General features: G+C 63.2%; 53 protein-coding genes, 1 tRNA gene and 1 pseudogene (1 of these 55 cut by a window edge). 17 read left to right on the top strand and 38 right to left on the bottom strand.

The features are described from left to right. The 5 genes in view from pnuC to BMX92_RS04875 are tightly spaced (at most 48 nt apart) and all read right to left on the bottom strand, a layout consistent with a single transcriptional unit that may run on beyond the window. Positions 1–30: the 5' portion of a nicotinamide riboside transporter PnuC gene (gene pnuC, locus BMX92_RS04895; protein ID WP_093012828.1), read on the bottom strand. 540 nt of this gene lie to the left of the window's left edge; 30 of the gene's 570 nt are visible here — the first part of the coding sequence; its start codon is at positions 28–30; the stop codon falls past the left edge of the window. Between the two features lie 19 nt (positions 31–49). Further along, positions 50–514, bottom strand: a complete 465-nt coding sequence (locus BMX92_RS04890; RefSeq protein ID WP_093012825.1) for a Fur family transcriptional regulator — start codon at positions 512–514, stop codon at positions 50–52. 48 nt (positions 515–562) lie between these two features. Then, a complete protein-coding gene (locus BMX92_RS04885) occupies positions 563–889 on the bottom strand; it encodes a DUF423 domain-containing protein (RefSeq protein ID WP_093012822.1) in 327 nt (108 codons plus the stop codon). Further along, the gene (locus BMX92_RS04880) at positions 886–2,685 is read right to left on the bottom strand and encodes a cation:proton antiporter domain-containing protein (RefSeq protein WP_093012819.1); all 1,800 of its coding nucleotides are present in this window, start codon (positions 2,683–2,685) and stop codon (positions 886–888) included. The genes BMX92_RS04885 and BMX92_RS04880 overlap by 4 nt, the downstream gene beginning before the upstream one ends. After that, positions 2,685–3,119 carry an iron-sulfur cluster assembly scaffold protein gene (locus tag BMX92_RS04875; RefSeq protein ID WP_093012816.1) on the bottom strand — a complete coding sequence of 145 codons (435 nt, stop codon included), beginning with the start codon at positions 3,117–3,119 and terminating at the stop codon, positions 2,685–2,687. The genes BMX92_RS04880 and BMX92_RS04875 overlap by 1 nt, the downstream gene beginning before the upstream one ends. A 371-nt stretch (positions 3,120–3,490) precedes the next feature. On the opposite strand from BMX92_RS04875, the gene BMX92_RS04870 reads away from it, so the two are divergent. Together BMX92_RS04870 and BMX92_RS04865 are read left to right on the top strand one after the other, a co-directional pair. Next, positions 3,491–3,946, top strand: a complete 456-nt coding sequence (locus BMX92_RS04870; RefSeq protein ID WP_093012813.1) for a YaiI/YqxD family protein — start codon at positions 3,491–3,493, stop codon at positions 3,944–3,946. After that, a complete protein-coding gene (locus tag BMX92_RS04865; protein ID WP_093012810.1) occupies positions 3,946–5,118 on the top strand; it encodes a BaiN/RdsA family NAD(P)/FAD-dependent oxidoreductase in 1,173 nt (390 codons plus the stop codon). The genes BMX92_RS04870 and BMX92_RS04865 overlap by 1 nt, the downstream gene beginning before the upstream one ends. Positions 5,119–5,199: 81 nt before the next feature. Here BMX92_RS04865 and BMX92_RS04860 read toward each other — a convergent pair whose 3' ends face one another. Both BMX92_RS04860 and BMX92_RS04855 read right to left on the bottom strand, forming a co-directional pair. Next, a complete protein-coding gene (locus tag BMX92_RS04860) occupies positions 5,200–6,909 on the bottom strand; it encodes an ATP-binding protein (protein WP_093012807.1) in 1,710 nt (569 codons plus the stop codon). Between the two features lie 154 nt (positions 6,910–7,063). Beyond that, complete coding sequence (locus tag BMX92_RS04855; protein WP_093012804.1) at positions 7,064–9,118, bottom strand: transglycosylase domain-containing protein; 2,055 nt, start codon at positions 9,116–9,118, stop codon at positions 7,064–7,066. 110 nt (positions 9,119–9,228) lie between these two features. Between BMX92_RS04855 and BMX92_RS04850 the strand changes: the two genes are divergently transcribed. Next, entirely contained in the window at positions 9,229–9,426 is a 198-nt protein-coding gene (locus BMX92_RS04850) for a hypothetical protein (protein WP_093012801.1), read from the top strand. 22 nt (positions 9,427–9,448) lie between these two features. Here the strand turns inward: BMX92_RS04850 and BMX92_RS04845 are convergent, their stop codons facing one another. Beyond that, the gene (locus BMX92_RS04845) at positions 9,449–10,759 is read right to left on the bottom strand and encodes an MFS transporter (protein ID WP_093012798.1); all 1,311 of its coding nucleotides are present in this window, start codon (positions 10,757–10,759) and stop codon (positions 9,449–9,451) included. A gap of 143 nt (positions 10,760–10,902) precedes the next feature. On the opposite strand from BMX92_RS04845, the gene pgsA reads away from it, so the two are divergent. The 4 genes from pgsA (at position 10,903) to BMX92_RS04825 (ending at position 13,137) form a co-directional block, all read left to right on the top strand. After that, the gene (gene pgsA, locus BMX92_RS04840) at positions 10,903–11,466 is read left to right on the top strand and encodes a CDP-diacylglycerol--glycerol-3-phosphate 3-phosphatidyltransferase (protein ID WP_093013894.1); all 564 of its coding nucleotides are present in this window, start codon (positions 10,903–10,905) and stop codon (positions 11,464–11,466) included. Positions 11,467–11,469: 3 nt separating this feature from the next. After that, positions 11,470–11,736: a MoaD/ThiS family protein gene (locus BMX92_RS04835; protein ID WP_093012795.1), complete on the top strand. Its 267-nt coding sequence runs from the start codon at positions 11,470–11,472 to the stop codon at positions 11,734–11,736. Further along, positions 11,733–12,176 carry a molybdenum cofactor biosynthesis protein MoaE gene (locus tag BMX92_RS04830; protein WP_093012792.1) on the top strand — a complete coding sequence of 148 codons (444 nt, stop codon included), beginning with the start codon at positions 11,733–11,735 and terminating at the stop codon, positions 12,174–12,176. Before BMX92_RS04835 ends, BMX92_RS04830 begins: the two co-directional genes overlap by 4 nt. 559 nt (positions 12,177–12,735) lie before the next feature. Continuing rightward, positions 12,736–13,137, top strand: coding sequence for a 1-deoxy-D-xylulose-5-phosphate synthase (locus tag BMX92_RS04825; protein WP_256213281.1), 402 nt, complete (start codon positions 12,736–12,738; stop codon positions 13,135–13,137). 296 nt (positions 13,138–13,433) lie between these two features. Here the strand turns inward: BMX92_RS04825 and BMX92_RS04820 are convergent, their stop codons facing one another. Both BMX92_RS04820 and BMX92_RS04815 read right to left on the bottom strand, forming a co-directional pair. Then, complete coding sequence (locus BMX92_RS04820; protein ID WP_093012788.1) at positions 13,434–14,366, bottom strand: hydrogen peroxide-inducible genes activator; 933 nt, start codon at positions 14,364–14,366, stop codon at positions 13,434–13,436. Positions 14,367–14,405: 39 nt separating this feature from the next. Then, a complete protein-coding gene (locus BMX92_RS04815; RefSeq protein WP_093012785.1) occupies positions 14,406–15,179 on the bottom strand; it encodes a sulfite exporter TauE/SafE family protein in 774 nt (257 codons plus the stop codon). 171 nt (positions 15,180–15,350) lie between these two features. Here BMX92_RS04815 and epsC point away from each other — a divergent pair, with 171 nt between their 5' ends. Both epsC and BMX92_RS04805 read left to right on the top strand, forming a co-directional pair. Further along, a complete protein-coding gene (epsC, locus tag BMX92_RS04810; RefSeq protein ID WP_093012782.1) occupies positions 15,351–16,067 on the top strand; it encodes a serine O-acetyltransferase EpsC in 717 nt (238 codons plus the stop codon). Next, a complete protein-coding gene (locus BMX92_RS04805) occupies positions 16,067–16,405 on the top strand; it encodes a DUF2794 domain-containing protein (RefSeq protein ID WP_093012779.1) in 339 nt (112 codons plus the stop codon). Before epsC ends, BMX92_RS04805 begins: the two co-directional genes overlap by 1 nt. 14 nt (positions 16,406–16,419) lie before the next feature. Here the strand turns inward: BMX92_RS04805 and BMX92_RS04800 are convergent, their stop codons facing one another. From BMX92_RS04800 to BMX92_RS04790, 3 genes are all read right to left on the bottom strand, one after another. Then, positions 16,420–17,478 carry a hypothetical protein gene (locus BMX92_RS04800; RefSeq protein ID WP_093012776.1) on the bottom strand — a complete coding sequence of 353 codons (1,059 nt, stop codon included), beginning with the start codon at positions 17,476–17,478 and terminating at the stop codon, positions 16,420–16,422. Positions 17,479–17,562: 84 nt separating this feature from the next. Continuing rightward, a complete protein-coding gene (locus BMX92_RS04795) occupies positions 17,563–18,477 on the bottom strand; it encodes an alpha/beta fold hydrolase (protein WP_093012772.1) in 915 nt (304 codons plus the stop codon). 127 nt (positions 18,478–18,604) lie between these two features. Next, positions 18,605–20,572, bottom strand: coding sequence for a hybrid sensor histidine kinase/response regulator (locus tag BMX92_RS04790; RefSeq protein WP_093013888.1), 1,968 nt, complete (start codon positions 20,570–20,572; stop codon positions 18,605–18,607). Between the two features lie 178 nt (positions 20,573–20,750). Between BMX92_RS04790 and BMX92_RS04785 the strand changes: the two genes are divergently transcribed. Beyond that, the gene (locus BMX92_RS04785) at positions 20,751–21,659 is read left to right on the top strand and encodes a sugar kinase (protein ID WP_093012769.1); all 909 of its coding nucleotides are present in this window, start codon (positions 20,751–20,753) and stop codon (positions 21,657–21,659) included. On the opposite strand, the gene BMX92_RS04780 is transcribed toward BMX92_RS04785, so the two are convergent. Then, a complete protein-coding gene (locus BMX92_RS04780; RefSeq protein WP_093013885.1) occupies positions 21,660–22,802 on the bottom strand; it encodes a hypothetical protein in 1,143 nt (380 codons plus the stop codon). Between the two features lie 123 nt (positions 22,803–22,925). On the opposite strand from BMX92_RS04780, the gene BMX92_RS04775 reads away from it, so the two are divergent. From BMX92_RS04775 to BMX92_RS04765, 3 genes are all read left to right on the top strand, one after another. Next, positions 22,926–22,999: transfer RNA gene (locus BMX92_RS04775), tRNA-Gly, on the top strand. Positions 23,000–23,110: 111 nt separating this feature from the next. Next, positions 23,111–23,983 (top strand): toxic anion resistance protein, encoded by an 873-nt coding sequence (locus BMX92_RS04770; RefSeq protein WP_218145736.1) that lies wholly within the window; start codon positions 23,111–23,113, stop codon positions 23,981–23,983. Positions 23,984–24,132: 149 nt separating this feature from the next. Next, entirely contained in the window at positions 24,133–24,489 is a 357-nt protein-coding gene (locus BMX92_RS04765; protein WP_256213280.1) for a hypothetical protein, read from the top strand. Positions 24,490–24,535: 46 nt separating this feature from the next. Here BMX92_RS04765 and BMX92_RS04760 read toward each other — a convergent pair whose 3' ends face one another. Genes BMX92_RS04760 through BMX92_RS04710 form a run of 11 tightly spaced genes read right to left on the bottom strand, consistent with a single transcriptional unit; the run spans position 24,536 to position 34,463 of the window. Then, a complete protein-coding gene (locus BMX92_RS04760; RefSeq protein ID WP_093012763.1) occupies positions 24,536–25,327 on the bottom strand; it encodes an AIM24 family protein in 792 nt (263 codons plus the stop codon). A gap of 20 nt (positions 25,328–25,347) precedes the next feature. Beyond that, positions 25,348–26,271 (bottom strand): HpcH/HpaI aldolase/citrate lyase family protein, encoded by a 924-nt coding sequence (locus BMX92_RS04755; protein WP_093012760.1) that lies wholly within the window; start codon positions 26,269–26,271, stop codon positions 25,348–25,350. Continuing rightward, positions 26,268–27,368 carry a cysteine protease StiP domain-containing protein gene (locus BMX92_RS04750; RefSeq protein ID WP_093012757.1) on the bottom strand — a complete coding sequence of 367 codons (1,101 nt, stop codon included), beginning with the start codon at positions 27,366–27,368 and terminating at the stop codon, positions 26,268–26,270. The genes BMX92_RS04755 and BMX92_RS04750 overlap by 4 nt, the downstream gene beginning before the upstream one ends. Continuing rightward, positions 27,358–28,104, bottom strand: a complete 747-nt coding sequence (locus tag BMX92_RS04745; protein ID WP_256213279.1) for a hypothetical protein — start codon at positions 28,102–28,104, stop codon at positions 27,358–27,360. Before BMX92_RS04745 ends, BMX92_RS04750 begins: the two co-directional genes overlap by 11 nt. After that, positions 28,104–29,222, bottom strand: coding sequence for a phosphoribosyltransferase domain-containing protein (locus BMX92_RS04740; protein ID WP_093012754.1), 1,119 nt, complete (start codon positions 29,220–29,222; stop codon positions 28,104–28,106). The genes BMX92_RS04745 and BMX92_RS04740 overlap by 1 nt, the downstream gene beginning before the upstream one ends. Further along, positions 29,216–30,382 carry a trypsin-like peptidase domain-containing protein gene (locus tag BMX92_RS04735; RefSeq protein WP_093012751.1) on the bottom strand — a complete coding sequence of 389 codons (1,167 nt, stop codon included), beginning with the start codon at positions 30,380–30,382 and terminating at the stop codon, positions 29,216–29,218. Before BMX92_RS04735 ends, BMX92_RS04740 begins: the two co-directional genes overlap by 7 nt. A gap of 18 nt (positions 30,383–30,400) precedes the next feature. After that, positions 30,401–30,976 carry a TerD family protein gene (locus tag BMX92_RS04730; protein ID WP_093012748.1) on the bottom strand — a complete coding sequence of 192 codons (576 nt, stop codon included), beginning with the start codon at positions 30,974–30,976 and terminating at the stop codon, positions 30,401–30,403. 23 nt (positions 30,977–30,999) lie between these two features. Next, positions 31,000–31,578, bottom strand: coding sequence for a TerD family protein (locus BMX92_RS04725; protein WP_093012745.1), 579 nt, complete (start codon positions 31,576–31,578; stop codon positions 31,000–31,002). A 15-nt stretch (positions 31,579–31,593) separates the two neighbouring features. Beyond that, positions 31,594–32,667 carry a DUF475 domain-containing protein gene (locus tag BMX92_RS04720; protein ID WP_093012742.1) on the bottom strand — a complete coding sequence of 358 codons (1,074 nt, stop codon included), beginning with the start codon at positions 32,665–32,667 and terminating at the stop codon, positions 31,594–31,596. Positions 32,668–32,694: 27 nt separating this feature from the next. Then, complete coding sequence (locus BMX92_RS04715) at positions 32,695–33,870, bottom strand: TerD family protein (RefSeq protein ID WP_093012739.1); 1,176 nt, start codon at positions 33,868–33,870, stop codon at positions 32,695–32,697. An 11-nt stretch (positions 33,871–33,881) separates the two neighbouring features. Beyond that, a complete protein-coding gene (locus BMX92_RS04710) occupies positions 33,882–34,463 on the bottom strand; it encodes a TerD family protein (protein WP_093012736.1) in 582 nt (193 codons plus the stop codon). A 204-nt stretch (positions 34,464–34,667) separates the two neighbouring features. On the opposite strand from BMX92_RS04710, the pseudogene BMX92_RS28355 reads away from it, so the two are divergent. Further along, a pseudogene (locus tag BMX92_RS28355) lies at positions 34,668–35,960 on the top strand (AAA domain-containing protein); the annotation flags it as partial. 1,221 nt (positions 35,961–37,181) lie between these two features. Continuing rightward, positions 37,182–39,185 carry an AAA domain-containing protein gene (locus tag BMX92_RS28350; protein ID WP_371262287.1) on the top strand — a complete coding sequence of 668 codons (2,004 nt, stop codon included), beginning with the start codon at positions 37,182–37,184 and terminating at the stop codon, positions 39,183–39,185. Here the strand turns inward: BMX92_RS28350 and BMX92_RS04700 are convergent. The 9 genes from BMX92_RS04700 to cyoA all read right to left on the bottom strand — a co-directional run bounded on the left by BMX92_RS04700 (position 39,152) and on the right by cyoA (position 49,645). Next, positions 39,152–40,147, bottom strand: a complete 996-nt coding sequence (locus BMX92_RS04700; protein WP_177184934.1) for an ATP-grasp domain-containing protein — start codon at positions 40,145–40,147, stop codon at positions 39,152–39,154. The two genes, BMX92_RS28350 and BMX92_RS04700, sit on opposite strands and share 34 nt — an antisense overlap. 126 nt (positions 40,148–40,273) lie before the next feature. After that, the gene (locus BMX92_RS26850) at positions 40,274–42,700 is read right to left on the bottom strand and encodes a calcium-binding protein (protein ID WP_143066724.1); all 2,427 of its coding nucleotides are present in this window, start codon (positions 42,698–42,700) and stop codon (positions 40,274–40,276) included. 163 nt (positions 42,701–42,863) lie between these two features. Continuing rightward, complete coding sequence (locus tag BMX92_RS04690; RefSeq protein ID WP_093012726.1) at positions 42,864–43,397, bottom strand: response regulator transcription factor; 534 nt, start codon at positions 43,395–43,397, stop codon at positions 42,864–42,866. Next, positions 43,387–44,712, bottom strand: a complete 1,326-nt coding sequence (locus tag BMX92_RS04685) for an ATP-binding protein (RefSeq protein WP_093012723.1) — start codon at positions 44,710–44,712, stop codon at positions 43,387–43,389. The genes BMX92_RS04690 and BMX92_RS04685 overlap by 11 nt, the downstream gene beginning before the upstream one ends. Next, entirely contained in the window at positions 44,709–45,431 is a 723-nt protein-coding gene (locus tag BMX92_RS04680) for an SURF1 family protein (protein WP_093012720.1), read from the bottom strand. The genes BMX92_RS04685 and BMX92_RS04680 overlap by 4 nt, the downstream gene beginning before the upstream one ends. After that, positions 45,428–45,904, bottom strand: coding sequence for a cytochrome o ubiquinol oxidase subunit IV (gene cyoD / locus BMX92_RS04675; protein ID WP_093012717.1), 477 nt, complete (start codon positions 45,902–45,904; stop codon positions 45,428–45,430). Before cyoD ends, BMX92_RS04680 begins: the two co-directional genes overlap by 4 nt. Next, positions 45,901–46,524, bottom strand: coding sequence for a cytochrome o ubiquinol oxidase subunit III (gene cyoC, locus BMX92_RS04670; RefSeq protein WP_093012714.1), 624 nt, complete (start codon positions 46,522–46,524; stop codon positions 45,901–45,903). The genes cyoD and cyoC overlap by 4 nt, the downstream gene beginning before the upstream one ends. A 5-nt stretch (positions 46,525–46,529) precedes the next feature. Further along, the gene (gene cyoB / locus BMX92_RS04665) at positions 46,530–48,530 is read right to left on the bottom strand and encodes a cytochrome o ubiquinol oxidase subunit I (RefSeq protein ID WP_093012711.1); all 2,001 of its coding nucleotides are present in this window, start codon (positions 48,528–48,530) and stop codon (positions 46,530–46,532) included. A gap of 5 nt (positions 48,531–48,535) precedes the next feature. Further along, positions 48,536–49,645, bottom strand: a complete 1,110-nt coding sequence (cyoA, locus tag BMX92_RS04660) for a ubiquinol oxidase subunit II (protein ID WP_093012708.1) — start codon at positions 49,643–49,645, stop codon at positions 48,536–48,538. A 190-nt stretch (positions 49,646–49,835) separates the two neighbouring features. Between cyoA and BMX92_RS04655 the strand changes: the two genes are divergently transcribed. Then, complete coding sequence (locus BMX92_RS04655) at positions 49,836–51,167, top strand: MFS transporter (RefSeq protein ID WP_093012705.1); 1,332 nt, start codon at positions 49,836–49,838, stop codon at positions 51,165–51,167. Here BMX92_RS04655 and BMX92_RS04650 read toward each other — a convergent pair. After that, on the bottom strand, positions 51,164–52,033 hold the full coding sequence (locus BMX92_RS04650; protein ID WP_093012701.1) for a glycosyltransferase family 2 protein: 870 nt from the start codon (positions 52,031–52,033) through the stop codon (positions 51,164–51,166). The genes BMX92_RS04655 and BMX92_RS04650 overlap by 4 nt on opposite strands. Before the next feature lie 4 nt (positions 52,034–52,037). Further along, positions 52,038–53,309, bottom strand: coding sequence for an ammonium transporter (locus BMX92_RS04645; RefSeq protein ID WP_093012699.1), 1,272 nt, complete (start codon positions 53,307–53,309; stop codon positions 52,038–52,040). Positions 53,310–54,014: 705 nt separating this feature from the next. Here BMX92_RS04645 and BMX92_RS04640 point away from each other — a divergent pair. Continuing rightward, positions 54,015–54,425: a hypothetical protein gene (locus BMX92_RS04640; protein ID WP_093012696.1), complete on the top strand. Its 411-nt coding sequence runs from the start codon at positions 54,015–54,017 to the stop codon at positions 54,423–54,425. Here the strand turns inward: BMX92_RS04640 and BMX92_RS04635 are convergent. Both BMX92_RS04635 and BMX92_RS04630 read right to left on the bottom strand, forming a co-directional pair. Next, positions 54,409–55,155, bottom strand: coding sequence for a hypothetical protein (locus tag BMX92_RS04635; protein WP_093012693.1), 747 nt, complete (start codon positions 55,153–55,155; stop codon positions 54,409–54,411). The genes BMX92_RS04640 and BMX92_RS04635 overlap by 17 nt on opposite strands. Before the next feature lie 305 nt (positions 55,156–55,460). Continuing rightward, positions 55,461–56,465: a fatty acid desaturase family protein gene (locus BMX92_RS04630; protein ID WP_093012690.1), complete on the bottom strand. Its 1,005-nt coding sequence runs from the start codon at positions 56,463–56,465 to the stop codon at positions 55,461–55,463. Positions 56,466–56,671: the final 206 nt, after the last annotated feature.

Below are 56,671 nucleotides of genomic sequence, written 5' to 3'. Positions count from 1 at the left end.
CGCGGCCGCGATCCATTCGATCATGGTCATGGCAGGCGGCGAAGCCCCGTCAATGGGCGTTGCAGGTGCCGCGCATCTCGATCACCGCGCGCTTCGGCGTGAAGCCGGCCTTGTCGGCGGCGGCGCGCAGCGAGGAGGTGATCGGATCATTGTCGATATGCGTCACCTGTCCGCATTCGTCGCAGACCAGAAAGATGCAGTCATGATGACAGCCCGGATGGGCATTGGCGATATAGGCGTTGGCGCTTTCCACCCGCATGGCGATGTTGTTCGCCACGAACAGGTCGAGGATGCGATAGACGCTGTTGGGCGCGACCCGCTTGCCGCGCGCCTTGGAAACATTGTCGGCAATGTCATAGGCGGATGCGGGCTTTTCCTCCGCCGCCAGCGCATCGAAAATGGCGGCGCGCATCGGCGTCCATTGCTCGTTCTGCGCCTCCAGCGTGGCGCGCGCGGCATTGGCCAGCTTCGCGCCGGTCGGTTCCTGATGATGATGGTGATCGTGGTCGGCCATGGTCTCTAATCTATGCGCAGCCGGGGGGTCCGGCAAGGGGAGGGCTTTTTAGGGACGGCTGAAGTTCCATGCCGCCCACAGCCAGCCCGCTATCATCAGCGTGCCGCCGATCGGCGTGATCGCGCCCAGCCATTTGGGACCGCCCAGCGCCATGACATAGAGGCTGATCGCGAAGATCGCTGCGCCGACCAGCATCACCGCCGCTGCGCCGCGCGCTACGCCCATGATCGCCAGCGCGCCCACGGCATGGATCAACTGATATATCCCGCCGGTGCGCAGCCATTCTGCCGCTTTCGGATCAGCCACGCCATGGGCGCCGAAGGCCCCGGCGCCGATCGCCAGTGCCGCCGACAGACAGGCCAGTATTGCGATCATGCCTCTTCCCCATCCCCTCGGCTCAGCAGCCGCATGCCGCGGCCGGGCCGATACATCAAGTCCTTCGCCGCCAGCAAATTGCCATGTTCGATCTGGAGCGCCATGCGCTGTTCATCATTCTCGCGATACTGGCGCTCGACCTCTTCCACTTCCCCGGCCGGCACGCCCAGCGCTTCCATCGCCTGCACGCCCATGCAGATGGCGGATTCATAGACTTCGCGGACCACCCCGGCCAGATCCATGTCCTGAAGCGCCAGCACCTGCCGCCGGTCGAAGGCGCGAACCATCAGGGCGGCCTGTGGGAAGGCTACGGCGATCGGCTGGAGCGCGCGGCTGTCCAGCGAGGGATCGTCGATGCAGAAGGCGATCAGCCGCGCTTCGCCCGCACCGGCGCGGTGGAGCAGGTCCATACGGGTGCCGTCGCCATAATAGACCTTCATGTCGAAACGGCTCGACACCTCGATCTGCGCCGGCTTCTTGTCGATCAGGGTGACGCCAAAGCCATGGCCCATCAGCATCTGCGCCACCGTCTGGCCGAAGCGGCCATAGCCCACGATGATCGCGGAGCCGCGCGGCGCATCCTCCGGACCGGGCAGGCTGCCGTCATCCTTGGGCTTGGCGAATTCGAACCGGCGGGCAAACAGCATCAGGAAGGGGGTCGTCGCCATGGAGAAGGTGACGATCGCGCTGAACAGGCTGGCCGCCTGTGGCGCGATCAGCAGCGCGCTTTGCGCCTGCGCGAACAGGACGAAGCCGAATTCACCGCCCTGGCTGAGCAGCAGCCCCGCGCCCAGCGCCTGCTTGCCCGGCATCCCGAACAGGCGGGCGAGGCCGGTGATGATCGCGGCCTTCGTCACGACCAGCATCGCCGCCATGGACAGGACGAAGAGCGGGTTGGCCGCCACCGCGCGCAGATCCAGCACCATGCCGACCGCCAGGAAGAAGAGGCCGAGCAGGATCGACCGGAACGGCTCGACGTCCGATTCGATTTCGTGGCGATAGGGCGAATCGGCCAGCATCACGCCCGCGACGAAGGCGCCCAGCGCGGTCGACAGATGCAGCGCGTGCATCAGCGAGGCGGCGGCCAGCACGGTGAACAGGCCGACGACGACGAACAGTTCGCGCTCGCCCATCCGCCCGACCAGCCCCAGCAGCGGGCGCAGGATGAAGCGACCCGCCAGCACGAGGCCGGCGATCGCCGCGACGGTATAGCCCGCCATCATCCATCCCGGCGGGCCACCGGCATCGGCCGGGTTGCGCGACAGGGCGGCGACGATGGTGATCAACGGAACGATCGAGAGATCCTGGAACAGCAGGATCGAAAAGACCTTCTCGCCGAAGGGGGAGTTGATGCGGCCACTGGATTTGAGGCCCGGCAGCACCTGCGCCGTGGAGGACAAGGCGAGCGGCAGGCCAAGCGCGATCGCCGCGCCCCAGCTGAAGCCGGTCGAGTAAAAGATGATCGCGGTCAGCGCGCAGCCGCACAGCACCACCTGCGCCAGACCGAGCGCGAAAATGTCGCGCTTCAGCCGCCACAGCCGGGCGGGATGCAGTTCAAGCCCGACGAGGAAAAGCAGCAGGACGATGCCGATTTCCGCGATGGCGAGCTTCGATTCGGCGCGGCCGACAAGGCCCAGCCCCTGCGGCCCTACCAGCGCGCCCGCGACCAGATAGCCCAGTACAGCGCCGAGGCCGAAGCGGCGGAACAGCATGACGAAGGCGACGGCCGCGCCCAGCAGGATCACGCCTTCGGACAGCAGTACGTCGGTCGCGCTCACGGCAGCATGGGCCTCCATCAGGCGTCTGCCATGCGGGCGGCTTCGGCGATCGCCTCGAAACCCAGCCGGATCGATGCATGCCGGGCGGGATAGCCGCGCGCCGGGGCCAGCACCGCCAGGCCCGGCCAGAAATCCAGATCGTCGCTGTCGCCGGACAGATAGGCGGTCAGGCGGTCGCGCGCATCGGCCAGTTCCTGCGCCGTCAGGCCGATCGCCTGCGCCGCCATCAGCGCCGCCGATGCCTGCCCCAGCGCGCAGGCCTTCACGTCCAGCCCCATGTCGGTCAGCCTGCCATCAGCCATCTTCACGTCCGCCGTGACCCGCGATCCGCAGGTGGGCGACCGCTTCTCGACCGTGGCTTGCGGATCGGGCAGGCGCTGGTGATGCGGGATGCTGGCGGCGAGCCGCAATATGTCCTTGTTATACAGGGGCGCTTTGAGGGGGGCGTTCATGCCGACCCATGTAGGGCAGGAGCGGCGCGGGGTGAAGGCGGCGATTGGTCTTAGGGGAAAATAGACTAGAAATCCGTCTGTAGCGGAAAATGGGGCATAATTTAGCGGCCACATCCCCATCGCCGTCATGCTGAACTTGTTTCAGCATCCATCGGGCCGAACGCGTTGATTTCTAGAGGGCGTTGGAAGGTGTCGAATTTCTCTGCTGCGGCGGACGACGCCTTCACATGGTTCGGCGCGAGTGGCGAAATGGATGCTGAAACAAGTTCAGCATGACGTATAGGTGAAGGTGCATTCTTGGCGCCCTTCGTAGATGAGGATTTATCGCAGGCCCATTGTCTCGACTGGCCCGGCGGCCTATCGCGCAAGCCATGAAGATCCTCGTCGATGCCGATGCCTGCCCCGTGAAGGAAGAGGTGTATAAGGTCGCCTGGCGGCATGAAGTGCCTGTCACCATCGTCAGCAACAGCCCCATCCGCATTCCTGTCCATCCGCTGCTCGACCGGGTGGTGGTGAGCGATGGGTTCGATGCGGCCGACGACTGGATCGCCGAACGGGCTGACGCCCGGTCGATCTGCATCACCGCCGATATCCTGCTCGCGGACCGCTGCCTGAAGGCGGGCGCGGTGGTGATCGCGCCCAATGGCAAGCCTTTTACGCTGAGTTCCATCGGCGCGGCCATCGCGACGCGCGCGATCATGGCGGACCTGCGCGCGGGCGCGGTGGGTGATCCGATCGGTGGGCCGCCGCCTTTCTCCAAGGCGGATCGTTCGCGTTTCCTGTCTTCGTTGGACGAGGCGCTGATGCGTCTGAAGCGGGGCCGCTGATGGCCGACCATGACGCGATCATCCTGGGCGCTGGCGCGGCGGGCATGATGTGCGCCAGCGTCGCCGGGCAGCGGGGGCGGCGTGTGCTGCTCGTCGACCATGCCGATGCGCCGGGCAAGAAGATCCTGATTTCCGGTGGCGGCCGTTGTAACTTCACCAATATCCATACCGCTGCCGACCGTTATCTGTCCTCCAATCCGCATTTCGCCAAGTCGGCGCTGGGACGCTATACGGCGCAGGATTTCCTCGCGATGGTCGAGCGCTACGGTATCGCCTGGCATGAAAAGACGCTGGGGCAGCTTTTTTGCGATGGTTCGGCGAAGCAGATCGTCGCCATGCTGGCGGAGGAATGCGCCAGGGGCGGCGTGACCATGGCGCTGGGGCAGGGCATAAGCGCGATCGATCATATGGACGGCCTCTATCGGGTGACGATCGGCGGGGTCGAGCATTGCGCCCGCGCGCTGGTGCTGGCGACCGGCGGGCCATCGATCCCCAAGATGGGCGCGACCGGCTTTGCCTATGATGTCGCCCGGCAATTCGGGCTGACGATCGTCCAGCCGCGCCCCGCGCTGGTGCCGTTTACGCTGGGGCTGGAAGAGGCGCTGTTCCAGTCGCTCTCCGGCGTGTCGGCGGATGTCGAGGTGCTCTGGAACAAGACCCGCTTTCGCGAAGCGGCGCTGTTCACCCATCGTGGGCTCTCCGGCCCGGCGATGCTGCAAATCAGCAGCTACTGGCAGCATCGCACGCCGATTCAGGTGAATTTCCTGCCGGACAGGACGGTGGACTGGCTGCTGGAGGAAAAGCGCGATCGGCCGCGCACCCATCTGCGCCGCGTGCTGGGGCAGGCATTGACCGAGCGGCTGGCCGATACATTGCTGGAACGGATCGGGGTGCAGGGCGAACTGGCCAATCTGTCCGACAAGGCGCTGCGGCAAGTGGCGGCGAAGCTGGCGGACTGGCCGTTCGTCCCGTCGGGTACGGAAGGCTATGCCAAGGCGGAAGTCACCGTCGGCGGCATCGCCACGGCTGGCCTGTCATCCCGTACCATGGAAGCGACGAAGGTGCCGGGTCTTTATGCCATTGGCGAGGCGGTGGACGTCACCGGCTGGCTGGGCGGCTATAATTTCCAATGGGCCTGGGCCAGTGGGTGGGCCGCCGGGCAAGCGCTTTAGGTTGTCACGACTTCACAATGATCCACGACGTCATTGCTTCGCTGCGCTCGCAATGACGATTTAGGCTGATATTTTGTCGCCCTAGGCGACCTGTGCCCGTGCCGCGCTGATGCTGGCTTGCAGGTGGGTGCGGCGGAACGGTTTGGACAGGCGGACGATGTCGGGCGCGATCAGGTCGATGCCCTGATAGCCCGAAATGATCATTACCGCGACGGCCGGATGGTCGACGCGCAGCCGGAGCGCCAGTTCCGCGCCCGTCATCCCCGGCATGACATGATCAGTGATGACGATATCGGGCTGATAGCCTGCCTCGATCATGCTGATCGCCAGTTCGGCATGGTCGATATCGACCACGTCATAGCCCATGTCGGCCAGCATCTCGCGCGTGCTGTTGCGCACCAGTCCATTATCGTCGACCAGCAACACCTTGCCCTGAAAACCGCCCTGCGCCGTTGCGGACGGCTCGTCATGGGACGGGACAGGCGCGGTTTTCTCTACCGGTAGCCAGAACTGGACCTGCGTACCCTTGCCGAACTCGCTGTCGATCTCCAGCGCACCGCCAAGTTGGCCGGCGAGCCCATGCGCCATCGACAGGCCAAGCCCCGTGCCATGGCCGGTCGGCTTGGTGGTGAAGAAGGGCTCCATCGCCGACGCCTTGACCGCAGGCGTCATGCCCATGCCACTGTCTGCGATGGTCAGGCAGACATAGGGGCGGGCGACCAGCGGGCTAGGCAGGCCATGTTCGCGGATATCGGCGCTGATGGACAGCATACCGCCTTCGGGCATGGCGTCGCGGCTGTTGACGACCAGGTTCAGGATCGCCAGTTCCAGTTGATGCCCGTCGGCGCGAACGGGTGGCAGGGAATGGGGCACGTCGATCGACAGGGTGATGCGCGGCCCCAATGTGCTGGCCAGCAACGCCTGCATCCCATCGAGCAGATCAGTCAGGTCCACCGCCGTCGGCAACAGGGGCTGGCGGCGAGAAAAGGCCAGCAGCCGCTGGACCAGCGTTTGCGCCGTTTCGGCCGCCTGCATGGCGATCGATCCCGTCCTGGCAATGGCTTCGGGCGTGATGCTGCCGGAGAGGATGCGATCCAGCCCGCCGATGATGGGCGTCAGCAGATTGTTGAAGTCATGGGCGACATGGCCGGTAAGCTGGCCCAATATCTCCATCTTCTGTATCTGGCGCAGCGTGTCCTGGGATTTTTCCAGATCCTTGGTCCGTTCCCGCACCCGCTCGTTCAGTTGCAGGTTGAGCGCTTCGAGCGAGGCGAAGAGGCGGCCATTTTCCAGTGCCGTCGATGCGGCGCGTGCCAGCGCTTCCAGCAGCGCGATCTGGTTATCGGTCGGCGCGCCCGCTTCGGACCAGTAGGCGCCGACCGCCGCGATCGATTCCACCCGGCCGATCGGCACCATGATCATCGAACGGACGAAGGTGCTGCGATAGGCGTCCACCGGCACGCGGGGGTCCATGAACACGTCGGGGATCACGGCGGTCTGATGGTTCAGCATCGCCCAGCCGGAGACGCAGCGCTGCATCGGGAAGCGCTGGCCCGCCCAGAGCGGCTCCATCGAATCTTCCGCGACATAATGGCATTTATCCTCGTCGCGCAGCACCACGGCGATGCCGTCGGCACCGACCGCGCGGCGGGCAAAGGCACGCAGGACGGAGATGATCGCATCGATCGATCGGGCACCGGCCAGCGCTTCCATCGCTTCGGCTGCCAGGGTCCAGCGCGCCGCCAGCGCCTTATGTTCGGCGCGAACCTCGCTGTCTGATGCTTCCCTCATCGCGCGACCTCTGCATTGGAACTGGCGCCATATGACATGCAGGCAGTTTCGTTGCGAAATAGGCCTTCGTCAACGGCTTACGCGATGAAGTGAGGAATGCGTATCCGATTATGTAATTTACGATGCGGCATTAACCAAGCTGGAGAGGCCAGGATCATGGCCCATTATCCTCGCCCTCCGGCTGCGTCGGCGCGACGCGGGGCGGCGGCGTGCCTTGCGGCGGAACCGGGACGGGCTGGTCGGTCGGGATGCGGATCTGGTTCGGGCCGATATTGACCGTCATGCCGCCTTCGTCGACGCCCAGGCCGACATTGCCGATGCCGGTTTCTACGGCGATATTGGCGATGGCGTTGACCAGATCGGGGTCCTGCTCAGCGTCGGACGTATCCTCGACCGGTTCGTTGATCGCCCCGCTCATGAAATTGCGCCAGATGCGCGCGGGCACGCCGCCGCCGGCCGCGCCGCCGGGCAAGGGCGTATTATCGTCATTGCCGATCCACACCGCCGTCACCAGACCGCCGGCATAGCCCACGAAGATGGCGTCCCGGCTATCCTGCGTCGTGCCGGTCTTGCCGAAAGTGCTGGTGCGCAGGGCAGCGGCGCTGCCGGTGCCGCGATTGGCGGCGGAGGAGAGCAGATCGCGGATCATCTCCAGCTGATCGTCGCTAAAATGGCGCTGACGCTGCATCAGCTTTTCGAACCAGCCCTGCTCCTCCGGCGGCAGGCCATGGGCGACGACCGGATAGGCCCCGGCTGCGACGGCGGCATAGGCCTCGACCAGTTCGACCAGCGGGATTTCCGACGTGCCGAGCGCCAGACTGAGATCTTCGGTCAATGGTGCGGTGACGCCCAGGTCGCGCGCCACCTTGATGACATTGTCGACGCCGACCTTCTGGGTCAGGCGCACGGCCGCCACATTGCTGGACGCGGCAAAGGCCTGACGCAGGGTGATGCGACCGCGATATTTGCCGCTATGATTGGCCGGGCGATAGGTGCCGGTGGTGATCGGCGTATCCTCGATCATGTCGTCCGGCGTCATGCCCGCGCGGAAGGCCGCGAGATAGACGAACAGCTTGAAGGTCGATCCCGGCTGGCGCTTGGCCTGCACCGCGCGGTTGAAGCTGCTCTTGTCGTAATTCTTGCCGCCGACCATGGCGACGACGCTGCCGTCGGGCTTCATCGCTACCAATGCGGCCTGCGCCCCGCCCAGCGGGGCGCGGCGGATCGCGGCTTCGGCCAGGCGCTGGATGCGCCAGTCGAGCGTGGTCTTGATCTCCTGCTCGCCATAGACGGCACCGGCCCGGTCGCGCGCCTGTGGCAGCACCCAGTCGGCGAAATAGGTGCCGCTGGTCGGGTCTGGCTCCTCATGCACGTCCAGCCGCGCAGGGGGCAGGGCGTTGCGTTCCGCCTGGCTGATATAGCCGGCATCTACCATCGCCTGCGTCACCAGCGCGGCGCGGGTGCGGGCGCCCTTCAGATTGGACGTGGGGGCGAGGCGGGAGGGGGCCTTGAGCAATCCGGCCAGCATCGCCGCCTGCGGGATGCTGAGGCGATCGGGCGAGCGGTTGAAATAATGGCGTGCGGCGGCGCGCAGGCCGTAGACATTATCGCCGAAATAGACGTTGGAGAGATATCTCTCCATAATCTGGTCCTTGGTCAGCCAGGCTTCCAGCCAGACCGCGATCAGCGCCTCGCGCGCCTTGCGGCCGAAGGTGCGGTCGCTGGAGAGAAACACGCCCTTGGCCAATTGCTGGGTGATGGTGCTGCCGCCCTGCGACGATCCGTCCGACCACAGATTATGCCACATCGCGCGCGCGATGCCGCGCGGGTCTACGCCCCAATGGCTCTGGAAGCGGCGATCCTCGATCGCCATGAAGGCCTGTGGCACATGGGCCGGTAGTTCGGCGACGGTAACGGGCTTGTCGATCACCGCGCCGCGTCGCGCGATCAGATGGCCGTCGGCCGACATCAGGCTGATCGCGGGCGGGGCGATGGGCTTCAAGGATCGGGACAGCGGCGCCGTCACCGCCAGCCAGGCGATCAGGATCATCAGCACGGCGAGGCCAGCGGCCGCCGCCCATCCGAAAATCTGGAGCCGCCGCCGCCATGGAGTGGGCGGCGCAAAAGCACTGGGCGGACCGGCGCCAAATTCGCGCGGCGGCGCAGCAGCGGGATCGGCGTGGGCAGAGTCGGTCATCGGTTCGTTCATACTGTATTGTTCGCATCATACAGTCAAGCCTGTCCCGCAGCGGGACACGGGCCGGAGTTAACCACAATAAGCGCTGGCAGATATGGTAAATTTTGCGTTAACCAATTTCCATGCGTAACCGACCTCTCGTCCTCACCACCGAATCGGCCCGCCATCCCTTCCGGCAAAGGCTGCCCGCCCATGTGTTGCGGGTGCGAGATGATGGGCCGTCGGGCAAGAAGCGTCCGGTCGATGACGACAGCGACTGGAAATTATTCGCGCTCAGTTTTTGCGCCTTTTTCACGGCTTTCTACAGCTTCATCTTCTGAAGCGTCGGGCGGCACGCGCGGCTTAATGACATAGCGGACCGTCGCAGGCCTTGTGCAGTTTCCAGGCCATGCCCGCGCAGGGGATGGTCAGGATCGCGACCAGCAGCAGTTGCATCACGACCGATACGCCCGCGATGCTGAGGCCTATGGCACAGAGCGATCCCACCACCATCGCCCCGGAATTGACGATATTATTGGCGGCCACCGTCCGCGCTGCCTCGCACTTTTCGACCGTCGTGGTCAGGAATGCGTAGAGCGGCACGACGAACATGCCGCCGAAGGTCGCAACGCCCAGCAGACAGAAGGACAGCGGAATCGCCAGCGGATGCGCCAGGAAGCCTGCCAGCGACAGCATCTGTCCGTCGGGCGCGGGCGTCCACAGATCACACACGATGTGGAAGGCGACGATGCAGACGCCCATGCCGATCACCGATGCGGGCGCATATTTGGCCGACACATGCCCCTGAAGCAGGCGGTTGATGGCGATCGATCCGATCGCGATGCCGATCGAGAAGATCGCCAGGAACAGGCTGGCGACCGGCTTGTCGGCGGTCAGCACATTCTTCACCAGCGGCGGGAACTGGATGAACAGGATGGAGCCCACCGCCCAGAACAGACTGATCGCCATGATCGCCAGAAACAGCCGGCGAATGTGCATCGTACCCTTCACCAGCGCGATGGAGGATCGGATGACATGAAAATCGATCGGCTGCTTTTCCAGCAGGGACGGCGCCGACGGCACCTTGCGCCCGGCGACATAGCCGACCAGCGCGGTGATGATGATGCCGACGGCCGCCGCCTCGATCGGGATCAGGCCGGCCAGGATCGTGCCCGCCAGAATCGCGATATAGGTGCCGGCTTCCACCAGTCCGGTGCCGCCCAGAACCTCGTCATCTTCCAGATGCTGGGGCAGAATCGCATATTTGATCGGGCCGAAGAAGGTCGAATGGATGCCCATGGCGAACAGGGCCGCCAGCAGCAGCGGGATCGCCAGCGTGTGGATCGCAATGCCGCTCCAGATCAGCGCAAGGCCCGCCGCACCGATGCCCATGATGCCGATTTCCGCAGCTTTCACCCAGCGGATGATCATCGCCTTGTCGCGCTGGTCCGCCAATTGGCCCGACAGCGCCGACAGCAGGAAGAAGGGCAGGATGAAGATGCCCGTCGCCAGCGCGCTGAACCAGGTTTCCGACCGTTCGTCATTGTAAACCTGATACACGACGAACAGCACCATGGCGTTCTTGAACAGGTTATCGTTGAAAGCACCCAGCAGTTGGGTGATGAAAAGCGGCAGAAAACGGCGCTTGTTCAGGAGCCTGAGTGAGGCTTGCATATTATTGGGCGTCTTCTTTCCCGTTAGCGACCGGGGCGGGGTCTAGCGGGTGGCGGCGTCCCTGTCCAATGCCAAGCGCCTGCACAGTGCCAACCTGCATGGCCTCGCTTGTGCCGCGTCCCAGTCTGTGGCAGGTCGCCCGAATGCTGACGCTGCCCAATTTGCTGACGCTTTCGCGCATCCTGACAGTACCCTTGCTGGTCGCTTTGCTGTGGCCGGCGGAGGTCGGTGCGCGCTGGACGACCGGCTATGCTTTTGCCTTCGGCCTTTATTGCCTAATGGGCATCACCGATTATTTCGACGGCTATCTGGCCCGCGCGCAGGGCGCGGTGTCGAAACTGGGCATCTTCCTTGATCCCATCGCCGACAAGATCATGGTCGGGGCAGTGATCCTGATGCTGGCGGCGACCCGCGACATTGCCGGCATGCATATCATCGCCGCGATGATCATCCTGCTGCGGGAAATCGCGGTGTCGGGCCTGCGCGAATTCCTAGCCGGATTGCAGGTGTCGGTGCCGGTGTCACGCCTCGCCAAGTGGAAGACGACCTTCCAGATCATCGCGCTGGGCGCGCTGATCCTGGCCGGTGCGGTGCCGCATTTCCCCTTCGTCCAGACGGTGGGCATCCTCACGCTCTGGGCGGCCGCCATTCTGACGCTGATCACCGGATGGGATTATCTGCGTGTCGGCATCAAGCATATGGACTGAGCCATGGCGGAGCCGACGCTGACCATCGTCTATTTCGCCTGGGTGCGCGAAGACGTGGGCCGGGATGAGGAGCGGATCGATCGTCCATCGTCTGACATTACGGTCGCCGATCTGGTCGCGGCACTGGCGGCGCGGGGCGGCGGCTATGCGCAGGCGCTGGGCGATGCCACCAAATTGCGCGCCGCGCTCGACCAGCGCTTCGTGCCGCTGGAGACCGTGATCGGCGAGGCGCGCGAACTGGCCCTTTTCCCGCCGGTAACGGGCGGATGAAGCGCGTTTCGATCCAGCCGCAGGACTTCGACATTGCCGCCGAACTGGCGGCGCTGGAGGCGCTGGGCGGTGGCGGCGTGGCGAGCTTTACCGGCGTGGTGCGTGGGGAGGGCGGCCTCATCGCGCTGGAGCTGGAACATTATCCGGCGATGACGCAGGCGCAGGTCGACCGGATCGTGGAGGATGCGCTGGGCCGCTGGCCGCTGCTGGGCGTCAGCGTCATCCATCGCTTCGGGCGGCTGGAACCGGGCGCGCGCATCGTCTTCGTTGGCACGGCATCCCGCCATCGCACTGCGGCGCTGGAAAGTTGCGCCTTCCTGATCGACTGGCTGAAATCGCACGCGCCCTTCTGGAAGAAGGAACATTTCGGCGACGGCGCAACCGCATGGGTCGAGGCGCGCGCGGAGGATGACGCGAAGGCGAAAGGCTGGGGCGGTTGATCGCCTGATTTCCACCATAAAGTGACAAAAGAACCGCAAAACGCGCGTGTTTTTGTCGCCTTATGTCGTTTTTGACGAGCGCAGGGCGGCGACAGGCATCGACAATGGAAAGAGAGCAGGTAATGCTGTAGCTGACTTGGGGTCTGTAGGACAGGAGCCAGTCGGGCGGGTTTTGACCAGAAATGGACGCAGGAAGCATGCTGTGATGATGCCCGAAATCATCCCCCTTTTCCGCGAAAGCTGGGGCCTGAGGCGATCGTTGTATCGGCTTGAACAGACAGGTCGCTGGAGTGGCGTCGCAGGCTATATATGTTGTTCGCGCGAAGACGCGGAGAGAATGCGCAAACTCTCCGCGTCTTCGCGCCTCCGCGTGAACCAAATTAAAGAAAGATTTCGCGCAGAGGCGCAGAGAGCGCAGAGGAAATTGCCATGCTTGCCCTGCGTTCTCCGCGCCTCTGCGCGCATATAATATGCACCGTCGGTGCAAAGCGACCAAAGGTGGTCACTCGATCAGATCATTTGCATTTCCTGAAACCGGCCGCACATCCAATCGGCTGGTATGACCAAATCTGGTGGAAAGCAGCCGTTCCGGTTGGCCATCGACTTTGCTATCGCTGGCTGCGGAGGCCTTGCAATGAACGCTAGACGAACTCGGATCATGTATATTGAGGATAAGTCGGGCGGCCTCAACGGTCCAGCTCGGATTGGCCGCGTCACGATCTCGCAGTCGGGTCAGTCTGTTCACTACCAAGAGCGCACGTTTCAACGGCTTGGCGGCGGTGGTGGTGGATTGAAGTCCAACTACTTCGACGTGGCGACGGGTGAGGAGTACTGGATTTCGGGGCCGCGAAAAGATGGTGCTGATCGGCTCTACCCGAGCAGCACGATGCCAATCGAAGTGGATACCGATGTGCGTGACGAATACTGGCGAGAGATACGCGGCCTACCTGTGCCGCAGTGACCGTAATTGGACGATTAATGCCGAATGATTTTTCTTCGCGCAGCGTCCTGTATGGTCGATTATCTCCTCCAAATCGGACCGTCCCCAATCCACCCTTGTCCGTCATTCTCGCGATCCGAAGGGCGGCCGCAGCCCAACGCGGCAACCCATCTCCTCATTTGTCAATAAAGGGGAAAGCCGAGAGATGGATCCCCGTCTGCGCGGGGATGACGGTTTGGAAAGGGGGCGTGTTCATTCTCTTTCCATCCATTCTGGCCATTAAAACCTCACCCAGAAGTAGCGAACCTCCCCATGTCTCACGCCGCCTCCGGCAACCGGCAATTTTGCGCCGCCGCTGCGTCGCGCAAAATTTCGGCCAGCATGTGGAATTCCTTCTCGCGCGGGCTGTTGCGGCGCCAGACCAGCGCGATATCGCGGGAGGAGCGCTCCGATTCCAGCGGTCGCGCGATGATCTTGGTATGCTCCAATATCCCGCCGGCGATCGCCATTTCCGGGATCATCGTCACGCCCAGCCCATTGTCGACCATCTGGATCAGCGTGTGCAGCGATGTGCCCATCATCGTCGCGCTGGCCCGCAACTCCGGACGGTTGCATGCCGCCAGCGCATGGTCCTTCAGGCAATGGCCGTCTTCCAGCAGCAGCAGCTTGCTCTCATCGATCATGCCCGGCTTGATCCATTCGGGCGGATTGCTCGGTTCGTCCTTGGGAAAGGCGACATAGAGCCGGTCCTGAAACAGGATTTCGCTTTCCATATCCCCCATCGGGAAGGGCAGGGCGAGTAGCACGCAATCGACATTGCCGTGGCGCAGCGACTCGATCGCCGCCTGGCTCGTCTCCTCACGCAGATAGAGTTTGAGTTCCGGCCGTTCGGCGCGCAGCCGGGGCAGCAATCGCGGCAGCAGGAAGGGAGCGATGGTCGGGATCACGCTCATGCGCAATTCGCCGGTCAGCGGCTTGCCGGAGGCTTCGGCGATGGCGGCCAGCTCTTCCGCTTCGCGCAGGACGCGGTGCGCCTTTTCGACGATCCGGTCGCCCAGCGCCGTAAAGCGCACCACGCGCCGGGTCCGTTCGACCAGCGTGACGCCGATCAAAGATTCCAGTTCGCGGATGCCCGCCGACAGGGTCGACTGGGTGACGAAGCAACTATCTGCCGCCTTGCCGAAATGGCCCTGTTCCTTCAGCGCCACCAGATATTGGAGCTGTTTGAGCGTCGGCAGGTAACTGGACATTTATCGGCTTCCTCGATCAGAAAGCCGAATATAAGCGGTTCAGCCGATATATCCAAGATATTTGGCGACTCCGAACAGCGATGTCAGCGTCAGGATGATGCCGACCGCCGTGAACAGCACCCGCGGCGCGACATGGCGGGCCAGCATGGCGCCGAAGGGGGCGGCGACGACACCGCCGACCAGCAGGCCCAGCGTGTAGGTGGTGAAGGTTTCCCAGCCCAGATGGAAGATGAAGGTCAGGCTGATCGCGGTGGTCAGGATGAATTCGACCGTATTGACCGTGCCGATCGTATGGCGCGGGCTGGACCCCTGAATCAGCAGGTTGGACGTTACGACCGGACCCCAGCCGCCGCCGCCTGACGCATCCATGAAGCCGCCGATCAGACCCAGCGGCGTTACCCATTTCGGGTCGCGCGGCTTGGGCGGCAGGTGGAATCCGCGCCAGATCAGATAGAGGCCGATCGAGGCAAGATAGACCTGAACGAAGGGCTTGATGAACGCGCCGTCGATGCTGGACAGGATATAGGCGCCGGTTACGCCGCCGATCACGCCGGGGATGATGAGTTTGGCAAATAGTTTCCAGTCTACATTGCGGTGCAGGATGTGACTGATCGCCGATACGCCGGTGGTGAATGTTTCGGCGACATGGACGCTGGCGGAGGCGCGGCTGGGCGGTACGCCGAGCGTCAGCAGCAGCGTGCTGGAAATCACGCCATAGGCCATGCCCAGTGCGCCATCGATGATCTGCGCCCCGAAACCGACCAGGATGAAAGGCCAGATGTCGTCAAAATTGGCGACGAAAGTGTCGATCATCCATTACCCCCTGGCGATATTGTCTACCTCCATGATTGGAATATATCCTTACGCCAAGCAAGTTTCTATTTATTGCCGCAAAGGCTGATTGGGGCAGCATCTGGAAATGATCGGCCGGTTCGCTTATATGCGTTGCTCATAAGATGTTGGGAAACGGTCAGGGACGACGGGATGGTGCGCAACCTCATTGCTTATCTGGATTCGGTGAAAGCCCGTGATCCTGCGCCGCGATCCCGCGCGGAAATTCTGCTTTATCCCGGCGTCTGGTCGCTGGCCTTCCACCGGGTGGCGCATCGGCTGTATCAGTCCGATCTGTTTTTTCTCGCCCGTGCGGTCAACCATATGTCGCGCTTCTTGACCGGGAATGACATTCATCCCGGCGCGAAGATCGGCAAGCGCTTCTTCATCGACCATGGCTTCACCGTGATCGGCGAGACGGCGGAGATTGGCGACGACGTCACCCTATATCAGAATGTGACGCTGGGCGGCACCGATCCGGCCAATGGCATCGCGGGCAAGCGGCACCCGACTTTGCATGACGGGGTGATCGTGGGTTCGGGCGCGCAGGTTCTGGGGCCGATTCAGGTCGGCCCGCGCGCGCGGGTCGGCGCCAATGCCGTCGTGACGAAGGATGTGGCCGAAGCGGCAACCATGGTTGGCATCCCCGCGCGGCCGATGCTGGTGGATGTCACCGCTTATCAGCGCGAATTCCTGCCCTACGGCACGCCGTGCAGCGATTGTTTCGATCCGGAAAAGCAGAAGCTGGAAATGCTCCAGTGCGAAGTCGAGCAGCTTCAGAAGCGACTCGCCGAACTAATGGCCGAACGGCAGACACCGGTTCTGCCGGGCGATGACGCGCCGCTGTTCAAGGAGCGCGGCCGGGCCTGATGACCAATGTGACGCCGTTTCCTGTCAATGGTGCGGGTCAGGTCGGGTTCGACCGGCTGGAATTGCAGCGGATCATGGACTTGTACGGCCGGATGGTGTCGGCCGGTCACTGGCGTGACTATGCGATGGACATGGGGCGGGAGGCAGCGATCTTCAGCGCCTTTCGCCGTAGTGCAGAACGTCCCGAATATCGCATCGAAAAACGCCCGGCGCTGCGTCATCGGCAGGGCATGTGGTCGCTGGTCGGTGAAAGCGGTCAGATACTCAAGCGTGGTCAGGAATTGCAGGGCGTACTGGCCCCGGTCGAACGGAAATTGCTGCGCATCGTCGAGGATTGAGCGAGTGCTGATGGTCAGACGGTCGCCCGGTCCAGATAGGGCAGGCGATCCGTCACCATCGGCGGCAGGCCATGGACGATTAGCGCGCGGGCATGGTGCCATAGCGCCGACAGCAGCAGCAGGGCGGAGCCGATCACCAGACTGGTCAGCGCCCAGGACAGTTCGACGGCGCCGGCCTGTTTGAACAGCGCGTAGAGCGCGAACAGCACATAGGCGAGGCTGGACACCAGCAGCGCCCGCCTGTCGATCGCCAGTGCCACCAGACCGAAGGCGACATAAAGCGCGATCACCAATATGGCGCGGCCCACGCTGATCTCGTCCCCGTTCAGCACGCCGAGCAGGTGGAACAGCGCATGGGCGATCATCGGCGCGGCGGCCAGATGGAGCCAGAAGGCGACATCGGACCGGCGCGTGGTCCGGCTACGATCGCTCATGTCCCACCACATGGCGAGGGCGAAGATCGCCAGCCCCGATACCAGCAGGAGCAGGAAGGGCAGGGCTTTGCTATCCGGGGTAGCCGCCATGATGAGGCCGGCGATCACCCCGGCGGCGGCTGCGGACCCGGCTGCCACGGTGATCGGCACGTGGAAGCGGCGCCAGTGGGCGAAGGCGGCCAGGCCGCTCATCGCCGCGACGGCTGCGAAGATCAGCGACGCCAGACTGTCGCCGGCATGGGGGAAGATGCGGATCGCCAGCGCGAACAGCGCAAAGCCGGTGCCGCCCACGAAACCCGCCAGCAGCAGGATTGACGGGAGGGCCATGCGGCGTCGACGGGTGAAATATTCGGCCAGACCCCAACTGGCCGCCGCGACCAGCAGGCCCGACATGAAGGCCGGTTCATGCGGGGAAGCACCCAAACGGACGCTGTTGCCGAGCCAGCCGACCGCGACCAGCAGGATGATGCTGGCGATGGCGACGAAGATGTCATTGAAGCCGGTGAGCAGTCGAAAATGTTCTTCATCCACGACCGGACTGGCGCGCAATTGCGCCACATGATCGCGCAACGCCTGTGCGGCCGTGGCGGGAATGACGCCTGCTGTCACCGCATCCTGAAGATCGCTCTCGCTATACATCGGTCCTGCTCCCGGAACTGTCCAGGATCGCAGAATAGCACCACTGTATTATATTATCAATACAGTGGTGCGCTGGTGCCGCGCTTAGCGGGCGGCGCGATCCGCCACGCTGCTTTCTTCCTGAAGAAAACCGCGCACTTCGGTGATGAAATGGTCGAACTGGTCATGGTGCAGCCAGTGGCCGGCATTGCCGAACTCGACCAGTCGTGCATTCTGGAAATGACGGATGCGCCCGTCCCGGACCGGGTTGGACGCCCAGCTATCCTTGCCGAGGCAGAGGAGGGTGGGGCTGCTGATCTGCGACCAGAAGGCGGGGAGGTCACTGTCGGTGCCGGCCTGCGGCGTCTGGGCATTCAGATAGGGATCGAATTTCCAGCCATAGCTGCCATCTTCATTGCGGTTGACGCCGTGGGCGGTCAGATGCAGCGCCTGTTCCACCGACAGATGTTCATTGCGTTCCCGCATGCGGCCAACGGCGGCTTCGATCGTGGGGTAGCGGCGCGGCGTGCGCCCGGCGCTGGCGCGCCGTCCCGCAATCCACTGGCGCCAGACGTCGGTCGTCTCCTGCTCGGCTTGCTGCCGGACACGTTCGGGCGACAGGCCGAGGCCTTCGATCGCGACGATCCGGCGCAGCTTTTCGGGGAAGAGGCCGGCATAGCGAAGGCTGATCGCCCCGCCGAGCGAGTGGCCCACGATCGTCACCGGCGCCCGGTCCAGCAGGTCGACAAGCTGGGCCAGATCATAGACGAAATTGCTCATCATATAGGAGCCGTCGGGCGACCAGGCGCTGTCGCCATGGCCGCGCAGATCGGGTGCGATCACATGATAGTCGCGCGCCAGCGCCCGCGCCGTCCAGTCCCAGCTGCGCGCATGGTCGAACCCGCCATGCAGCAGGATCAGCGTGGGCGCAGATGGATTGCCCCAGTCGAGATAATGAAGCCGCGTGCGCAACGACGTGAAGAAATGCGACGTGGGCGTAGGCACGGTCGGAATATCCATGCGATCCTGCAAGCTAGAGACGAAAGTCGATGACCTCCCCTTTGGCGATGTCTGTCGCCCTTGCAAGCAAGGAGCGATGAAAATCCTATATTTATAATTATTTCAATCGCACAGTTCGAAAATGAATTCAACGCTGGGGAAGTATATCGCCGGTTGTTTCTGCTGCCGTGCGGCTCGACAGGCTGTGATTGACCGAGGCAACCGCCCTTGCGAGGTCGGCCTGCCGGAACGGTTTGTCGAGCCGCAACCGGCCGGAAACATGCGGCGGCAGTTCGGCAAAGCCGGTGATGATGATGACCGGCAGGCCAGGACGCAATTGTTCGATCGAATCGGCCAGTTGCGCACCGGTCATGCCCGGCATGGCATGGTCCGTCACCACCAGATCAACCGTGCCGCGTTCCAGCATGTGCAGCGCTTCCTGCGCCGAGGACGCCTGAAACACGGTGTGCCCCAGTTCTTCCAGCATGCCCGCCGTGTTCATCAGCACCAGATCGTCGTCATCGACCGCCAATATCACCAGCGGCGCGTGTTCGCCGATCATCTCTTCGATCGGCTGGGCGGGGGCGGTCCAGTCATCATCGCCCTGCGTGACCGGCAGCCATAAGGATACGGTGGTGCCATGGCCGGGTTGGCTGGAGATGGTCAGCGATCCGCCGCATTGCTGGGCAAAGCCATGGACCATCGACAGGCCCAGCCCGGTGCCCTTGCCGACGCCCTTGGTCGTGAAAAAGGGTTCGCGCGCCCGCTCGATCGTGGCGGCGTCCATGCCTTCGCCATTGTCGATCACGGACAGGCGGACATAGCTGCCTTCGGTGAGATCGGGCCGTTCGCCTGAGGCCACGGCGATTTCGCTGGCGTCGATCACGATCTTCCCGCCACCCGGCATGGCGTCGCGCGCATTCACCGCCAGATTGAGCAGGGCCAGTTCCAGTTGCGCCGGATCGGCATGGGCCGTGCGCAGCGTCAGGGGGAAATGGGTTTCGATGCTGGCCGTCGTGCCCAGCGTGGTGCGCAGCAATTCGGCCATGCCCTGCACCAGCGCGATGCAGTCGACGCCCTGCAACTTCAATTCCTGCTTGCGGGCAAAGGCCAGCATCCGCTGGGTCAGGGTCGCGCCGCGCTCGGCAGCGGTCATCGCATTGTCCAGATAGCGCGAAATGTCGCCGCCATGGGCCAGTCGCTGCCGCGCCAGATCCAGACTGCCGACGATCACCGCGAGCAGATTGTTGAAGTCATGCGCGACGCCGCCGGTCAGCTTGCCGATCGCTTCCATCTTCTGCGTTTGAACGATGGCATCGCGCGCTTCGTCCAGCGCCTTTTGCGTTTCGCGCCGCTCGGTCAGGTCGCGGGTGATCTTGGCAAAGCCCAGCAGTCGCCCGTGCGGATCGCGGATAGGATCGATCACGACATTGGCCCAGAAGCGCGACCCGTCCTTGCGGATGCGCCAGCCTTCCGCCTCGAACCGGCCTTCGCGTTCGGCGGTGTGCAGCGCGCGGGACGGCAGGCCGGCCAGCCGGTCTTCCTCGCTGTAGAAGCGGGAGAAATTCTGGCCCATTATCTCTTCGGCGCGATAGCCCTTGGCGCGTTCCGCACCGGGGTTCCAACTCGTCACCGTGCCGACCGGATCGAGCATATAGATGGCATAATCGGTGACGCTCTGCACCAGCAGGCGAAACCGTTCCTCGCTTTCCCGCAGAGCTTCCTGCGCGGCGCGCCGCTCGGTCAGGTCGCGCGTGACCTTGGCAAAGCCCAGCAGATGCCCGGCCGGATCGCGAATGGGATCGATGACGACATTGGCCCAGAATTGCGAACCGTCCTTGCGAACGCGCCAGCCTTCCGCTTCGAACCGGCCGTCATGGTCCGCCGTGTACAGCGCCAGCGCGGGAATGCCGCTGGCCTGATCCTCCGGCATGTAGAAGCGGGAAAAATGCTGGCCGATAATCTCGTCCGCCTCATAGCCCTTGAAGCGGCGCGCGCCCGCGTTCCAACTGATGACGACGCCACCCGGATCGAGCATGAAGATGGCATAGTCGGTCACGCTCTGCACAAGCAGTTCGAAACGGTTGCCGGCCTGTTCAAGAGAGGCAGTGATCATGGAGTCCCCGGTTGCGCCGCCCTTACGGCGTCCTTTGCCTTCGGCAAAACACGGTATGGCAACGAACGTTCCACGATAGGCCCTGTTGACGACATTTCCAGCCCCTGTCGTGGCGGTCAGGGTCTTGACTTGAATCGCCCGGCTGCCCACCACGACGCCAGACTTAGGACAGGATGGCATGGTGGAAAAGGCGACGATCACGGTCATTGGGGAAGCGATGCTGGAATTGAGCCGTGGCGAAGGCGACGGCTGGAACCTGCGTTATGGCGGTGACGTCATCAATACGGCGGTCCATCTGGCGCGTTCGGGGGATCATGTGCGCCTGGCCAGTGCGCTGGGCGCCGACCCGATGAGCGCGCAGTTGCGCAGCCAGTGGGAAGCGGAAGGCGTCGACACCAGTCTGTTGATCGCGGCGCAGGGACAGCTTCCGGGCCTCTATGCGATCGAAACCGATGCGACCGGAGAACGCAGCTTCCATTATTGGCGCAGCGAAGCGGCCGCGCGGCGCATGTTCGATCTGCCCGAAAGCGCGGCCATGGTCGCGCAGGCGGCGCAATCGGACCTGCTCTATTTCTCGCTGATCACGCTTGCCATCCTGCCTGATGCGGGGCGGGAGGCCTTGCTGACACTGGCGAGGAAGGTGAAGGAACGGGGCGGCAAGGTCGCTTTCGACGGCAATTATCGGCCCCGCCTGTGGAGCGATGCGGCCACGGCCTGTCACTGGCGCGACCGGGCCATTGCCTTGTGCGACATCGGCCTGCCGACGCTGGCGGATGAAGTCGAGATGGGCGAGGCGGATGACGTGGCAGATGCGGCGGCGCGCTGGGGCGCGGGCGAGGGCCGGGAGATCGTGGTGAAGCTGGGCGGCGACGGCTGCATGGTCGAGGGCGTGGTCGTGCCGATCCCGCAGAAGTTGACCGTGATCGATTCGAGCGGTGCGGGGGATGCCTTCAACGGCGGTTATCTCCATGCCCGGTTGGCAGGGGCTAGCGTGGCGGATGCCGCACTGGCCGGCCACCGGCTTGCCGGTTGGAATATCGGCCGGCGCGGCGCTATCCCCGCGAAGGATGCCGACGCGCCTTATTGATCAGGCCGGTTGCGGGACCGTTGCTGCGGTCGCGCGGTTCAGATCCCGCTTCAAGGTGCGAATCTGACGTTCCAGTTGGCGCTGTTTCAGCACATTGGCATGGATATGGGCGGCCAGCATCCGTTCCTGCGCGAGGAAGGGCTCGGCCGCCATGCGCACGCGGCGGGCGGCGTTGCTTTGCGGCGCAACGGCGAGTGCCTGATCCAGATGGTGCGGCAACAGATAGCGCGTCAGCCATGCATCCGACGTGGAATGGGCGAAGGCGACACCGGTCGCATAATTGTCCATGATGTCGGCCGCCAGCGATGCGGCGGACAAGCGGCGCTCCTGACAGCGACCGGTGAAATTGAACCGGGCCGCTGCATCGCGGTTGCCTTCGTGCAGATAGCCCGGCCCGCCGAAATGATCATAGACATAGACGGGCGTGCGGCTGGCGAGGGCATAGGGAATGCTCTTGCCGATGGAGATCACCAGATCCGCCTGTGCGATCATCGCCGGTGTCACCAGTTCCTCTTTGTCACCGCTGCGGCCGATATGCTGAACGCTGCATGCCTGTCGCAACAGATCAAGCGCGCCCATCAGATCGGGGTCACGATGGCTGCTGATGGTCAGGATGCGGGCAGGGCGGGTCGGCAGCGCGCGAGCAGGCGCGAAGAAGGCGGCGGGGGCGGCATTGTGGAAGCAGTGGATCGGTCCGGTCTGGCCGATTTCCTGCAAATGGCCCGCCGTCATCTCCGAATTGGCGAGTATCATGTCGGCCAGCAGCCGGTCATGCAGCCAGCCGCCGCTTTCCATATAGGATTTGCGTGACAGGCGACCGAGCAGGATCAGCGTCGCTTCCCGGTCATCCTGCGAAGGCGCATAGTCGAACAGACCCAGAAGCTGATGCTGGGCATAGACGACATCGAAGGCGAAGGGGTGGATCAGCGCCGGGTCGGTGATGATATGGCCCCCGGCATCGGCGATCAGCGAGGACATGGGCGGTTCGGCGATGCTGGCATAGACGGTCACGGCATAGCCCGACCGGTGAAGATGATCGGTCATTTCCAGCGCGACCACTTCCGATCCGGCGATATTCTTCAGGTGGTTGGTCGCGACGAGGGCACGCCGCACGGGCGCGTTGGGAGCGGGGGCGATGGTCATGATCGCCGGCTGATCCGTGATCAGGCGGGGCGGGTCAATCCTTGAAAAATGGGGAGCAGTCTTCATCGACCTGTAAGGGGCCGTTGACCCGTTCGGGTCGCTATGCCATGGACGCTCCACGATGCGGGTGTAGCTCAATGGTAGAGCAGCAGCTTCCCAAGCTGACGACGGGGGTTCGATTCCCCTCACCCGCTCCAACTCCCGGAAATAGCGTTTAGATAGTGGACCGACCATGACTGGTCTGCGTCCCGGCTTGAGTTGCGCCCGCCATTTTCGCTAAGAAGCAGGCATCGGATCTGATCGGGGTTGTGGAATTTGTGAGCGGAGCGGCGAAGCAACAGGATGTCAGGCCGGCCGCGCGACAGCTTTTGCGGCAATGGTTGGGATCAAGCGAGGCCGAGGCCCTGTCTTCGGTGGATGCTCTGGGACGCAGTGCCATCCGCGCCGCTGCGCAGGCCGCCGAGCGGTTGGACAGGGGAACCGCCATGGCGGCGTCGGCCGATGGCGTGCTGCATGAATTGCAGAAACTGGCCGAGGCCTATGCGCCGTCCGAACCGCCGCGCAGGCGCCTGCGGCTTTTTCCCCGGGCGCAGGCGGAGCGTCCCGTCCGGCCCGATCTCAATGCCCTGGTCGCAAAGCTCGAACGTGAGCGGGACAATGTCGCGCATGGCCTGATCACCATCGACACGGATCGGTCCAGATTGCAGGATAGCGAGGCCGGTCTGGAGGAGGCCATCCAGTTGATCCGCGCCTGCGCGGTTGCGATCGAGGCAGCGGCACGGGAACTGGCGGGGGATCGACCGGAGCGGGCCGGGTTTCTGCGCGATGGCATTGCCCCTCGATTGCTGGCGCGGGAACAGGATGTGCTGACCCAGTTGGCGGTGACGCGGCAGGGCGTGCTGGCGCTTCAACTGGTGTCGGACGGGCAGCGGGCTCTGGGGCAGGCGATCGATCGGGCGCGTGAAACCAGCGTGGCTGCATTGCGGACCGCCATGGCGGCAAGGCAGGCCGTCGATGGCAGTCGCGACCTGTTGCAACAGGCCGATGCGCTGGATCGCACGATGGACGCGGCGCGCGGGACGGGGGCGGCTGACCGGGACGTCGATCGGGCGGTGGCCGATGCGGTCGATCAGGTGCGCCGGGCCATCGATGCGGCAAATCTATCCGCGCGGCCCCTCTAGCGTTGCGCATTCCCCTCGCCTAGGATGGCTGTGTGGCTGGTTTTCTGGACAAATTGACGGGTTGGATGGGGGGAAGGGCCGCGCCCGTGCCCCCTGCACGGGTAGAGCAAGAGCCCGCAGCCCCCAGCATAGCGTCGGATGATCCGCGCTTGCCCGATGCGTCGCGTACGCTGGTGGCGCGGATGCTGTCGCTGATCGCCGATATCGAGGCACGGACGCAGGATGACGGGCTGATGGTGTCCGCCCTGACGGAGGTACGCCAGATGCGTGACAGCCATTTGCCGCGCCTGATCGCCAGCTATGCCGATATTCCGGCGTCGCACCGGGCGGAAATTTTCCGCCAGACGGGGCGCTCGGCCAGCTATAATCTCAATCAGGGGTTCGAAAAGATGATCGCCCGGCTGGAGACTCTGTCGCACTCGCTGGCGCAGGAGGATCTGGACAGTTTCGCCGACAATCTGCGCTTCATCGACCACCGCTATGGCGAGGATGATCCGCTGCGCTGATAGTTTGTTTGGAAATGCGCGAAAGAGCGCATTTCCAAACAAACCCTCAACCCAGCCGGACCGTCGGCGTCAGCCACACCGTCCCACGTCCCCGGAACATATAGACCAGCCCTTCGCCGCTGCGCATCGCATTGCGCAGGCCGCGCACCAATGGCCGCAATTCCACCTGAAGCCCGGCCGAAAACATCAGCATCAGGTCACCATCGACGATCAGTTCCTTCTGACCGTCCAGTTCGACCACTTCGATCTCTTCGACCGGCACCGGTGCTTCGACCACGAAGGCGCCCCGACCGGTCAGCTTGGGCTGCATCAGGCCGTTGCCCGATAATATGCCCTGCACCGACCGGTGGATATGCGTCGACAGTTCGATATTGGCGTCGCAGGCGTAGAAGGCGCCATCGTCTAGGATCAGCGAATCATCTGGGCCTTCCATGGAGGCAAGGATGAAATATTTGGTCGTGGCTTCGGTCCAGACCTCGCCCCATCCCGAATAGCGCGTGGCAAAGGCGCTTTCGCCGGTCCCGGCGGAGGTGATCGCGCGCTTCAGGAAGCCACCGGCGCCGGCATTCTTCTGCACCTCGACCTGTAGCTTGCCATGGGCATATTGCAGCGCGCCCGGTTCCAGCAGGGCTGCGCCGCCATCCAGCATGATGCGCACCTGCCGCGCGGTCACGCCATGCGGGGCATGAAGATGGATGGTGGCCGCCGTGCCGTTCGGTGTCGCATTGGGGACATGCACCGGCCCGCCCAATATGTGGCTCTTGCGCGCAAATTCATAGAGTTCGAAGCGAACCCCGGCGCTGGCCTGCTCATCGATCTTGCTGCGATAGGCGCTCATCCCTGCCTCCTCTCTCTGGATCAAGCCCGCAGGGCGCGCGGATCGGCTATGCCGAATAGCGACGCACGTTGCAGCAGACGTTCGGCCCAGCCGCGATGAGTGGCCGGTTCGCACATCACGCCGTCGCGGCCGAACACGGCCGGGCTGCCCTCCGCCAGAACCAGTCGCGCTTCCTCTTCCTCGTCTGCCGGGACGGCCAGAGCATTCTGGATCACGGCGATCTGGGCGGGGTGGATGGCGGTCTTGGTCAGCAGCCCATGTTCGATATCGCGCAGCACCTCTTCGCGCAGCAGCGCCGCGTCGGCATAGCGTTCCAGCACGGGTGCGCTCAAGGCAAAGCCCCATGGCGCGAAGCCGGCCACCAACTGGCCGATCAGGCCGCCTAGCGGCCCCTCATAAGCGGTGCGATTGGCCGGGCGGCGCAGGCCCATCGCCTGCAACAGGTCGTTGCCGCCGATCCGCAGCACCAATATGCGGTCCTGCACCGCCAGCAACTGATCGCGAAAGCGGCGCATTTCCTGCGGATCACAGGCTTCGCGCGTCTCCAGCGTCGGCATCAGCCGGTGCCGGTCGTGCAACGGCAAGGACAGATAGGCCGGCATCGTGTCCGCATGCGCCTTTGGCACGACGAAGCCGTCGATATGCTCGATCCCCGGCATGCACAATATATGTTCCAGCATCGCGGCCGACCGTGGCCGGATGAACAGCAGCGGGTCGGTGGGCGCCGCCTCCCGCGTGACGAGCGCCCGCAGGAAGGTCGCCAGATGGGTGAGGGCGGTGGGCAGGTCTTCCTCCCGCACCGAATCTTCCAGACACAGGACGGCCGATCGCAACCCTGCCGGGCGACGCGGGCCGAGCACTGCCGTAAACAGGTCGCCGCGCATGCAGGGAATGTAGAGCGTTGCCCCCAGAGCAACGGGGGAAATCGGTGTCGTGACGGTCATCTGTCATTCCCCAGGCTGCGGATGATGGCGACGGCGCGATAATGGGAGTCGGCGCCCAATGGTTCGATCGGGATGCCGTGACCGGCCGCAAGGTGCAGCAGATGCGCGACATCCGCATCCTCGCGGTCGCGGACCAGCAGGCGTTCGGGCATGCGGCGCAGCAGCGCGCGGGTGGCTTCGGCAATACCGGGCTTGATCCGGTTGCGATCGCGCGATCCGGTCCCGGCCAGCAGCGCTTCCACCATCGTTTCGCAGGCCTGCCCCAGAATCGCACGGCGCGCGGTATGACCGGCTATTGACCGGGGCGTGGCGGCGGCCGCCAGCGGGGCAATCGCGGCGATAAAGGCATGGGACATGTCCGCATGCGCATAATGCGGGTAGGTGACGCAGGCATGAAAATCGCCGGGGCCGACGACGTCCGTGTTCAGGATGGAACGGCTGACGAGGCCCGACACGATACCGTTCAACAGGCCGGACGCGATCAGATAGTCATCGTCGCTCGCGGCGATATCGGCTTGCCCCGCCGGGTCGGCGATGACTGCCAGTTCCGGCGCAAAGCCATGGGGGCAGGCGGCCAGCGACCGGCGCAATTCCTGGGCGATGGCGCCCTTGCCGGTCCAGCCGTCGATGAAGATCGCATCGCGGGGATCGTGCCGGTCGGCGATATGCGCCAGCGCCACCGGATCGATCCCGCGATCGCGGATGATGCTGATCGAATAATGGCTGGCGCGATGCCCCCATGCGCGCAGCGTCCGCGCCAGCAGCACGCCGATCGGCGTGCCCGCCCTTGCAAGCGACACCAGAACGATCTCCCGGCCGGGCCTGCGCTCGACAAGCCCGGCGGCAAGGCTGGCGACATCCTGCGCCAGCCGGGCGCCATTGCGGGCCAGCGCGGCATGATAGAGGCCGAGATAGCGATCGTCGGGGATGGATTCCGGCGCGATCATTTCGGAATAATGGCGACGTCCCGACTGGATCGCGGCTTCCTTCGCCGCGACATCGGTGGCCGCCATCGATACCGGTTTCAGCAGGAAGGTCACGTCCTGCGGATCATAGCTGCCGGAAAAGACGGGGCTGGCGTCGGCATCAATGCGCATGGAACATGGCTCCCGCCAGTTGGGAGCGCGGCGGCATCATCGCATAGTCGCACAGGCTCATGAACGGCGCATCGGTCAGGCTGTCGCCTATGCCGATGACCGGCGCATCGGGATATTGCGCGCGCAGGGCGGGCAATATGTGGGCGACTGCATGTTCCTTGCCCAGATAGGGCGGCATCAGCGCGACATTATTGCCGTTACGGTGATCGGTCCAGCCGGGTGGCAGCGCGGGCACGGCAGCGTCCACCACGGCGAACAGCGCCGCATGATCGGCATCGGCATGTTTGGCCAGCGTGTAGAGAGGCAGGTCGCCCTCCATCAGCACACGCGCGCGGATGGCGATGCTGCGGGCCTGTGCCTCCATGGCGATGGCGTCGGACAGGGCGGCCAGTTCGGTCGCGTGGCGGGCTGCCTTTTCGGCGATGATCGCTGCCCATATTATGTCTACTTCGCTGTTTTCATCCAGCACGACACCGCCATGGGCACAGACTGCCGCCTTGAAGGGAATATGCGCCCGCCGCAAAGCATCCAGACTCCGGGCGGTGACGGGGACCATATGGCTCGTCTCCGCCAGCCACTGGATGAACTGCATCTGGCGCGGGGTCGCATAGCTGAGTGGGGCGCCGTCGGCCGCAAAGCCCAGCGGGGTCAGCCGGTCATGCGGCACATCCGCCGGGCATTTGCGCAGCGTCTGGAACAGGGTGTCGTCCAGATCGACCAGGGTGATGGCGCGCATCAGGCGTTCCACCCGATCAGGTCTGCGTCCAGCGCCCGGACCAGCGCCGGATCTACCGTGCCGGTGCCGGTTTCATGGGCGATCCATGTGGTGCGCTGGTCGGCCGGATCGGCATTGTAGAGATAGTTGGGGACGCCGGTGTCATAGTTATCGGCGAAGCAGAACTTGGCCTTCATCGCGGCGGCGAGGCGCGCGGGGCTGCGACTGGTCGCCTGTACCACCACATCATGGCCTTCCTGCGCCATTTTCTCGGCAAGGCGGAAGGGGAGGTAGGTGAACTCGCCGGTGCCCACGATGCGCAGCGGGCCTTCGACCGGCGGCAGCGGGGTGATCGGGGGCAGGGCGATCGGCGCATCCAGCCCCAGCCTGCCGAAATTGCGGTGGGTGCGCAGGCGACCGAGAGAGGCAGCGGCGACATCGAAGGCGGCGTTTGCGGTGGCGACCTCGCCCTGCGTCCATTCCATACGGCCGGAAAGCAAGGCTGCGATCTGCGTCGGGCGGGGCATGCGGGTCGGCCAGTCCTTGCCGACCGACCAGTTGGTCAGCGTGGCCACCACGATCGCCTCGACCGCCGGCCATGCCTCGACAAAGGCGGTTGCCAGATTGCACAGGGTCGTGCCGGTCGACACTTCATCGTCCACGATCACCAGCGACCGGGGGTCTTTCGGGCTGAGCACTGGAAGGTCCGGGCGATAGACGAGATGGGCCGAAGCATGGCTGTGCGGCTCCTCGAACCGGCAGAGCAGGGGATGGTCGATCTGCTGGCGGGTCGAGTGGATGAAGTAAATGTCGTCGCGGCCGGTCGCCAGACGCAGTTCCTCATGGATCGTCTGGCCCAGACACACGGCGGTTTCGGCGAGGCCGATGACCATGACCGGTCCGGGCAGGTCGGCGGGAATGCGTGCCGCCAGATCATGAACGCTGCGGCGCATGACCTGCGGCGCGGCCGGGATATGTCGCCCCAGCACGCGCGACACGACCAGAAAGCCGCGCCGGGGGTTCTCGCGCGCGGCGAAATCGCACAGCGCGTCGAGCGGCCAGACGGCTTCCTCCACCTCTATGTCGAGTTGGCCGGTCGGCAGGGTGATGGACCGGGCGGTTTCGGACCGGGTCAGCATGTGCAGCTAATCCGGGCGATCGTGTCGCGTGCCTGCCGGACCACGGCGGCCCGGCCGATGATTGCCTGATCGGGACGGGCAAAGGGCGGTTCTATGCCGAAGGAGTCGAGGAAACTCAGGATGATGGCCCCTTTTATGCCGAAGTTGATATTTTCCGCGCTGGCGCCCGACTGGCGGATGCGATCGAGGTTCAGTGATGAGCTAACGAGTCCGACCAGATGACCCGCCATGTCCAATATCGGTCCGCCGCTATTGCCGCTGGCGATCGGCGCGGTGAACTGGAAGACCGTGCTGTCATTGCCGATGCCGCACAGCGCCGCGATATTGCCGGCGCTGGCCTGTGGCCCGGTGCCCAGCAGACCTTGTAACGGAAAGCCCAGTGCGACGATATCCTCGCCCAGATGCAGGCCGACCTGCGACCGGAACTGCGCCGTGGCGGGCAAGGGCGCCTCGACCCGCAGCAAAGCGAGGTCGTTGCGTGGATCGGCGAACACGGTCACGGCGTCGATCGGCCGACCGGCGGCATGGACGGTGACGATACGGGCGTCCTCCACGACATGCGCGTTGGTCAGGATATGGTGGCGATCGATCGCCACCCCGCTGCCCGAAGAGGTGCCGCCGCGTGGGCGATCATGGCCGCCATGGTCCACCTCCCGATCGGGCGGACGAAGCCGGGGGATCAGGCGCTGGACCCAGCCATGGTCGATGCCATGCGCGCCGGCGATGGCGCCCAGCCCCATGGCGAAGCCCTGCCCATTGGCGGCCATGCGCCATGCCCCCTGATGGCGATAGCATTCGATCAGAATCACCGCCGCGTCGGGGCGGTCATGCAGGTCCACGCCAAAGCGCAGGTCGCCGGTTTCGACCGTCAGCCGCCGTGCGATCGGCTGAGTCTCGCGATCGAAGGCGATCAGTTGCAGCCGGTCCACTTCCGCCGGTACGGCGTCGAGGGAGAGGGACAGCCTATCGCTATCCTCGAACCGCGCCGCCGGGCGCATTTCGCGGGTGACACTGTCGAGCGGTGGGAAGGCAGGAGAGGCCTTGCGGTCCGTCCCCAGTGCGATCAGCGCCAGCGCGAGGTTATGGCTGCCACCGCCGGCGAACGCGAAGAGGCGCTCGCCGGAGATTGGCGTCCGTTCGCCCGCGACCAGGTCACGCATAGGCGCGCGCGGAACAGGTCAGACGTTGACGCCGAAGGAAGAGGCCAGCGGTCCCAGACCACCGGCAAAGCCCTGACCGATCGCCTTGAACTTCCATTCGCCATTGTGACGATACAGGTCGCCGAAGATCATCGCGGTTTCGGTCGAAGCGTCTTCCGACAGGTCGTAACGGGCGATTTCCGCGCCGCCATCGGCGTTCAGCACGCGGATGAAAGCGTTGGACACCATGCCGAAATTCTGGCGACGGCCATCGGCTTCGTGAATGGTGACGGCGAAGCTGAGCTTGGTCACATCGGCCGGCACCTGATCGAGCGAGACGGCCACGACTTCATCGTCGCCGCTGCCTTCGCCGGTCAGATTGTCACCCTGATGCACGACCGATCCGTTGCCGCCATTTTTGTTGTTGTAGAAGACGAAGTCGGCGTCCGAGCGCACCTTGCCGCCGTCATTCAACAGGAACACGCTGGCGTCGAGGTCGAACGCGCTGCCATCGGTGACGCGGGTGTCCCAGCCCAGACCGACATGCACGGCCTTCAGGCCCGGCGCTTCCTTGCTGAGGCTGACATTGCCGCCCTTGGAAAGCGAAACTGCCATAACTATTCTCCTTCTCGCCGGCCTTAGCCGACATTGACACCATAGTTGCGCGCCAGCGGGGCAAGGCCGCCCTTATATCCCTGGCCGACCGCGCGGAATTTCCACTCGCCATTATGGCGATAGACTTCGCCGAAGATCATCGCCGTTTCGGTCGAAGCGTCTTCGGCCAGATCATAGCGCGAAATTTCCCGCCCGGTCGCATCATTGACGATGCGGATGAAGGCGTTTGACACCATGCCGAAGCTCTGGCGACGGCCTTCGCCGTCATGGATGGTCACGGCGATCGCGATCTTCTGCACATCGGCGGGAACGCGCGTCAGTTCGACCTTCAGCGCTTCATCGTCGCCGTCGCCCTCGCCGGTGCGGTTGTCGCCGGTATGCTCGACCGAACCGTCCGAAGACCGCAGATTATTGTAAAAGATGAAATCGCTGTCGCCGCGCACCTTGTCGCCGGACGCCAGCAGGAAGGCGCTGGCATCCAGATCGAAATCGGCGCCATCGGTGGTGCGCGTGTCCCAACCCAGACCGATCAGGATCTTCGACAGATTGGGCTCTTCCTTGGACAGGCTGACATTGCCGCCTTTGGACAGGCTTACCGACATGCTTTTCTCTCCTGCTTATGGGTGGTCCAGATGCTCGCCGGTGCCGCTGACCGGGGAGGCGTCCTTGCGGTTGTTCCGCAGCGAATCGTAGAAGGCGATGCCGATCAGCGCCGCGCCGATCAGGCCGGTGACGGTTTCGGGGATTTCGAACCGGACCGACAGCAGCATGATCGCGGCCAGCGCGACGATCGCATAGAAAGCGCCATGTTCCAGATAGCGATATTCGGCCAGCGTGCCCTTGTCGACCAGCATCACCGTCATGGAGCGGACGAACATTGCCCCGATGCCAAGGCCCAGCGCGATGATGAACAGGTTGTTGGACAGGGCGAAAGCGCCGATCACGCCGTCGAACGAGAAGGAGGCGTCGAGTACTTCGAGATAGAGGAAGCCGGCAAGGCCCGACTTCACCACCGCGCCGGTTGCGGCGTCGCCATGTTCTTCCTGCTCCAGCAGCGCGCCGATCGATTGCACGCCGATATAGGTGATCAGGCCGAAAATGCCCGAGGTGATGAAGGTCATCGCCTCTTCCGGGTGGATCAGACGCGAAATGCCGTAGAGCGCCAGCAGGACGATGCCGATCGCCAGACCTGAAATGCGCGACAGGTTGACGAAGGGCCGCTCGATCGGGCCGATCCAGTGAACGTCTTTATCCTCGTCCAGGAAGAAGGTGAGGCCCACCATCGCCAGGAAGGCGCCGCCAAAGCCCGAAATGCCGACATGTGCGCCGGTGATGATCTGTTCGTACCGAACCGGGTCACTGGCCGCCATGGTGATCGCGTCGATCGGCCCCATCTTCGCCGCGATCGCGACGATCGCCAGCGGGAAGACGATGCGCATTCCGAACACGGCGATCAATATGCCCCATGTCAGGAAGCGTCGCCGCCATACCGCGTCCATGTCGCGCAGCACGGTGGCGTTGACCACCGCATTGTCGAAGGAAAGCGAGACTTCCAGCACGCCCAGCACCGCGACGATCCACAGGATGCCCAGCGTGCCGGTGACGCTTCCCGTGATCGTCCAGCCCAGCCATGCGGCCAGCGCCAGACAGATGGCGGTGAAGAGGAAGGAACCCTTATAATATTTGAACACGATAACCCCCGTTTTGCCGCGAACGGCTCAATCCTTGCGACCGGCAACCCAGCGCAGACCCCATCCCAGACTGTCGTCCAGCACCTTCTGGTCGCGCACATAATCCACGATGCGCGTCGCCTTCAGGCGGCCGGCATCATTTTCGATCAGCACGATGCCGCATAGACGGCGATCATTACGGCCTTCGGTCATGCGCACCTCGATCGGTGGCTGGTCCGGCATGGTGACGAGCACCACGCCATCCGTCTGTTGCCAGTTTGGTACGCCGTCGTAAATATTGGCGAACACCGCAATCCGCCGGATGCTGTTCCAGTGGGCGCCGTTGATCCGCATGGTTTCGCCCTGCGACACGTCGCCGGTGCGATCGTCGCCGGACAAAGCGATATAGGGCGGCTCGGCAAAAGCGCCGAAGACATTGCCCAGCGCCTGCACCACGCCCTTGCGCCCGTCCGCCAACTCGAACAGGCAGCCAAGGTCTAGGTCGATCGCCGATCCGCCGCCGAAAAAGCCCTTGCGGCCGCGCGACCAGTTCAGGTTGATGCTGATCTCGCCAAAATGGGCGCCGCGCTTTTCCAGGCTGATCGTCTGGCCCGGCTTTTCCAGCGACACCTTGCTGAGACTGACCGGCGGGGGAGCCGGCGGTGGAGGAGGGGGCGGCGCAGCAGGCGCTTCCTCCGCGACATCGATGCCGAAAGAGCGGGCCAGAGGCGCAAGGCCGCCATTGAAGCCCTGACCCACGGCGCGGAATTTCCACTGCCCGTTGCGGCGATACAGTTCGCCAAAGGTCATGGCCGCTTCGCTCGCACCGGCAAGGGGCGGGCGGAAGTTGAGGGCGGTGCTTCCGCCAGCCGGGGCGACGCTGATGCTCGCCCCGTCGATCAACGCCAGCGTCTGCCCCTTCGCCTGTGCTTCATGGATGGTCACGCAGAACACCACCCGTTCGATTTCGGCGGGCAGGCGCTGAAGATCCACCTCGAACGCGCCGCGTCCCGAACCGGTGACGAAGCGAATGCCGCCGCCGCCACCTTGCGGCTGGTTGTAGAAGATCATGTCCGCATCGCTGCGGACTTTGCCCGATGCCGTCAGCAGATAGGCCGACGCATCGGCATCCACGTCCCGCCCGGCCGCGGGCGTCCATGCGAACGCGACGGTCAATGTGTCGCCGGGAACCGCCGCATTTCCGCCTTGCTGAAGATCGGTCATCTGAGCCTCGATTAAAGAGAAGCGCGAATCGTCTGCATCATGTCCTGGAAGGTGCGGCCGCTCGTGCGGTCGCCCAGCGCCTTCATGTCCCAGCCGTCGCCATTGCGCGTCAGCTTCGCCATCAACTGCCCGGTATGGGAGCCGGCCCCGGTCAGGTCGTAACGGGCCATTTCCTTGCCGTTGGTGGAATCGACCAGCCGGCAATAGGCGTTCTCGATCCGGTCGAAACTGTCGCCCAGGAAGCTGTTGACCGTGAACAGCAAGGTCTGGACGGTCGCGGGCAGGCGGGTGAGGTCGACCTGGATCACTTCATCATCGCCATCGCCCGCGCCGGTGCGGTTGTCCCCGCTATGGACGATGCTGCCGTCACGGGTGGAAAGCTGACGGAACCAGACCTGATCCAGCAAGCTGCCCTGTGCGTCGAACAGCAGGCAGGATGCGTCCAGATCGATTTCGCCGCTACCGCCAACCAGCTTGCCGAAAAAGCCCTTGGCCTTGCGCACGTCCCAGCCCAGACCCATAGAGACGCGGGTCAGGCTGCCGCCACCGGACTTTTCCAGACGGACCGACTGACCCTTTTGCAGACTAACCATGCACACCCTCCGTCAAACCTGCGATCAACCATCGAACCTAAAGCCAATGGCTCACGCTCCGCAATAGCAGCGAAAAGAAATTTCGGTTTCAACATATCGACTTGCTTAACAACTCTGTCATTTCTTTAGCAGTTTGACCGGGGCATTTTTTTGACAAAAGATCATGCCGGGCAAACTCTTTTCTGAAATGGATTCGCAACACCGATGATGGTCGAAACGGAGCGGCTGCTGGCGCTGCTCGACTATGTCGAGGCAACCGAGCGCGATCGCCTGTCGACCGTGCTCGATATGGCGGATTATCGCGGTTTTCGTCGTGCCGGCGAAGATGTGATCAAGCTGCCGGGCGTATTGGTCAATGTGCGCGACGGGGATGATCATGTCTGGCTGCGCGTGGACCGTCTGGTGCGCTGCCCGCCGCCGCCGCCCGAAAATGCCGAACTGCGCAGATGGATCGCACTGCCCGACGATGTCGGAACGACTCCCGCATTGCGGCCCGAAATCCCCGATCCTTCGCCATCGGACGCGAATGATCTGCAAGCCGTGCTGCGGGTGCAGGACCATCCGGACCTTCCGCATCTGGAGGCTTTGCTGGCTGGCTATGTCCGCGAAATCTGGTCGCCCTGGGCGCTGGAGGAGCGGCCGCGGCGCCATGCGATCGATCTGTACAACAGCCTCTTCTCCTTGCGGCAGGCGCTGGATGGCGCTTCGGAGCAACCCGTCGAACTGCTCTGGGGCATTGGCGTCGCGCGCTGGACCTATCATGGCGCAAAGCTGCATCATCCGTTGCTGGGTGTTCCCGTCGAACTGACGCTCGACGAGCAGAGCCATGCCATCACCCTGCGCCCGCGTAGCGAGTCGCCGACGAGCATCGAAAGCGCGCCGCTCGATGCCATGGAGGCGCCTTCGGTCAATGAGTGGCGCAGCGGGACGCAACGCTATCTCGACGCATCGGAAGGAGAGGGCGTCAGTCCGTTCACCCCAGAAAGTTTTGCGCCGGTTCTTCGGCGGGCGGTGGCGCTGCTCGATCCGGACGGCCATTATCTACCCGATCTTGGCGAACGCAGACCGCCAAGTGGCGATATGTTGCAGGTGGATGATCGCTGGGTGCTGATCGAACGGACCCGTCGTGCGACGCAGTTGATGGACGATCTGCGCCGTTTTCGCTCCGAAATCGAACAGATTGTCGATGTCGAACAGATTCCGCCGGCTGTGCGCACCCTGTTGCAGGCGCCGGCCGATGCCGCTGCTCCGGCCAATTATCCCGACTATCGCGGCGTTTCCACCATTCCGGGCGTCACCTCATCCGATGGCTCGGGCGAGGATCTATTCTTCCCCAAGCCGTTTAACCGCGAGCAGGTGGAGGTCATCCAGCGACTGGCCACGCGGCCGGGCGTCGTGGTGCAGGGGCCGCCGGGGACCGGCAAGACCCATACGATCGCCAACATCATCAGCCATTATCTGGCGCAGGGAAAGCGCGTGCTCGTCACGTCGCAAAAGGCGCCCCCGCTCAAGGTGCTGCGGGAAAAATTGCCGGCCGCGGTGCGGCCGCTGGCTGTCAGTCTGGTGGAAAGCGATCGGGACGGTCTGAAACAATTTCAGGAATCGGTCGATATCATCGCCGATCGGCTGCATCGCACGCGCCCTAGCGAAGTGGCGCGGCAAATCGCTGCGCTCGACGTTCGTATCGAGACGCTGCATCGCGGCCTTGCGGCGATCGACCGGCAGGTGGACGAAATCGGTCGCGGATCGATGACCGCCGTCATTCTCGATGGCACAAGGATCGAACCGGCTGAAGCGGCGCGACGGCTGGTGGCCAAAGCCGATCTTGCCGGGTGGTTGCCGGATGCCATCGATGTCATCGCCTCTCATGAACCGACATTTGACGATGAGACGATCGTTCGCCTGCGGGCCGCGCGCAAAGAGGCGGGAGACAGGCTGGTCTGCCTCAACGATGCGTTGCCGTCGGATATATTGCCCACCGCCGAAGGGCTGATTGCGCTTCATCAGGATTTGCTGGAGGTCGAGCGGATCGAGCAGGCGACGAGTAAAGCGGAAGCGCTGGCACCCGGCGCATCGATCGAGGGGGTGTCCGCTACCCGGCAGCAGGCGGCGGCGCTGAAGGATGCACTGCGCGACGCTGAAACAGCCTCCTTCGGTTGGTCGCGGGCAATATTGCAACGGTGGCGGGCCGATGCTGACGATGCCATTCTCGTCGCCCTTGCCGGGCTGGACGCCGATGTTGGGGCGCTGGCCGGGGAAGAGCGGCATTTTCTGGTTCGCCCTGTGACGCTGCCCGATGGCGCACAAATGGATGCCGCGTTCCGGGAGACCGTTGGCAAACTGGCGCGGGGCGAAGAACTGGGCCTGATCCAGAATCTGTTCGCGCGTCAGTTGAAGGGCCAGATTGCGAGCGTGCGGCTTTCCGGGCGTCCGATTTCGGGGGCGGGGGAATGGGCCGATGTCGACCGCTATCTTTCCGCGCTGGATCAGGGGCAGAGGGTGGCGGCCGCCTGGAACAATGTCAGCGGGCAGGCGGGACTCGATCCCGCCGGTGGAGAGGAACCTGCCATTGCAGAGGCGATGCGTCGCCAACTCCAGCATCTGGCTGACCTGCGCGGTCTTGCGAACGGGGAACGCCGCTTGCAGCAGGAATTACGCAGCCTGCTGCCCGATTGGTCGGGCAGGATCGCGGGAGATTCCGTTGCTCTTGATGCGCTGATGACGTTGCTGGATCGGCATCTGCTTCGCGCCCGCCTGTCTGCGGCCCATGAGACGCGCGAGCGGTTGCGTGGCATAGCCGCCAATATGGAGGGCGCGGTTGGGAATGCGCTCCGATCCGTGCTGGGTGCTGAACTGGGCCTGGCCGCAACCGATGCGGCATTGATGGGAGAGCGCTGGTCCGCCGCGCTTGGCGAAGTGGCCCATTTGCGGTCACTGGCGCCCTGTTTCTCCGATATTCGTCAATTGAGCGCGCTGATCGAGGAAAATGGCGCGCCATCCTGGGCGCTGGCCTTGCGCACGGAAGCGGTGACCGGCGTCGAGGATAGCTGGACGCCTGGTGACTGGCGCGACCGCTGGACCTTGCGGCGGATGCATAGCTGGCTTGGCCGTATCGATCTGCACGACCAGTTGCGGACATTCGGACGCGAACGCACGGAGCATGAAGAGCATCTGCGCCGGGCCTATGAGGAATCGATTGAACTGCGGACCTGGTGCCGGCTTGCCGAAAAGGCGAGCGATCAGGTGCGATCGGCGCTCGCCGCTTATGCCCAGGCGATGCGGAAGATCGGGCGCGGCACCGGTATTCGCGCGGGCCGTTATCGGCAGGATGCGCGTGCGGCGGCCGATCGCGCGAAAAATGCGCTGCCTTGCTGGATCATGCCGCATTATCGCGTGTCGGAATCCTTGCCGGCCGAACTGGGCCTGTTCGATCTCGTCGTCGTAGATGAGGCGTCGCAATCGACACTTGCCGCGCTGCCGGCACTGCTGCGCGCCAAACAGGTTCTGATTGTGGGGGATGATCGTCAGGTCAGCCCGGATGCCGGTTTTCGTGAAGAAGCGCGGATGAATCTTCTCGCGGCGCGCCATCTCGGTAGCCAGCTTGACGATTATCGGTCTGCCCTGCGCGAAGAGAAATCGCTCTATGATCTTGGCACCGTCGTCTTTGCCGGGGGCGCCATCTTGCTGAAGGAGCATTTTCGCTGCGTCGGGGCGATCATCGAATATTCGAAGGCGCAGTTCTACGCGCATCAACTTGTGCCGTTGCGTCTGCCCTCAGCCTCCGAACGGCTTGATCCGCCTCTAGTCGATATTCTGGTCGAGGATGGCTATCGCAAGGGCAAGGTCAATCCGCCGGAGGTCGACTGCATTGTCGACGCGATCGGGCGGATTGCCGATGACCCGGCCATGCGGCACCGCTCGATCGGTGTCACCACCTTGCTGGGGCAGGAGCAGGCGATCGCGATCCTGACCGCTATCGAGCAGGTGCTGGGCGCCGAAATCATGCTGCGTCACGATATTCGCGTCGGGGAACCTGCCGCCTTTCAGGGGGATGAGCGCGACATCATGTTCGTGTCGCTAGTTGCTGATCGTGGCAGTTCGGGCCTGTCCGGCGTTGGGTTCGAACAGCGATTCAATGTCGCGGCCTCCCGTGCACGCGATCGTATGGTGCTGGTTCGTTCGGTGGAGATGGAAGATCTGCGCCCGTCCGACAAATTACGGCGCAGTCTGATCGAGCATTTCCATGCGCCCTTCGCCGCCGAGACGGGGCTTGTCGCGGATCGCCGCGCACGCTGTGAAAGTCCGTTCGAACAGGAGATGTACGACCTGCTGGTCGAACGCGGCTATCGCGTGGACACGCAAGTCCCGGTCGGCAGCAAGCGGATCGATCTGGTGGTCGAAGGCGCTGATGACCGGCGTCTGGCGATCGAATGCGATGGCGATCGCTATCACGGACCGGAACAATGGCCGGATGATATGGCGCGCCAACGCATGATCGAACGTGCTGGCTGGACGGTGTGGCGCTGTTTCGCCTCCCGCTTCATCCGCGAGCGGCAGGCGGTGATCGATGAACTGGTCGCTGTGCTGGCTGCGCGCGGCATCATGCCGGAAACGGGTGAACTGCCGCCCAGCCGTCACACCGAACATCGGCGCTGGCGCAGCACGCCGCTGCAAACCGATCCGGTCCCCTATGCCTGGCTGGTGCCTGCCGATCCCTTCTGACGCGGTTCTGCCTGCACCATGGCGATGACTTCGGTGTCGATATCCGCTTCGAAGGGCGTCGCCGTGCCCGTCACCACATCGATCCAGGTCGCGCAGAAGGGGACACCGGCCGCGTCGCAATAGGATGCGCCGCCAGCCGCGCGGGCGTTGATCTCCAATATGCGCCAGTTGCCATGACGGTCTTGCTTATACTGGACGTTCACGGCGCCGTGCAGTCGGTGGCGACGGACCAGTTCCGTCGCATGCGTGGTTAGTTCATGCCGGGTCTGGATGCGTTGCCGGTTGGCGTCCAGCTTGGTCCGCACGGCTGCCAGCATCACTGTGCCGCGATCGGCGACGATGTCGACCGACGCTTCAAGGCCCGGCAGATGCTCCATAACCAGAAGCGAGAAACCGTCGCCGACCTCTTCGGCATGGCGGAGCGAGGCGGCATAGACCTCCGGCGCGATCCGCCGTGCATCGGGATCGGCGAGATGCGCCAGCGGCCCGTTGGCGTCCAGCGTCCAATAGCCCGCACCATAGACGCCCCGGCTGGGCTTCACGCAGGCTGATGCGCCATAGCGCGTTGTCGCATCCACGGCTGCCTCGAACGCGGCGGCCGTCGTCACCCATGTCGTGGGGCACAGATAGGGATCGTCGGCCAGCGAAGCGCTGAACGCCGCCTTGTCGTCCAGCAGGTCCAGCGTGTCGACATCGGCCGCGATATGAACGTGAATGCCGTTCGCCGCGAACCGATCCAGCGCTCTTGCCACGCCGATCTTGCCGCGTTGGGGCACCAGTGCTTCTATGCCGCGCTGCGTGGCGGTGTCGATCAGCCAGTCGGTATAGTCCGTCTCGCCCTTGCCCGGCTCCGTCCAGAAGAGGGGCGACACGTCCCGCACCGGCGAATCATGGTCGATGGCGCTGACGCACAGTTGAATATGCGGCCGATCCGCGACGATACGGCGCACAAGGTTGCGCATGGAAAAGGATTGATTGAACCAGACTCGCATCCGCGCGCGCTGCCCCCCGATCTGACAAGCTTTGATGACATGTCAGCCTAGCGCGCGTGCAGGGGCTTGTCGCATGCCGAATGTGCGTCAAGTGCTTCAGGTGAAGACGAAATCCGACAGGGCGAGGCTGGTCTTGTCGATCCCGTCCAGGATCAGCACCTTGCCGCCGCCAAAATCGAAAATGGTGTCATCGCCATCCTGCACGGCGATCGCCATCACCTCGATGAAGCTATCATAATCCTCGCCGACGACGACGTTGATGCTGTCGTCCGTGCCGTCACCAGCCGTGAAGTCCATGATCCGTTGTACGCCGACGCCAAAGACGTTGAAAATATCGTCGCCGTCCCCGCCATAGATGCGGTCATTGCCACCGCCGCCCATGATATAGTCGTCGCCGCCCCCGCCATAGAGGACATTATTGCCGCTGCTGCCATAGATGGCGTCGCCCACCTCGCTGCCGCGCGCATTCTCGAAATCGCGGAATTTGTCGCCCGTTCCGTCTGCGCCATAGGCGGTGCCGCTTTCCAGATAAAGGCTGACCCAGTGGGTAGACCCTTCATAGCTGATCGTGTCGATGCCCGCGCCGCCGTTCATCCGGTCGGCGCCGCGCCCGCCGATGATGAGGTCATTGCCCGATCCGCCGCGCAATATGTCGTCGCCATCGCCGCCCTCGATCCGGTTGTTGCCGGTGTCGCCGGCCAGTTCGTCGTCCTGCGCGCTGCCGATCAGCCGTTCGAAGCCGCTGAAACTGTCGCCCTGCGCATCCCCGCCCGACGCGGTTCCGGTGCCGAGGTTGACGGAAACGCCAAGGCTGGAACTGCTATAGTCGAGCGTATCGGTGCCCAGGCCGCCGACCATCACGTCCGCGCCCAGTCCGCCGCGGATCATATCGTTGCCCGCGCCGCCATCCAGTTGATCGTCACCCGCGCCGCCGATCAGCAGGTTGGTCTGGCCATTGCCGGTCAGAATGTCGTTCTTGCTGCTGCCCTCGACATGGCTGAAATTCGCCAGCGTGTCGCCGTCTGCATGGCCGCCCGACGCGGTCTGGGTCAGCAGGTCGACCTGAACGCCGGCGGTCGATCCGGCATAGCTGACCGTGTCGCCGCCGCCACCGCCGTCCATATCATCCGCGCCCGCGCCGCCGGTCAAAATGTCCCGCCCGTCGCCGCCGCGCAAAATATCGTCGCCATCGCGGCCGAACAGCCGATTGGCGCCGCTGTCGCCGGTCAACTGATCATCATGGGCGCTGCCGATTAGCCCTTCGATCGAGAAGAAGCTGTCGCCAATCGCCTCGCCCAGCGTGCCGACGCCCGTTTCCAGATTGACGGCGACCGCAGAGGCGGCCTGGCTATAGCTGGCGCTGTCCCGCCCGAAGCCACCATCCAGTTCGTCTGCGCCAGCGCCGCCCAGCAATATGTCGTCGCCATCCCAGCCGATCAGCAGATCATCGCCGGCCCGGCCCAGCAGCGTATCGTCCGCCAGCGCGCCGGCCAGCATGTTGTCGGCGGCATTGCCAGTGCCGCGGAAATCCGCTGTATCATCGACATTGATCAATATTTCGACATTGTTGCCCAGCTTATCAGCGGGCAGGCCCCAGACAACGACCTGATCCATGCCTTCGTCTGCATTTTCGACCACCGTATCGCCCAGGCTGTTCACGACATAGATATCGTCATCCTGCCCGCCTTCCATATGGTCGTCGCCCAGGCCGCCTTCCATTATGTCATAGCCATCGCCGCCCAGCAGCGTGTCGTCGCCATCATAGCCATAGAGTGTGTCGTCGCCGTTCAGGCCGATCAGGACGTTGGCCTGCATATTGCCAGCGATGTCGTTATCCTCATCATTGCCGGTGCCATCGATCGCGTCCGACCCGTCCAGCAGCAGCGCTTCGACATAGGCGCCGAGCGTGTAGCTGGTGGTCGTGATCACCATGTCATAGCCGCCATCTTCCAGTTCCACGACTTGGTCGGACAGGGAGTCCACGACGAAGAGATCGTCGCCCGCGCCGCCATCCATCTGGTCGTCACCGGCCCCGCCATCCAACCAGTCGCTGCCGTCTCCGCCATAGAGCCGGTCATTGCCGTCACCGGAATCGAGATAATCGTCGCCCGCCAGCCCGTAGAGTTCGTCCGCGCCATAGCCCGAGATCACGATGTCCAGATCGCTGCTGCCGGTCAGTATCTTGTCGCCATGGGCCAGACCGGCATTCAATATGTGCCAGCTCATGCTGACGGAATCCGCGCTGAAATTGTTCATCGCGGTGAAGGTCAATGTTGCATCGGCGACATCCTCACCGGAGGGAAAGCCGATATAGATGGGCACCGTCTCGGAGTCCCAGCCATAGCCGCCGGTGCTGCCGCCAATGCCGGAATTCACGTCATAATAAGTGTAGTTCCAGCTTGTTTCGTAGAAGGATTCGCCCGTCTCCGGATCATTATAGCCGTCAACTGTATAGTCGACCTGCATGTCAAAGCTGTTAGAGTCGCGATCGACGGAAAACCAGTATCCGATGGAACCTGACATGACCTACTCCCGCTTCATCTTTGTTACGGGAGCGTTTATACTATTTTGCCTGTTTTAACAAGAAACGCCGGATATTCGACTGTCGATATTGAGTGCTTTGAGGCAATAAATAGATAGTAAATTCAGATATTTGGCTATTGCTTCATGGATGGCCGAAAATATCTCAACCAACCTGTCTTTTGGCGAGCTTCCGGGCCAGCGTGCGGCGATGCATGCCCAGGCGCCGGGCGGCTTCCGAAATATTGAAGTCGCTGTCCTTGAGGACTTCGTGGATATGCTCCCATTCCAGCGTCTTGATCGATGTCGGGCGCGGGGCGAGGGGCGTATCCGGGTCGCCGCCAGACCGGGCGAAGGCGGCCTCGATATCGTCGGTGTTGGACGGTTTGGCGAGATAGTTGGTTGCGCCCAGCTTGATCGCATCCACGGCCGTCGCGATGCTGGCAAAGCCAGTCAGCACGACGATCAGCATCGCGGGATCATGGGCATGGAGCGCCTGAACGCAGGCCAGCCCGGATTGCGGGCCGAGCTTCAGGTCGACCACCGCATAGCCGGGCCGGTTGGCGGCGAGCAGATCGTTGACGGCCTCCAGACTGTCGGCCAGCAGCACATCATAGCCGCGCCGTTCGAAGGAGCGTTTCAGGGTACGGGCAAAGCCTTCGTCATCCTCCACGATCAGGAGTTGCTTGTCAGTCAGCATCGCTTTCCTCCTCCAGCGCCAGCGTGGCGAAGGGCAGGCGCAACTGGATCATCGCCCCGCCATCCGCACCATTGCTGGCATCGACCCGGCCGCCCAGCTTGCGCACGACATTGACTACCAGAAACAGGCCCAGTCCGCCGCCCTGCCGGCCCTTGCTCGACCGATAGGGCTTGCCGACATCGGCCAGCATGTCCGGGCTGAACCCCTTGCCATTATCGCGCACTGTGATGTGCAGCCACTGGCTGTCCCGGCTGATCATCATGTTGATGTAGGATGCGCCCGCTTCGCGCGCATTGTCCAGCAGGTTGGTGACGGCCTGACGGATCACCGGATCGGCGACGATGCGGGGATAATCATGCGGGCCGAAATCGCAGCGCAGCGGCATGCCCGCATTGGCGGCGCGCCAGTCGCGGGCGATGATCTCTATGAAGCTGCGGACGTCAGTGGCCTGCGGGGCTTCGCCACGGGCTTCGCCCGCCGACATCAGGATGCCGGTCAATATGGATTTGCAGCGCTTCACCGCCGCTTCCATTTCTTCCACTTCCTCGACCAGAGCGGGATGCTTTTTGATCTGGGGCATATGCCGCCAGTCGCCCAGCACTACGGCGAGCTGCGCGAGCGGGGTGCCCAGCTCATGGGCGGCGCCCGATGCCAGCAGCCCCATGCGGATGATATGCTCCTCTTCCACCGCCTGTTGCCGCAACCGCGCCAGATAGGCTTCGCGCTGTTGCAGATTATGCGTCACGCGGGTCATGAACAGCACCAGCAGCACCGCGATCATCGTGACGCAGACCCATGTGCCGATGATATGCAGGTCGAACAAATGGCCTTCCAGCGAGTCGCTCAGGTCCAGCGGTCGATAGAAGACGGTCAGCATCGCCGCACAGGCGGAGGAGGCCGCCACGATACCCCACACGCTCCAGCGGTGCAACAGCACCACGCCCAGCGCCACTTGCAGCAGATAGAGCGAGATGAACGGGTTGGTCCCGCCACCGCTCAGATAGAGTTGCGTAGTCAGGGCCAGCACGTCGAACAGTAGCGCCAGAAACAGTTCGGCATGGGTGATGTCGGCCCGCCGCCGCAGGATCATCAGGCTGCCGAAATTCATCAGCACCGCGATGCAGGGGACCACCAGCATCGATTGCAGCGGCAGATGGATGTTCATGCCGAAATGCACGACCAGGATCGTCGCGATTTGTCCGGCGATGGCGATCCAGCGCAATTGCACCAGCAAGGCCATGTTGCGGCGCCCGGCGGCGTCGGCGGGCCACTGGCTGGGGAGCCAGCGGATACGCTTGACCGGCTCGCTGTTCATCCCTGGCGATCTTTTCCCGACTGGCGCATCACGATGATGTAGCCCCCCACGGTCATCGCCGCCAGCACGAACCATGTGATGGCATATTGCAGGTGACTGTTGGGGAAGGAAATGACGGTGAGGCCGCCGACGGGCAGGGCGGACGGGGAGGGGGTAGCGCCTGCATCGATGAAATAGCTGGCTTCGACACCGTTCAGCTTGCGCGCATGGCCGATGGCGGCGACATCGCGCGAATACCAGCGGTCGGCAGCCGGATCGTTGCTGCGCAGGAAGCCACCGTCCGGTTCGGTAAGGCGCAGCAGGCCGACGACCTGCACCTTGCCTTCGGGCCGGTCATAGCGGACCTTGCGGTCGGGCACGAAGCCGCGGTTGATCAGGGTGATCTTGCCGTCCTCCCGGCGCAGCGGCGCCATCACCCAGAAGCCGGGACCGCGCACCGTAACGGCCTGCGTCAGGGCGGTCTTGTCATGCAGGAAGGTGCCGGTCAGCGAGACGCGGCGATATTCGTCGTCCTTGGTCGCAATCGCGGGTGCGGGGACCGGCGCGGCGTGGATGCGGGCATCGACACGGGCGATCAGGTCGCGCTTCCAGGCGAGGCGTTTGACTTGCCAGATGCCGAGCGCGGAGAAACCGGAAAAAAGGATCAGGGCGATCAGCGTCAGCCCGATCAGGAAAGCCGGGGAGCGCTTTGCACGCCCCCCGGTGTTCGCCGTTGTCACGGCATGTCGCTCATGTTCGCCATGGCATTCATGTCATGACCGGCCATGTCGTGGGTCATTTCACCCGTGGGATCGCTCGGCATCGTCCCGGACATTTCCATGTCGCCATGCGGCATCATGTTGGTGTTGAGGTGATACATGACCCAGGTCGAACCCGACAAAGTGATGACGATCAGCACGACTGTCAGCATCATCGCCATGAACGACCAGCCGCCTTCGACGCGGGTGTTCATGTGCAGGAAGTAGATCATGTGGACGACCACCTGGACGGCGGCGAAGGCCAGGATGACGAAGCCGGTCAGCTTCGGATCGCCCAGCACGCCGGACATGACCAGCCAGAAGGGAATGGCCGTCAGGATCACCGACAGGCCGAAACCGATCATGTAGCTGCCCATGGTCCCATGGGCGCCATCTTCATGATGGTCGTCATGCCCGTGGCCGTGGGCGTCGTGGCTATGGACAGCGTCGCTCACCGCAGGACTCCCATCAGATAGACAAAGGTGAAGACGCCGATCCAGATGACGTCGAGGAAGTGCCAGAAGAGGCTGAGGCACATCAGGCGACGCTTGTTGGCCGGGATCAGACCCTTCTTGGCCACCTGCACCATCAGCGTGATCAGCCAGATCGAACCGAAGGTGACGTGCAGACCGTGGGTGCCGACCAGCGTGAAGAAGGACGACAGGAATGCCGAACGCCACGGACCCGCACCTTCATGGATGAGGTGCGAAAATTCGTAGAGTTCGATGAACAGGAACGCCCCGCCGAACAGCAGCGTGACGAACAGCCAGGCCTGGGTGGCGCTGACCTTGTTCTTTTCCATCGCCAGCATGGCGAAGCCATAGGTGATCGACGAGAACAGCAGCATCGCGGTGTTGAGCGCGATGAGCGGCAGGTCGAACAGATCCTTGGGGCCGGGGCCACCGGCGAAGCTGCCGCCGAGCACGGCATAGGTGGCGAACAGGATGGCGAAGATGAGACAGTCGCTCATCAGGTACATCCAGAAGCCCAGCATGGTGCTGTGGCCTTCGTGGAGGTGCGGTTCCTCGGGTAAATGATATACCCGAGGTTCCGTGTTTGCAGTTGCGCTGCTCATGGGTGTCAGACTCCCGCCGCGAGGATGCGCGTGCGCTCTTCCTCGGTGCGCGTGACCACATCCGCGGGGATGTAATAATCGCGCTTGTAGTTGAAGGTGTGGAAGATCGCGAAACCGACCATGCCCAGGAAGCTGAGGCCTGCGAGCCACCAGATGTACCAGATGAGGGCAAAGCCGCACAGCGTGGCCAGACCGGCGAGGATGACGCCAGTGCCGGTGCCGCTGGGCATGTGGATCGCTTCATAGCCGCTCAGCGGACGCTGATAGCCATGCTTCTTCATGTCCGCCCAGCTGTCGGCATCGTAGATGACCGGCGTGAAGGCGAAATTATACTCCGGCGGAGGCGAGCTGGTCGCCCATTCCAGGGTACGGCCATCCCACGGATCGCCTTCCACCTTATATTCGTCGCGCTTCCAGATGGAGACGGCGAACTGCACCAGCATCGCACCAATGCCTGCCGCGATGATCACGGCGCCGATGGCGGCGATGATGAACCACTTCTGGAGCGACGGGTCGTCGAACACGCGCATGCGGCGGGTCACGCCCATCAGGCCCATGATGTAGAGCGGCGTGAAGGCGAGCCAGAAGCCGATCTGCCAGCACCAGAAGGACACATGGCCCCAGAACTGGTTGAGCTTGAAGCCGAACGCCTTGGGCCACCAGTAGTTGATTGCCGCGAACAGGCCGAACAGCACGCCGCCGATGATCACGTTATGGAAGTGCGCGATCAGGAACAGCGAGTTGTGCAGCACGAAGTCGGCAGGGGGAACCGCCAGCATCACGCCGGTCATGCCGCCGATCGTGAAGGTCAGCATGAAGGCCACGGCCCACATCATCGGCAGTTCGTAGCGGATCTTGCCGCGATACATGGTGAAGAGCCAGTTGAAGAGCTTTGCACCCGTCGGGATCGAGATGATCATCGTCGTGATGCCGAAGAAGCTGTTGACGCTGGCGCCCGAACCCATGGTGAAGAAGTGGTGCAGCCACACCAGGTAGGACAGCACCATGATGGTGCAGGTGGCGTAGACCATCGACGTATAGCCGAACAGACGCTTGCCGCAGAAGGTCGAGACGACTTCCGAGAACACGCCGAAGAGCGGCAGGATGAGGATGTAGACTTCGGGGTGACCCCAGATCCAGATCAGGTTCACGTACATCATCGGATTGCCGCCGAAGTCGTTCGTGAAGAAGTTGGTGCCGGCGTAACGGTCCAGCGAGAGCAGGACCAGGGTTGCGGTAAGAATGGGGAAGGAGGCCACGATCAGCACGTTGGTGCAGAGCGAGGTCCAGGTGAAGACCGGCATCTTCATGAGCGACATGCCGGGCGCGCGCATCTTGATGATGGTGGCGAGCAGGTTGATGCCCGACAGGGTGGTGCCGACACCGGCGACCTGAAGCGACCAGATATAATAGTCGACGCCGGTCGCGGGGCTGTAGGCCAGACCCGACAGCGGCGGATAGGCCAGCCAGCCGGTCTGCGCAAATTCACCCAGGAACAGCGAAGCCATGACCAGAACCGCACCGCCAGCCGTCATCCAGAACGAGAAATTGTTCAGGAAGGGGAAGCTGACGTCGCGGGCGCCGATCTGAAGCGGGACGATGTAGTTCATCAGACCCGTCACGAACGGCATGGCCACGAAGAAGATCATGATCACGCCGTGGGCGGTGAACACCTGATCATAATGGTGCGCGTTCAGATAGCCTTCATTGCCGTTGAAGGCCATGGCCTGCTGGCCGCGCATCATGATGGCGTCGGCAAAGCCGCGCAGGAACATGATAAGGCCCAGCACCATGTACATGATGCCGATTTTCTTGTGGTCGACGCTGGTGAACCATTCGTTCCAGAGATAGCCCCAGAGCTTGAAATAGGTCAGCGCCGCGACGAGCGCCGCACCGCCCAGCATCACGCCGCAGAATGTCGCGACGACGATGGGTTCATGCCATGGGAATGCATCCCATGTCAGACGACCGAAGATCATCTGTGTTGTTGTGAGTGTGCCTGTCATGGGCCTTACCGATGCTGCGCGTGCGCGTCAGCGCCGCTGGGAGAGGTATGATCAGCCGAAGCCGCACCCGGTGCGTCAGGGGCGGTTTCCTGCCCGTTGTTCACGTCGGACTGCTCGATCGAATGGCTGTTGGGCAGGTCATATTTCAGACCTTCCGTTTCCTTCGCCGATTCCTTGCCGGCGCCGCCCATCTGGTCGATGTGCATCAGTTCGTTCATGCAACGCTGACCGGGCTTGACGCACATATTGACCACGGCATCGAACAGCTTCGCTTCGCTGGTGCCATAATAAGCGACGGGCGCCTTTTCGGTCGGCTTGGCAAGGGTCAGATAGGCCGCGCGGTCAAGCGGGGTCTGGCTGGCCTTCACCTTGGCCACCCAGGCGTCGAAGCCGGCGCGGTCCATGGTCTTGTAGCCGAAGCGCATATGGGTGAAGCCCGCGCCCGAGAAGTTGGCGGAGAAGCCGGTGCTGGACACGGGCTTGTTGGCGACGGCGTGAAGCTGCGTCTTCATGCCGGGCATCGCATAGATCTGGCCGGCAAGTTCGGGAACGTAGAAGCTGTTCATCACGGTCGATGCGGTGATGTCGAAGCGGACCGGAACATTGGTGGGCAGGGCCAGTTCGTTGACCGTGGCAATACCCAGTTCAGGATAGATGAAGAGCCATTTCCAGTCGAGCGCGACCACTTCGACCGTCAGCGGCTTTACCTTGGGGTCGATCGCGGTGGTCGAGTCGATCCGGTCGAGCGGACGATAAGGATCCAGCTTGTGCGTGCTAACCCAGGTCACGGCGCCCAGCGCGATGATGATCAGCAGCGGGGCCGACCAGATCAGCAGTTCCAGCTTGGTGCTATGATCCCAGTCGGGGTCATAATCCTTGTCGACCGCGTCGTTCGTGGCGCGATAGCGCACCGCGAACCATACGACCATCGCCATGACGGGGATGACGATGAGGAGCATCAGCGCGACTGAAATCAGGATCAGATCGCGTTGCTGCACCGCAATGTCGCCCGACGGGTTCATCACGACCCAGTTGCAGCCCGCCAGCGGCGCCGCAAGAATCGGAGCGGACCAGCGCAAACGCCTGATCCAGTTGGGGGAGAGTGGGTTAGCCATGGCGCGCGCCTAATCCTTCCGCACAGAGTCGGATAGTGGGCAATTTGTCCAATTGTGTGCGAACGCAAAAAATGTTTGGGATGTGGGATACTGCTTAGACTCTGCGTGTTTTCTGTTATGCTGTGATTCCACGGCCACTGGCAGACGACACAACAACCGCACCGGTGGCCCTGCCAAGGAGCGGATGTCTATGAGTTCTGGGGCCATTGCCTTCACCTCCACGCCACTTGAGGATGATGCGCGCAACATCAATGCGCGCGACCATTCCATCGCGCCGGGTGATATTTCCATCGGGGTGATCATCGGTCGCACCTCCGAGTTTTTCGATTTCTTCGTGTACGCGATCGCTTCCGTGATCGTGTTTCCGCACCTGATCTTTCCCTATGTGGATGCCCTGACCGGCACCCTCTATTCCTTCGCCATCTTTGCCGTCGCGTTCGTCACCCGGCCTCTGGGATCGCTGATCTTCATGGCGATCGACCGGCGCTATGGCCGCGGCACCAAGCTGACGGGCGCCCTTTTCCTGCTGGGCAGTTCCACCGTCGCGATCGCCTTTCTACCGGGATATGAGACGATTGGCCACTATGCTGCGGTCGTCCTGATCATTTTGCGTGCGGCGCAGGGTATCGCGCTGGGTGGCACCTGGGATGGTCTGGCCTCGCTCCTGTCGCTCAACGCACCACAGCATCAGCGTGGCTGGTATGCCATGGTGCCGCAACTCGGCGCGCCGCTGGCCTTGATCGTGGCGAGCGGCCTGTTCGCTTTCTCCATCCTCAACATGACCGAAGCCGACTTCCTCGACTGGGGCTGGCGTTATCCCTTCTTCGTGGCATTCGCGATCAACGTCGTGGCGCTGTTCGCCCGGCTGCGCATCGTGGTGACGCATGAATTCGAACGGCTGTTTGAACAGCGCGACCTGCAACCCTCGCCGGTGCTGCCGACCCTTCAGAAGGAAGGGCGCAATATCATCATCGGCGCGTTCGCGCCGCTGGCCAGCTTTGCGCTGTTCCATATGGTGACGGTGTTCCCGCTCTGCTGGGTCGCGCTCTATACCGACCAGCCGCTCGACCGCTTCCTGATCATCGAGATGATCGGTGCGTCCGTCGGCCTGCTCGCCATCGTCGTCTCCGGCTTCATCGCCGACCAGATCGGTCGTCGTTCGCTGCTCGGCTGGTCGGCGCTGGGCATTGCGATCTTCGCACTGATGGCGCCGCTGCTGCTGAATGGCGGGGAACTGGGTGAGGTCGCCTTCATGATCTTGGGCTTCATGCTGCTCGGCTTGTCCTTCGGTCAGTCGTCGGGTGTGGTGGCTTCCAACTTTGCGACGGAAGCGCGCTATACCAGTTCGGCGCTGACGTCCGACCTTGCCTGGCTGGTCGGTGCAGGCTTTGCGCCGCTGTTGGCCCTGCTGCTGTCGGTGAAGTTCGGTCTGGCCGCTTCGGGCATCTACCTGCTGTCCGGTGCCGTCGCGACGATGGTCGCGCTATACGTCAACAAGGAACTGGCCGGGCGCGATCGTTAAATCGCGCGCCGCATTCGCTGAAGCGCCTTTCGGTCGAACCATCCGGTCAGGCCGGGGCGTGGACGCCAGCGGGGCAGCCAGTCCGCATAGAGGCTGGAAAGACGCGCGGGGAGGCCATCTGGTCCCTCGCGCGTCATGATGTCCGACACGATCCGGTTCTGGTAGAAACGGACCGAGTAATTGATCAACCTTTTATATTGCATGGTCCATGTCGACGGGCGGGCAAGGCCCACCATTTCGGCCAGAAAGCCCGCATCGTCGCAATGCCTCACCCGGTTATGCACCCAATGGCTGTCATCCTTCAGATCTGTATGCGCCCAGGCGGCGACCAACCCGTCATCGCCGATAAGATCGTCGGGCAGGCGCAGTCCGCGCCGCCGTATCGCCGCGACGAAGCGGCCGGACAGCGCATAGAGATCGCCGAACAGCCCGCCTTCGGCCCGCAATCCCTCCCGATAGGCCTGCGCCATGCGGCCGTTCATCGGCATGCCCGCAACGGCGTTCGCCTGCGGGTGCGCGGCCAGATCGGCCACCAGCGCGTCGAAGGAGCCGGGCATGATTTCCGCGTCGCCATCCATGAAGATCACGGCCGCTTCGGTCCCAGTGAGCAGATGATGGACGAAATGATTCCAGGTCCGCGACTTGCCGCCCTGTAGGATGTCATGGACGATGATGTTCGTCCGGTCGCCCGCCGCCGCCCTGGCCCGTTCGACGGTCGCGTCGGTGGTGCCGTTCACCAGCACATGAAAGACGGTGTCTGCCCGGTCGAGCGGCAGCGAGGCGAGGCAGAGGGCGATCCGGCGCTCCTCCTGATGGGCGAAGATCGCCACGGCGACGGAGGCAGGAGGCAGGGGCGCGGCGACCATGGCCTTAGCGGAAGTCCCAGCCCTGCTGGCCATGCTGCACGCCGTCCAGCCCGTCGGCCTCATCCTGCGGGCTGACCCGCATCGGGATGATGACGGAGACGATCAGCGCCGCGATCGCGCTGCCGACCATAGCCCACAGCGCCACCACGACCACGCCGATGACCTGGCTGACCAGCGCGCCGGTCAGACTGATATTCGCGTCGAACCCGACTCCGCCCAGCAGCGGCAGGACGAAGACCGGCAGCAACAGCGCGCCGGTGATGCCGCCCAGCCCGTGGATGACGAAGACGCCCGCGCCGTCATCGATGCGGCGGCCGATAATCGCATAACCCAATCGGCATATAAGGGCGGCGATCAGGCCGATCAGCATCGCGCCCCCGGTGCCGACCAGCGCCGCCGAGGCCGATATGGCGGCGATCCCCGCCAGCGCGCCCGACATGATGCCGGTCGCGCTGCTGCGCGCGCCCATGATCTTGTCCAGCAAGGCCCAGGTCAGCGCGGCGGCGCAGGCGGCGAAATGATGGTTGAGAATGGCGGTCGCGGCATCATCCGTCGCGCCGAGCGCCCAGCCGCCGACCACGCCGGACAGGCCGACCCACAGCAGCGCGCCGCCTGCCATACTCAGCACCGGCGCATGGCCCGTCGCCGTCGCGTCGCGCCGCGCCCCCACGATCAGCGCCAGCGCCAGCGCGGAAAAGCCCGCCAGCCCATGCACCACCAGCCCGCCGGCAAAATCCATGACGCCAAGGTTAGCGAGCCAGCCGCCGCCCCAGGCCGCATGGGCGACCGGCACATAGACCAGCAGCAGCCAGAGCGGCGTGAAGCCGATCCACCAGCCGATCGGCGTCCGCTCCGCCACCGCGCCCACCATCAGGCAGGCGGCCAGCAGCGCAAGGCCAAGCTGAAACAGCACGAAAGCCGATTCGGGGATGGTCAGCGCGTCGCGCAACTGGCCCAGATTGGCGAGCAGCAGGTTGGCGCCGCCGCCCAGCCAGTCGCCACCGGGCGCATAGGTCAGGCTGTAGCCCGCAATCGCCCATGTCAGCGACGCCGTCGCCACGATCCCCGCGCCCTGCGCCATCACCGACAGCGCGCTGCGCACATTCACCCCGCCGGCATAGCGCAGCATCAGCCCCGGCAATGCCGCCAGCAGCACCAGCAGCGCGCACAGGATCATCCACCCGGTATCGCCGCTATCGGCCACCGCCACCTGCGCAAAGGCAGGCCGGGGCAGCGCCAGCGCGGCGAGGAAGGGCAGGGCAAGAGGAAAGCGCATCGGTGGGGCCTGACTGTCAAAACTGGCAAGGGTCTAGCGGAAGGCTGGTAAAGTTTTCGATAAGCAAGGGGGTGGCGTTTCGGGCAGGGGCGTCCGGCGGAGGGGCAACGCGACGGTGCGGCCGAAGTTCACACTGTTGTCGGGCTTTTTCGGCCCGAAGCGTCCGCGAAGCGCCTGTAACGCGCCGCCGAAGCATCTCCGACGCGCCACTTGGGTCACGGTGACGCGACACGGGTGGCCAGAGTGACGCGATGTGGGCGCGTGACCGGCGCGTTGGGCACGCGATGACGGGGCGTGGAGAAGAGGGCGGCTGTTCCATCCATCAGGATAGATCAAACAAAATCCTACATTGGAAGGGGGATTATGACCGATTGCGGAATGTCCGGTCCGGAAACCCGGCGTGCGGATAGCAGAGGCTTGCACGGCGTTGGCTCCGGCTGAATAGCTGGTGCCATGAAGCCGACGTAAGCGCTCATTTTTCCGTCGTACCGACAATCGTCCGGGCTGCCATGAAACTTATGCGCTTCTCCGGATTTGCAGGTAGAAGATGAGAGCATTTTCCCAGCTGGCGTGAGGGGTTGCCCTTTGCCCAGGTTGCTCCTATGTTCCTGAGTCAGTTGGGGGAGGTCTCATCGACCATCATGCGCCAGAGCAAGACTCTATTCATGATCTTGGCGTATTATGGAGTCCAGGAGACGCTAGAATATGTTGGCAGTCAGCAAGGCGCACGACCAGGTATTTCTTTACGAGCCGGCCATTGGTCTTTCGGTTCCCGTTGTGCTTGACCTGACTACGACCAAAGTTCGCATCGCGGTCCCCAAAGTTGCAGACCTCAATGAAAATTTCTTTGCCATCGAAGATTTGTCCGAACTTGGCCAGATCGTCCCTGGGCACGGTGCATTTCTGGACGCCGGCATAAATTTTTCCAGATTTTATTCGAAGCGGTTCAGAACCGAAATCGGCTCTGGCGCGACCACCGTTGCCAGTCTTCGCAAGCTCGTGAACCAGCATTATTCAAAGGTCAAAAGTCGGAAAGCGGGCAAGGCAAAGAAAATTGCCGCATCGGAGGCCGATGACCCATTGGCAGCCATGGAAGCCGCTATGGTGTTAGGTTGAGATGAGTATGCAAGAGGCGCAATAAGCTCTCGTCGGCGGATTTCTGTGTCTTGGCTATTGGGCGCGCAGCCCCTGTGCTGGAGATGATGCCTGCGTTCAGTAACTGCCTGTAGGAGGAGCGGCTGAACTCCACGTCCCGGTTCATCCGGGTTAGTTCTGGCATGCTCAAATCATCGGTATCTCGCGAACGCCAAGTTTCATAGACCTTGTGCAACCAGTCCTCATTGATCGAGATCATGTCGCTGAACGTCATATAATGCTCGACAAGAAGGCCGGTTTTGCGCACTCGGATGTCGGTTGCTACCATGCGCCATCCAAATATTCCCGGTCTTTTTAGTTTATCATAGTCAATCTTGACGATGCTGATCAGCCCTTTGTCCTGCATTTCGCTAAAATAGCGCAAAACAGTCTTAAAATCGTCCATGAGCCGCAAATGTGTACGAAAGCGAAGATAATCGCGAATGTGGCATAACCGAAACCAGGGGTAACGCTGCAAAAGGACGGGCCGGGCGCATTTTTCCAGGGCGGTCGCAGACTTCTTCTCACTCACATCCGAAATAAGGTTGAAGCGATCGAAAAGATCATCAGCGAAAGTCCGTACTTCTGCCCGCGATTCTTCGCGCAGCATGTCGAGATAGGGAATGTCGCACAACCGGTCACCATTCACGATATTATCGAGGGAGGTGCGTTTTTCTTCCGTATCGATCTCGTTAAGGTCGAACCGTCCCAATCTCTGCCCCTTTCGGATAGCGCAACAGCGCCTTACATTAGCGAAACTTCACTGCTGTTCCAGACTGATTCCGGCACAGATGCCTTATGCGAGACGCAGCATCACCATCCTGCATTGAAGCGCCCTGGCGACTTCGCACCATGCGCGAGGTGCCCTAGATCAATGATGCGGTGTCCCAAGCCACGTCACGATCCCAATGTCCGCTTCCCGGAGCAGGAAAATCGCTGTCAAACGGCGGGGGCTGGTACAAAAGCGTCATCTGCAAAGATGTTATGACGTCATGAATGATATCTGCGCTACCGAATTCACCGCTTCACCCCGGAAGCCACCCCAACTCCATCCCCCTTCACCGGCATCAACTCCCGTATCACCCCCCAATAGCCCCGCGTCACATGCGCGTCTGCGGCATAGGCGGGGTCCTGCATCATATGCCCATGCAGGCGGCGCAGATTGTGCCAGGGGACGGAGGGGAACAGATGATGTTCCAGATGATAGCTGACATTGAGCGGCCCGATCAGGACGCGGTCGACCAGCGTGGGGAGGATGGTGCGGGTGCCGTTCAGTTCGCTGGTGTCGGCGACGCCATTATGTTCGGCCATCGCCCGGATGCGGTTGAAGATATTGGCCCATAGATATTGGGGGATCAGGAACAGCCCCAATATCTGCCAGCGCCAGGGCGACCAGAGGACGAGGCCGTAGACCACCACCGCCCACACAATATAGCGGATGCGCAGCGCCAGCCGATAATCGAAGCCGAAGCGGCGGGGATTGTGGAAATTGGCGAGCGGTGACCAGACCCGCGCGGCGCGGGCGACGCGATAATAGTTGAGGCCGAACAGGCTGCGCAGGAACAGCACGACCATGCCCGCGCCATCCTTGGGGAAATGCTGGTCCGGGTCCTTGCGCTGGACCCGATAGTCATAGTCGCGCGGCGTGTTGGTATGGCGGTGATGCACCATATGCGCCACGCGATACAGGTCGACGCTGAACGCCAGCGGGTAGGCGACGAACAGGTCGCCGATCAGATCATTGGCCCGGCGATTGCTGAACAGCATATTGTGGCAGGCTTCATGCATCATCACCGCCAGACACTGGATGCGGGTGCCGATGACGAAGCCGGCCAGCAGATAGACGGGCAGGCTGTCGGCCCGGATCGCGACCACGCAAGCGCCGATCATCACTGCCCACTGAAAGACGAGCAGCAGCGCATTGCGTATATTGGGAATGACGGAAAGCTGGCGGATCAGCGGCATCGTGCCGCGGCGCGAATAGCGATATCCCGCCGGCCGCTCATGGGCGCTGTCTTCCATGGCGGGCCTCCCTATGCCGTATAAGTCTGTCCATCATGCTATGGATGGTGCGATGCAGCGTCAAGCATTGCGCCCTGACGGGCGGGATTGCGGCTTCTAGAGTCGGATGACATCAGATTGATCCGTATCCGGAATTGATGAGATATTTGCGGCATTCTGCGGGACTGAAAGCATCGAGCAGCGATCCGATGCGGCGCCATGTTGCT

This window comes from Sphingobium sp. YR768, from assembly GCF_900111125.1.
Lineage (GTDB): Bacteria > Pseudomonadota > Alphaproteobacteria > Sphingomonadales > Sphingomonadaceae > Sphingobium.
Note: the sequence above shows the minus strand (reverse complement) of the source record. Positions and strands in the feature narration are given on the sequence as shown.

Bases quoted from the DNA above. Each gene is read 5' to 3' on its own strand.
- BMX92_RS04890 (WP_093012825.1), bottom strand. From the start codon at position 514: ATGGCCGACCACGATCACCATCATCATCAGGAACCGACCGGCGCGAAG.
- BMX92_RS04885 (WP_093012822.1), bottom strand. From the start codon at position 889: ATGATCGCAATACTGGCCTGTCTGTCGGCGGCACTGGCGATCGGCGCC.
- BMX92_RS04880 (WP_093012819.1), bottom strand. From the start codon at position 2,685: ATGGAGGCCCATGCTGCCGTGAGCGCGACCGACGTACTGCTGTCCGAA.
- BMX92_RS04875 (WP_093012816.1), bottom strand. From the start codon at position 3,119: ATGAACGCCCCCCTCAAAGCGCCCCTGTATAACAAGGACATATTGCGG.
- BMX92_RS04870 (WP_093012813.1), top strand. From the start codon at position 3,491: ATGAAGATCCTCGTCGATGCCGATGCCTGCCCCGTGAAGGAAGAGGTG.
- BMX92_RS04865 (WP_093012810.1), top strand. From the start codon at position 3,946: ATGGCCGACCATGACGCGATCATCCTGGGCGCTGGCGCGGCGGGCATG.
- BMX92_RS04860 (WP_093012807.1), bottom strand. From the start codon at position 6,909: ATGAGGGAAGCATCAGACAGCGAGGTTCGCGCCGAACATAAGGCGCTG.
- BMX92_RS04855 (WP_093012804.1), bottom strand. From the start codon at position 9,118: ATGAACGAACCGATGACCGACTCTGCCCACGCCGATCCCGCTGCTGCG.
- BMX92_RS04850 (WP_093012801.1), top strand. From the start codon at position 9,229: ATGCGTAACCGACCTCTCGTCCTCACCACCGAATCGGCCCGCCATCCC.
- BMX92_RS04845 (WP_093012798.1), bottom strand. From the start codon at position 10,759: ATGCAAGCCTCACTCAGGCTCCTGAACAAGCGCCGTTTTCTGCCGCTT.
- pgsA (WP_093013894.1), top strand. From the start codon at position 10,903: ATGCTGACGCTGCCCAATTTGCTGACGCTTTCGCGCATCCTGACAGTA.
- BMX92_RS04835 (WP_093012795.1), top strand. From the start codon at position 11,470: ATGGCGGAGCCGACGCTGACCATCGTCTATTTCGCCTGGGTGCGCGAA.
- BMX92_RS04830 (WP_093012792.1), top strand. From the start codon at position 11,733: ATGAAGCGCGTTTCGATCCAGCCGCAGGACTTCGACATTGCCGCCGAA.
- BMX92_RS04825 (WP_256213281.1), top strand. From the start codon at position 12,736: ATGACCAAATCTGGTGGAAAGCAGCCGTTCCGGTTGGCCATCGACTTT.
- BMX92_RS04820 (WP_093012788.1), bottom strand. From the start codon at position 14,366: ATGTCCAGTTACCTGCCGACGCTCAAACAGCTCCAATATCTGGTGGCG.
- BMX92_RS04815 (WP_093012785.1), bottom strand. From the start codon at position 15,179: ATGATCGACACTTTCGTCGCCAATTTTGACGACATCTGGCCTTTCATC.
- epsC (WP_093012782.1), top strand. From the start codon at position 15,351: ATGGTGCGCAACCTCATTGCTTATCTGGATTCGGTGAAAGCCCGTGAT.
- BMX92_RS04805 (WP_093012779.1), top strand. From the start codon at position 16,067: ATGACCAATGTGACGCCGTTTCCTGTCAATGGTGCGGGTCAGGTCGGG.
- BMX92_RS04800 (WP_093012776.1), bottom strand. From the start codon at position 17,478: ATGTATAGCGAGAGCGATCTTCAGGATGCGGTGACAGCAGGCGTCATT.
- BMX92_RS04795 (WP_093012772.1), bottom strand. From the start codon at position 18,477: ATGGATATTCCGACCGTGCCTACGCCCACGTCGCATTTCTTCACGTCG.
- BMX92_RS04790 (WP_093013888.1), bottom strand. From the start codon at position 20,572: ATGATCACTGCCTCTCTTGAACAGGCCGGCAACCGTTTCGAACTGCTT.
- BMX92_RS04785 (WP_093012769.1), top strand. From the start codon at position 20,751: ATGGTGGAAAAGGCGACGATCACGGTCATTGGGGAAGCGATGCTGGAA.
- BMX92_RS04780 (WP_093013885.1), bottom strand. From the start codon at position 22,802: ATGACCATCGCCCCCGCTCCCAACGCGCCCGTGCGGCGTGCCCTCGTC.
- BMX92_RS04760 (WP_093012763.1), bottom strand. From the start codon at position 25,327: ATGAGCGCCTATCGCAGCAAGATCGATGAGCAGGCCAGCGCCGGGGTT.
- BMX92_RS04755 (WP_093012760.1), bottom strand. From the start codon at position 26,271: ATGACCGTCACGACACCGATTTCCCCCGTTGCTCTGGGGGCAACGCTC.
- BMX92_RS04750 (WP_093012757.1), bottom strand. From the start codon at position 27,368: ATGCGCATTGATGCCGACGCCAGCCCCGTCTTTTCCGGCAGCTATGAT.
- BMX92_RS04745 (WP_256213279.1), bottom strand. From the start codon at position 28,104: ATGCGCGCCATCACCCTGGTCGATCTGGACGACACCCTGTTCCAGACG.
- BMX92_RS04740 (WP_093012754.1), bottom strand. From the start codon at position 29,222: ATGCTGACCCGGTCCGAAACCGCCCGGTCCATCACCCTGCCGACCGGC.
- BMX92_RS04735 (WP_093012751.1), bottom strand. From the start codon at position 30,382: ATGCGTGACCTGGTCGCGGGCGAACGGACGCCAATCTCCGGCGAGCGC.
- BMX92_RS04730 (WP_093012748.1), bottom strand. From the start codon at position 30,976: ATGGCAGTTTCGCTTTCCAAGGGCGGCAATGTCAGCCTCAGCAAGGAA.
- BMX92_RS04725 (WP_093012745.1), bottom strand. From the start codon at position 31,578: ATGTCGGTAAGCCTGTCCAAAGGCGGCAATGTCAGCCTGTCCAAGGAA.
- BMX92_RS04715 (WP_093012739.1), bottom strand. From the start codon at position 33,870: ATGACCGATCTTCAGCAAGGCGGAAATGCGGCGGTTCCCGGCGACACA.
- BMX92_RS04710 (WP_093012736.1), bottom strand. From the start codon at position 34,463: ATGGTTAGTCTGCAAAAGGGTCAGTCGGTCCGTCTGGAAAAGTCCGGT.
- BMX92_RS28350 (WP_371262287.1), top strand. From the start codon at position 37,182: ATGACGTTGCTGGATCGGCATCTGCTTCGCGCCCGCCTGTCTGCGGCC.
- BMX92_RS04700 (WP_177184934.1), bottom strand. From the start codon at position 40,147: ATGCGCAACCTTGTGCGCCGTATCGTCGCGGATCGGCCGCATATTCAA.
- BMX92_RS26850 (WP_143066724.1), bottom strand. From the start codon at position 42,700: ATGTCAGGTTCCATCGGATACTGGTTTTCCGTCGATCGCGACTCTAAC.
- BMX92_RS04690 (WP_093012726.1), bottom strand. From the start codon at position 43,397: ATGCTGACTGACAAGCAACTCCTGATCGTGGAGGATGACGAAGGCTTT.
- BMX92_RS04685 (WP_093012723.1), bottom strand. From the start codon at position 44,712: ATGAACAGCGAGCCGGTCAAGCGTATCCGCTGGCTCCCCAGCCAGTGG.
- cyoC (WP_093012714.1), bottom strand. From the start codon at position 46,524: ATGAGCAGCGCAACTGCAAACACGGAACCTCGGGTATATCATTTACCC.
- cyoB (WP_093012711.1), bottom strand. From the start codon at position 48,530: ATGACAGGCACACTCACAACAACACAGATGATCTTCGGTCGTCTGACA.
- cyoA (WP_093012708.1), bottom strand. From the start codon at position 49,645: ATGGCTAACCCACTCTCCCCCAACTGGATCAGGCGTTTGCGCTGGTCC.
- BMX92_RS04655 (WP_093012705.1), top strand. From the start codon at position 49,836: ATGAGTTCTGGGGCCATTGCCTTCACCTCCACGCCACTTGAGGATGAT.
- BMX92_RS04650 (WP_093012701.1), bottom strand. From the start codon at position 52,033: ATGGTCGCCGCGCCCCTGCCTCCTGCCTCCGTCGCCGTGGCGATCTTC.
- BMX92_RS04645 (WP_093012699.1), bottom strand. From the start codon at position 53,309: ATGCGCTTTCCTCTTGCCCTGCCCTTCCTCGCCGCGCTGGCGCTGCCC.
- BMX92_RS04640 (WP_093012696.1), top strand. From the start codon at position 54,015: ATGTTGGCAGTCAGCAAGGCGCACGACCAGGTATTTCTTTACGAGCCG.
- BMX92_RS04630 (WP_093012690.1), bottom strand. From the start codon at position 56,465: ATGGAAGACAGCGCCCATGAGCGGCCGGCGGGATATCGCTATTCGCGC.